This is a genomic window from Lactobacillus sp. W8093, from assembly GCF_016100925.1.
Lineage (GTDB): Bacteria > Bacillota > Bacilli > Lactobacillales > Lactobacillaceae > Lactobacillus > Lactobacillus helsingborgensis.
In genome coordinates, this window is record NZ_JACFRL010000010.1 from 1 (window position 1) to 57,671 (window position 57,671).

Sequence of the window (57,671 nt, forward strand, 5' to 3'; positions counted from 1 at the left end):
AAAGGCCGCACCCCGATTGAATATCGGAATACGGCCTTAGCAAACATGAATTAATGTTAACGTCCAATTCTAGGGGTTAACTTCAGCAATCATCCTTTTTCTTTTAATTAGTTTTAAAAAATTGACCCTTATTTTCTTGATAATATTTTTGATAACGTCCCTTATAGTTATGAAACATATATTTCAAAAGCAGCCAGCGTTTAAAATTACGGTCCTGATCATAAAAGACCGTCGTACCATAGCGACCTTCGTGGATCAATTCTTCTGCCATGTGCTTAGCTTCATTGTCAACCGCATATTCCTTAAATACCTTGACAGGTAACCCCAGCCATAACACGTGCTTTGATTTTAATTTATTGCCATAAACTGCTTCTTTATCGTGCAGGCTATCATAAACGTAGTCATCCACATACCACTTGGCCAAGTTATAGCCGTTAAGGGTGACATAAAAGCTCGAACGCCCTTGGCGCAGGTTAATTTCAAAGAATTTATACTTTCCATCCCGCGTATCATATTTAATATCAAAGTTAGCCATACCAGTATAATTGATTTTTTCCAAAAATGACTCCACTTGTTCGTAAAGCTTTTCATCATATTCGGGTAAAATCGCCATATAATTGCCGATTGACTGAGGTGTTGGGTCTTCTAGCAAAGGGTGTCCCATACACATCATCTTGATATGATGATCCTTGTCAACATAAGCATTTAGCACCCGCATGTATGAATCATCACCGGGAATAAAGTCCTGCAGAATTAGGTCCTCTTGATAACCATTCTCATAAATTTTGCCGACAATATCGCGCAATTCAGTTTCATTATGAATGGTAAAAGCTTTTTTGCGACCTTCAAAATGTACGTCAAGCCAAGAAACTGGATCTTCCGGCTTAAGCTCTAACGGGTAACCAAAGGGTAATTCCAAATAGTTTTCCGCCTGATAGTCAGCCAGCGTCACAATCTTAGTTTTAGGGTAAGGCAGACCATATTTTTCGGCAATTTGGTAAAAGCTTTCTTTGGAAATTAACTTTTGTAACAGGTCATACTCAATATAAGGAACAATAAAAACTTTTTCCAGTTCACTTTTATGTTTAGCTAAAAGCTCTGAATAACCGTCACCACAAGAAATTAAGATTACTGGTTCCTGATGATCCTGATATATTTTCATTTGCTCGCGCATAACATCTATAAAGGTCGGATCTTCGCTAAAGCCTTGGTGTAATTCAACACTGACGATTTTGGAGTAACGAGTCGCTGCCAGTTGACTATCAGCCAGCGCTTTTACCTTAATGCCATAAGCCTCGTTAAACGATCGGGCCATGCCATACACGTTAATGTCACTACCAAGTAAAATTGGGGTAAACTCTTGTTTCATTGATAAATTATGCTCCTCATTAAACCAACTTGCCCTGCTCAATTAAGCTGGCAACTTCCGGTTGAACATGCTGGTATTTGGCAACTGTTTTTTCATAATCAACAAAGAACAATTTGTACCATACCAAAAATGTATAGATAGTCCATATTTGTCGACGATGCGAACCGTCACCTTTGTAGTTTTCATCTAGTAAGCGCAAGATTTTGTCCTGCTCGAAAATATCCTGCACAAAGTCTTCACTGAAAAGTTCACGTACTTGCTTATAAAAGCGTGGTTCCTGCAACCATTCTTTGATTGGGGTCGGGAAACCTAGTTTTGGTCGTTTAGCCCATTCATCAGGAAGGACCTTTTCCGAAGCTTTGCGCAAAGCATATTTAGTATCGTACTTATTAACCAGATAATCGGTTGGAATTGAATTAGCTCTTTCTGCGACCTTTTTATCTAAGTAAGGCACACGCAGTTCAAGCGAGTGTGCCATTGATATTTTGTCCGCTTTTTGCTCAATGTCATTAAGCATAAAGTGATGCAGGTCAATGTATTGCATTTGCCTAACATTATCAAGAGCTTTTACTTTTTTAAAGTCGCTTTGATAAATACCATTAACGGTTAATTTATTGCGATACGATGGTTTTAAAATTTTATTGGCGTCTTCTGAAGAAAAGATTGTGGGATAGTCCATATCATAAATAACCGATTGACCAACGTAAAACTCACTTGGTTCAGCCAAATTGGTATACAAATGAACTTTCCCCGGGAAATTCGGCATCTTTTTAATTTTATGTGCTAACTTAACCTTGGTCTTCTTCGGCAGCTTTTTGCATTGTGAAGTGAACACTTTAATAATGCTGTTATGCGTGTGCATCCCGTAATTAACATAACCGGCAAATAGTTCATCCGCACCTTCACCAGATAGAGCCACAGTAACATGCTTCCGAGCCATTTTACACAAATACCATAATGGAATTATTGACGGATTGGCATCCGGTTCATCCATGTGGTATTGCATTTCTGGAAAATCGTGCATTGCCTCATCAGCTTTTACCTTATCAGAAAAGAAATGCCAGCCCTTAATATCAGCTAAAGCTTTTGCCTTAGATGCTTCATCATAAGTGGCATCATCAAAAGAAATTGAAAAGACATCATCTGGATTTAAAATGCTCGTAATATAACTTGAATCTACGCCTTCTGACAAAAATGCGCCAACGGGAACATCAGCAATATGATGCAATTTAACTGATTCATGTAAATCTTCATCAATTTTGTTTACTGTTTCTTCAAAGCTTAAAGTATTAGCCTTGTATTCTGCATCCCAGTATTGGTGGATTTTCATTGCACCATCTTTATATTCAAACCAGTGACCAGCAGGAAAGCGGTAAATACCTTTGAAGAATGTTTCGTGCAAATCATTGTACTGGTTCATTAAATATGGCTTGACCGCTTCAATGTTTAAGCGGCGCTTAAAGCCGGGTAACGCCAAAAAGCTTTTAATTTCTGACCCAATAGTTAGATGACCATTTTCATCACTGTAGTAGAGCGGCTTAATGCCAAAGAAATCACGGGCACCATACAATGTCTGAGTATTATCATCCCAAATTGCAAAAGCAAACATGCCACGGACTCTCTTAAGCAGGCCATCCATGCCCCATTCTTCGTAGCCGTGTAAAAGGACTTCTGTATCGGACTTAGTGGTAAATGTGTGCCCAGCAGCAATTAATTCTTTTCTTAATGGCTCAAAGTTATATATTTCACCATTAAAAATAATTGCCCGCGTTTGATCTTCGTTATAAATCGGCTGACTGCCGCCACGTAAATCAATTATTGACAATCTTCTAAAACCCAGAGCGACCTTATCATTGGTGTAAAAACCGTCTGAATCAGGACCACGGTGCTTAATTGTTGCCATCATTTTACCAATGGCAGCTTGCTTATCATTTATTTCCGGATTATAAAATGCAACAATCCCGCACATTACTTATCTTCCCTTAATTTATTTTTTTGTATAGTTTTGCTTCTAATTTAACTTTTCCATTATATGCTAAAAACCGGGCAATTTCCAAATTGCCCGTCGCGATTTTACTAAATATAAAAGATTCTGCGTTTGCTGGCTGCACCATAACCAAAGGCCTGAATATAGTGCCGTTGTAAATCAATATTGACAATGTAACCCGCAAATTCAGTTTGATGGTCTATTTGCCGCTTCCAATTTTTATTATATTTGGTAGTCAAAGCATGATTTGGACCCATCAATGCTGAACAATTAAACAAAATATATTGAATACCATTAATACGATATTGATCTTCCCTGTGCCTATGACCGCAAAAGTAAGCGATAATCCGGGCATTTTTCACATTAGTAAAATCAAAGTCATTAGCTAAGCGAAATTCAGGAGGTATGCCGCGGCTGGAATGCATCTGGCCCTTTTCACCCTGATTAAATGCGACGAGTAATTCGTGCAAAGAACGACCATTATATTTTAAGGCGTTTGATCCCTTACGATTAATCGGATTAGCATGGCTCATAAAGACAATATGCTTATTCGAAGATTGCTCTAAAATCTCAATAATTTCTTCGATTTGATCTTCTCTTACTGCCAATGTGAGCTTAACGTCATATTTTTTTCTGCCTTGAGCGTCCAAGTAGTAAGGTATGTCTGAAGTGTTAACAGAAATAAACCGTAAATCATCAACATCATAATAGCAGACCCCATGCTGGCGGGTAATATAATGAATGCCATTTTGTTTATATAAAGCAGGCCACATAATTCCCTCAAATTCATTTTCGGGAAAAGACGCCCTTAAATCATGATGTTCATCAAACTTATCGTTTTCATCATGATTGCCTTTAATCAGCATATAAGGTACTTTGTCAGAAATAAATGAATCACGTAATTTAGTTAATTCACTTTCACCTAAAAAGCCAGCATCTGAACCATCAATCCAGTCACCCAAATGGATCTTTAGACTAAGAAGACCAGAATCATCAAGATAAGAAACTTCATTAACATGAGTCAGGCCGTTCCAACCATAGAAATCCATACTGTTACGGTCTTTATAATGGGTATCAGTAATGACGCTCACATTAACCGAATTTTTACCAGTACGAATATGACCTTTGACCCTTGCCACGAACCGCTCTAAATACTCCTCTACAACATAGCGGCGTCCATTTTTGCGGCTCACAAATGCGCGATAGCGCTGCAGCTCAGGACTAAAACGACGGACATATTCAGGCTCTAACTTATCAGTGCTTTCCAAACTAAGGGCTTGGTGTAAAATTTTATTTTCATCTTGATAGACGGTCAGAGTATAAGGTTGTTCATTAGGCGTACCTTGTTCTCCATCAACATGGTATTCTCCCACCGTTAAATACTCCTGCATCGGATCCAGCTGTTCGTCTTTTTTCTTGAACACAGCATGTAATTTAGCTCCGTTAATTTTATCTGCTAGTCCTTTAGCATACTTAAAAACACCCATTTTTTTGCCTCAACCAGAAACAAAAAGAGCTGAGCACACTGCTCAGCCCTTAACTATAAACTCTTTTCTAAAGCGTGTGCTGCCAAACCAATTGCTAAAAGAGCATCTTTAGACAATACTCCTTGTAATGTTTTGGGCGCTACTTCTTGAACTGCCCCAATTACCTTAAAGCCGTAAGAAACAACGTGAAAATCAACCACTGCATTATAAAACCCATCTTCATAAGGATTTTCATGATTATAAGTTAGATTAATTTCATTTTTATCAACGAAACCATCAACATGGTTGGTTAAAATCCGATCATGTAAATCGGTCAATTGTTCTGACAACTTGATTAAAGTTAATTTATGATCACTTTCAGTATCATAATACTGTTCTTGCGTCATTTTGAAGTATTCTTTAATCGGCTTATGCAAAACGTGCAAACTGTCAATTACACGATAAACTGCCTCGGCATCAAAATCCGTTTCTTTATTTAAAATACTCTCTTGATTTGCGGCCAAGTCATCGGCCAAAGTCACTATCTCTAACTTCTCCATGGTTTCCTCCTAAAGTTCATTATATATTATACCAAAAAAACTACTATTGCACTTCTTGAAGGAAAAGTTTCTCTATCTTTTCCAACTCCTGATACAATCAAGGTCAATTATTTTATTAATTCTAAGTAATATATTTTTTTAAAAAGAAAAAAATATTTTTTACGTATTTATCTTTAAGCGCTACGATAAGGCAAAGGAGAAAAAGATGAACAATATTACTCGCTGTCCGTGGAGTGATCATGACGACCCCTTAATTAAAGAGTATCACGATCATGAGTGGGGCAAACTTAATTTAGATGAACATTACTTGTATGAGATGCTGCTGCTAGAATCATTTCAGTCAGGCCTAAGTTGGTCGACCATTTTGCATAAACGGGCCCATTTTCGGACAGCTTTTAAAAACTTTGTGCCAGAAGAAGTTGCGCAAATGTCGGCAAGCGATATTGAACAATTAAAGCAGGATAAAGGGATTATCCGCAACAAGCGTAAAATCACCGCGGCAATTAATAATGCCCGCGCTCTTTTAATTATTGACGCACAGTACGGCAGTTTCGCCCATTATCTACAACAATTCATTAAGACGCCGATTATGCACCATCCACAAACAAGTTCAGAGGTGCCAACGACAAATAAAGTAGCACAAAAACTAGCTGGGCAAATGAAAAAAGACGGCTTTACGTTTGTGGGTCCAGTGATTATTTATTCTTTTTTAGAAGGAGTCGGCTTAATCAATGATCACTTAGAAAATTGCCCGTTTAAATATCACGGATAAAAAAAGATTGAATTAAATCAATCTTTTATCTTACTATTTAATTTGCCTGCAAGTTTTATAATGTCGAAATAGTTGTTTTGCCAAATATTGATTCCCAGTCAGAAGTAAAGTCTGAAATGGCATCTGTAATAAGGTGTGACTCCAGCCCTTCAGCAATAAAACTAGGAGCTACTGTAACAGCTTGCGCGCCGTTTGCAATTGCGCTGGTTATTTGACTGACAGTGTGAAAACTAGCAGCTAGAATTTTAGTATTTCGCTGTTCGTGATTAATTACTTGGTTAAGGTCGTTGATAACTTTATTTGCATCAATATTATTATTTTCCATTCTATTATAATAAGGTGCTAAATAATCGGCGCCAGCAGCTATTGCAAGAAAACCTTGAAGTTCCGTATAAATTGAAGTTGCAGTAATTCGCACATTTTCTTTTTTCAATATTTTAATTGCTGCCAAACCAGCTTGGTTAACCGGAATTTTAATATAAACATCTTTTCCTAACTTAGCTAAAACTGCATGGGCGTCAGCCACTATCCCTTCAGTAGTAGTGGCTACCACCTGAACGTGCAATGAACGTTTATCTCCAATTAGCTTTTTTATTTGTGCTAAATGGTTAAAGAAATCGACTTTGCCTTCTTTTTTAATTATTGAAGGATTGGTAGTAACCCCAGATAAAGGAATAATTTCTTGGTATTTTTTGATGTCATCAATATTTGCTGTATCTAATAAAAATTCCATTGTAGTTTTCTCCCCATAAACTAAAGTAAATTATATTATTTACCTACATTATACTTTAGTTTTTGTCCTACTTCTCCACCGGGGTGAATTTTTAAGAATTCTTTTTGGGAATAATGCTTGCTCCGTGCTATCATGACTGAAATAGCGTCAAATACGGAAATAACGGCTAAAGTACTGGAAGTAGCCATCATATGAAAATCATCTGCTTCCTGATCGACGATGACCTGTAAAATGCATTCTGAGTTCTGGGCTAAAAAGGAATCAGCTTTTTCAGTTACACCAATAATTTTAGCTTGCCGACTCTTACTAATCTCAAGCACTTTATTAATTTCTTCTGTTTGACCACCTTTAGATATTAAGATAACCACATCATTTTGACTGACTACTCCGCCACCACCATGTGGTGTATCAGCTGGCGAAAGGTAGAGTGCAGGCTGCTCAATCACGTTTAAAGTATGGGCAATTTTTTTAGCAGCCATTCCAGAAGTGCCACAACCAGAAATAATCACTTTTCCCTGACAATTTTTTATTAAGTCAAATACTTGTAAAACCTGATTATAGTCAATATTGGCAGCGACATATTTGAGAGTATTTCCTTCTTTAGTAATAATGTCTTTTAAATCTGCACTTTTAATCTGTTTTTCTACCATAATTATTGTTCCTTAACCCTTTTTGCAATTTCCTGGTATACTTGTTCAGCATTGACGCCGGTCAAAAGTGGCACGGCTGAGATTACCTTATCTTTGATGCCTGCCGGAACTACTGTAGTCGATAAAATAATATCGTAATCATCCAAACTGCTCATCTTTTCGCTAATGCTGGCATGTGAAATGCTGACATTGTTTCCCAGACCCTGTTTGTTCAAATATTCTTTAATGCGGTTGGCAACAACAGTTGATGTGGCTATTCCAGTGCCGCACATTACTAAAATCTTTTTCATTAGTTTAATTCTCCAATTTGTATTTAGCTTTCCTTAACAGCTTTTCTCTTATTAAGGAAATATAGCCCTATTAATGAAACAATTAAAATTGCGCCAGTTATGATCCACGGCAGATATTTTGCTCCCCAAACAAAGAGGAAGGTTGACCACAAACCACCTTCTATTAGTGAAGTGATACTGGTTGCGTGCCCAATATTAAAGCTGGCAGCTTCCGCCATCTTGGTAACTAATGGTGCCATCCATGAAGTGACGTATAAAATACTGGTCATATAAACCACGCCACCTACAACGGAGCGAACAATGTTGCCGCCAAATACTGGTACCATAAGACAAACGGCAAATGGGATAGTGGAAAAGTCGCCGAAAGGAATAGTTTTATTTCCTGGAAGAATCACAGCCAGTAAAAGAGTTAACGGAATCATCAAAAGTGAAACAGCTAGAACAGCTTGATCGCCTACGGCTAAAGCTGAGTCCATACCGATATAAAGTTCACGTCCCGGAAAGCGTTTCTTGATAAAGTCATTTGCGGCATCAGAAACAGGTGTCAAACCTTCCATTAAAACCGAAACCATCTTTGGTAACAACACCATAATGGCTGCTGTTTGCACTCCCAAATTTAAGACTTTACCTACATCATAACCAGCAAGAATGCCAACTACTAAGCCGATAATTAAACCCATAACGGACGTTTCACCTAAAATGCCAAATTTTTTCTGGATAGTTTCTGGATTAGCCTTTAATTTGTTAAAGCCGGGAATGCGGTCAAATACCCAATTTAATGGTAGTGCCACCAGATAACCCGGTGCAGAAGTTCCGTGCGGGAACGTGATATTTGGAAAGCCGTAGTATTTGTTCAAAACTGGTGCGCTTAAGTCACCTAAGAAGTACAACATTACTTGGTACGCTACCATTGAAAAAACTGCTAACGGAAAACTGTTAGACATACCATAGACTAGTCCACCAACAAAAGCAGCGTGCCAAAAGTTCCAAATGTCAATATTCAATGTTTTGGTTAAGCCAAACAAAAGTAAAAAGATGTCGATTGCAATGCCAATAGGGATTGCTGAAATACCCAAGATCGTACCATAAGAAATAGCCGATGCGGCGGGCCAACCAATATCAAGTGTCACTAATGATAAGCCAAAGCGTTTAACCATTACCTGAGCTGCTTTGCCCAAAGTATCTCCCAGCAAACCGGTTACTAAATTTAAGCCAATAAAGCCGATACCTACAGTTAAACCTGCTACAAATGATTTTTTAAATCCTGCACCCAAAATCATTGCAAAAATAGCAATAATAATAGGCAATATAACTGGAGCACCCCAGTTAACTATAGTTTGTAATGCCTGTAACATTTTTCTTTCTCCTTAAATTTCACTGCGGTCAATGTTATTCACCCAAAATGACTACGTTGCATTTACGTGATCTGGCGCGGTTTTGATCCCAGTCGACAAAATAAACATAGCCCACAGAACCAATTAGCAGCTCATTTTCTTTTAACGCAAATGTTTGGTTAGAACCAAAAAGCGAGCCTTTGATATGTGCATCCCCATTGAGAATCGTATTTTTTTCATTGGGATAATTTTTATCTTTTTGAGACAATTCTTCCAAAAAGCGCACATGCTCTGGACCGGGATAGCGGTAATTAGAGTTTTCACTCTTTTCTGGTGGAATTATTTTGTCCAAAATATTATTCAAATCTACCTGTAAAAATTCGTCGCCGTTAAAATCATGATCATGCACATACTCTTCAAATAAAACTGAGCATGTTGTATGTGGAGTTTGAACTAAGCAAATGCCATTGTTGATCGCACTATTTTTGACAATTTGCTTTAATTGCTCGGTGATATTCTGATAAGTGACCCTAGCGGCAGTTTTGATTTTGATTTCATCTTGATAAACTTTCATTTTATTCACCCCTTTGGAATTGCTTCATTGGTTCTAACATTTCACTTATTTTTTTCTCCCAATCAGCAGCACAAACAATCCCACTGGTGCCACCTGTACCATCAGCACCCAGTTGCAAAACCTTTTGCACGTCAGCACCTGTACTTACACCTGCTGCTTCTAAAACCATGATGTTTGAATTAATTGCCTTAATTGCCTGAACCGTGCTGGTGATGTATTCGTCATCACTTATTTGGTGAGTACCAATTAAGCTGGTGGGCTCACAGATCATCATATTCGGCTCAAGCTCAGCTATTGCTCGGCACTCCGCAACGCTATCAGTACAAACAATACTATATAAACCGAGTTCTTTAGCTCTTTTAATAGTGCGTGCTAAGACATTCACCGTCAGCGGATTTTCCGCATGATTTAAAACAACGGCTTTTACACCTGCTGCTTTAAGCCCTTCGGGAAGAACATGCCCCATTCCTCTGCCAGCAACTACTGGATCCATGTGTTGGGCTGTTAAAAGCAAGTGATTAGTGGCAGCTTTAATTGCGGGCAAATCTATAAGTGGTGCAGTAAAAAAGATGTCAATCTGATACTTTTGCGCTAAGTTATCAGCAATTTTGGCTAATTTAACCAATTCTTCACCGTATAAATAAACTTTAGGATTGACCATCAAGAACGGCTTTTGTACTAATTTCATTTCTGCTTTTTCCTCCTAAAAAGAATATTTGGCGGTGTCAAAGACGTCATAATAGTGCTCTGCTAGTGAACACACAGCTTTTTCTTGTGCCGCAAGAAGATCGAATAATGACGGATAATCATTTTCTTTTGCGACGTTTAATGCCGCATTAGCCAAATCAGTGAAGATATTAATCTTAGTAATGCCGCTTGCCGCTGCCTTCTTCAGGTTTGCGTCACCTGATGATGAGCCGCCATGACAAACAAGTGGCACTGCAACTGCGTCCCTTAATTCTTTTATTCTGGCAAAATTGAGTTTTGGCGTGCCTTGTTGATAAACACCGTGAGAAGTGCCGATAGAAACAGCCAAAGAATCAACGTTTGTCTCACTCACAAATTTAGTGGCTGCTGCAACTTCCGTATAAATAGTATTGTCGTCAGAAGCATTGGTACCCACGTGACCAATTTCAGCTTCCACTACCACACCTAAACTGTGACAATAATCAACTACATCTTTGGTAATCTGCACATTTTTACTAAATTCTTCATTTGAAGCATCAATCATCACCGAAGTAAAGCCATGTGCGGCGCCCCATTTGACCAGTTCGGGATCTGTACCGTGATCTAAATGCAAGACGACGGGCACATGTGCTCTTTCTGCATAAAATTTACCTAAAGAGAGTGCTTCATCAATATCTAAGCGTGATTCATGCTTTTCTGCCCAAGCCAAAATAATTGGCAATTTTTTATTCTCTGCTGCTGCCAATTCGGCCCTAATTGACAGTTCGTCCCAATAATTAAAGTGGGGAAAAGCGTAGCCGCCTTTTTTTGCTGAATTTAAAATTTCGTTTGCTGAAATTAACATTTTTTACTCCTCTATCTCTTTAATTTACAATTGCCAAAAATTCAGCCCTCGTGGTTGAATTCTGAATTTTCTTCATCGTCACCGTGTCGGTAAACATGGTCATTAGGCTCTTGAGCATATTGAGCTGCTTATCAGGGCTTTTTAGACACAAGATGAATATCATGGAAACATTCACATAACTGTCTATATCACCCATTTGCCTGAATTTGACCGGCTCCTTTAGTGAAATGAACCCAAGCTGCTCTTTTTCCACCTTATCAGGATCAGTATGCGGAATGGCCACGCCTAAACCTCCTTCAAGTGCCAGACCTGTAGGATATTTTTCTTCACGTTTTAAAATAGCAGGCAAAAATTCTGCATTGACAACATTTTTTCTTTGCAATTCATTTGCCAGAATAGTTAATGCTGCTTGTTTGTTCTCTATTTCTTGCTGCTGCAAAATTACTTGTTCACTAAACAATTTCTTATCTATATACAAATTAATTTCCTTTTTCTACTTTATTTGGTAAATTTCGTTCTTCTCAAGACCAAAATCATGCTCAACTTGTTCTGGTCGACAATTAAAGAATTTAAGCAAAAACTTAAACTCGGGACTTGTAAGTCTAGGGTTAACACACATCACCATGACCTTATTAATGGGATATATTTTTTTACTGTATAAAGATTCCCAATGGGCAATATTTAACAAAAACAGATACAGCCCGAAATCAGCAGTTATTTGTGTACTAATTACATGCAAGATGATGGTTTTATGACCAACATAGGTTTCCCCTAATTTTTCGCGCTCAATTATTTTGCGTTTGATATAACTTGAGCTTAAATACGGCGCTTTTTTTCTGATATAAATTTCAGCAAGTTGCAAAATATCTGTTGTTTGCGTAACTACCGCATAAAATTCAGCCGTAGATGGCATTTTTTATCTTCTCCTTGTCTTGTTTATTCAACATGGCACTGACCAAGACATATTTATTCGATATATATGAAGGCAGTTCTACAGTAGAAATAATGAGATCTGTTTTAGAGCCGTTGTTTAGCCGGTAAAGTTGTTCATCAAGCGAGGAAATCACTTTGTCGACAATAATATTGCTAAACTCTTTTTGAATTTTGAGCTTCAATAATTCAGAAGTTCCCACTCCGCTGGCGCAAACCACCCAAACATGATATTTTTTAGTAATTTCCTCGATATTTTTTTCAAAATATAAAGTAATAAACCCCACTTCATTTTTTGAAATTAAGGGTATTTTCATTTGCAGGCATAACTGCTTAGATTCTCGCTCAATCGCTGCAAACAAATCTTTATATTCAACTTGAATATCCGGTAAAAGTTCATTTTCTACTGAAATATTGTTTTTAATCCGGTTCATCATTGGCCCAATATGGCTGATCAGTTCCTTCTTTAATACCGGCTCATCGATTTGAGGTTTTATTTTCTGAGCCACACGTTGAATCAACTGGGAGGTAAAGGTTTCAACGCTTTTAGAGTAGAGGGATTTTTGATCCGGCTGACTTGACCTGCCAATAAAGCGGGAGGAAAGCAAATACTTAAACAAATAATTGATTTCAAACTTCGAAATCTTTTTGACAATGAATTTCTCTACATTTTCAATCACTATTTCCGCAATTCTGTATAAATCATGATTTTGTTTGATTTCATGTTCGGGAACAAAAATTTTATTACTGTAATTTTTGTCAATCTGCTTTCTTGCTCTCTGAATTAAAATATATAAATGTGAACAAATATTAATGTCATAGGGATAAGGAATCTTGGTCGCACTTAATTGTTCGATGATATTGATTTGTTCTTGAATGAAAGTTAAATCAATTTCACTAATCCCATCAATTGGCACCCTATTATTTTTTCCCTTATGCCAATGTAAAAGGGAATTGATTTTTTCACGAATATCATCTTCTTTGCCCAGCACCGCAACCTTCTTGCTTTTCTGAGTTAACGTTAAATTTGACTTACTGAGAATATTCTTGATTTTGAGCAAATCAGCGTTGATCGTTGACTCGCTGACATACTCATCTTTATACAAACTGTAAATTGCTATTGGTTGAGGTGAATTAAACAAGATTTTCAAAATTACTTTTTTCCTGCGAAGCTCGGGACTTTCCTTATCAGAAAAAGAAGCATCTTGCTGATATTTCTTAAGTGCCGTGTTTTTGCTTAAAGTGTAGCCCTTGCTTTTTTCGGAGTTGATAATTCTAACTTTTTTATTCCCGTTAACGCTGTTAACATGGCGATAAACAGTTTTAACAGATACGTCAAAAGCCGCAGCAATCTTGGCAGCACTCGTATATCCAGTTTGTTTTTCTAAAAAATTTAACAGCTCCTTATCATTCATCTTGTTTTTCAACCAGGTACCTCCTTTTCATACCTACATTTTATTTCTGAAATTATTCATAAAAATTATTTGAGTGTCCCCTTTAGCGGACATTCAAATAAACCGCTTACATATAGAAAGTATAATTGCTGAAAAAAGGTGCTATTAAGAGCTGCTTGAAAACAAAAAAGCGTAATAGCAACTATTAAAAGTTGATATTACGCTAATAAATTTATTTTTTAATTTTTATACTAATTTTTTACGAATCCAGCCGGAAATCCAATCAATCACAATAACCATAATAATGATGCCAAGTAAGATTATTCCTACCCGGTTCCATTGCCGGTACTGCAATGCGATGATTAACGGATAACCGATACCGCCGGCGCCAACCAGGCCCAAGATTGAAGCAGACCTGATAGAAACATCAAAGCGGTATAACGTATTTGAAATTAGAGCAGGCATCAGGTTAGGCAAAGTAGAAAACATAATGATATTAGTTTTGGAACCGCCGACCGCAGTTACTGCTTCGTTAGGACCATCATCCAAGTTTTCTATTGCTTCAGAAAACAGTTTGGCAAGCATCCCCACTGAGTGAAAGCCAAGAGCCATCACTCCGGCGGCAGAGCCTGGTCCTACTGCCTTAATAAACATCAATGCCAAAACAATTTCTGGAAAAGATCTAATTATTGCCAGTACGATTTTACCAGTCCGTGACACATACCAATGCTTGTGTTTAGTATTTGCTGCCCAGAAGGCAAAGGGCAGTGAAATAATAGCAGAAATAAAAGTTCCTAAAAACGCAATGCAGACAGTTTCCCACAACTGTGAAACCAAATCTTCACCACTACCGTTATAAACATAGGACCAGTCAGGGTGAAAAATGCCGGAGAAAATCGCACCAGCAATTTGACCGGCTGTTTCTTTAATCCCGCCAAAGTCAATTCCAGTGCAGGACCATATCACCAGCCCAATAGTCACAATTGTGATCAGCCAGTGCAAGATACGTTTTTTAACATCAATCGGCCTAGGAGGCAGCTTTTTCATAATTGTATCCATTATTGCATCAACGCCTCCCGTGATTTAGAAGAAACATAATCTATCAGTACCACTACAATGATAATCACAATGATAATTGTGCCCGTCTTAGGGTAATCAAAGACTTGCAGCGTTTGTTGCAGGTATAAACCGATACCACCAGCACCGATATAACCCAAAACGGTTGATGCTCTGACATTTATTTCAAATGCGTACAAACAATAAGAAATAAAATACGTAATTACTTGTGGCAGAACTGCAAAAACTATAATTTGCAATTTGTTGGCGCCAACAGCTGTTAATGCTTCAATCGGACCGGGATCAATCGTTTCAATAGCCTCATAAAACAGCTTGACTACAATTCCGAAAGTACAGATAGCTAGTGCCAAGACACCAGCTACAGGTCCAATCCCGACAATAGCAACGAAAATGGCACCTAATAATAGATCAGGGATAGTTCTGATGATATTCATGATTACCCTGAGAATGCCAGTAATCGCCTTATTTTTAACAATATTGCGGGCAATTAATAAAGAATAGATAAAGGCTACGGCAGAGCCGATTACGGTTCCTAAAATTGCCATTTTAATTGTTTCAAGCAAAAGCGGAATTACTGTTGCCATGTATGACCAATCGGGATGCAGCATTTGCAGAAAAATATCAGCAAATTGACCGAAATTGGCAAATAACGCACCTAAATCTGTTTTAGTTTCATTAGTAGAGATAAATAAACCCGCAATGAAAATTATGACCCACAGTAAATTTAAAATCTTAAACTTTTTCTTAGGCAAAGCCAGCAGCTTTTCCTGTTCCGTGCTACTCATCTTGGTCACCACCGGAATAAATCTGATCAAACGTTGATGCTGGCGTATCGGACATCTTGCCGTCATAAATAATTTCACCAGCACGAACGCCAATTACCCTTTTACCAAATTCCTGTGCGAGCTGAACGCTGTGCAAGTTAATAACAACAGTCATACCATGCTTTTCATTCAGCATTTGTAAATCTTTCATCACACGGCGAGAGGTTTGCGGATCAAGTGAAGCTGTTGGTTCGTCTGCCAAAATGATATCAGGGTTCTGTGTCAACACACGGGCAATAGCCACACGTTGCTGCTGCCCCCCAGATAGTTCATCAGCACGCGAATAAACTTTATCTGCCAAATCAACTTGCTGTAAAGCATCATAGGCACGCTGTTTATCTTCCTTTGTAAAAAGGTTTAGCGAGGATTTCCAAGTTGGATAGTACCCTACTCTGCCCGTTAAAACATTACGCAAAACACTTGAGCGTTTAACCAAATTAAAGCTTTGGAAAATCATGCCGATATGCCTACGCAACGTTCTTAATTTTTTACCCTTGGCCTTAGTAATAGATTCGCCGTTAATTAAGATATCACCCTCGGTAATATCAATTAAACGGTTAATCGACCTTAAAAGCGTTGATTTGCCGGCGCCGGATAAACCTACAATAACAACAAATTCACCCTTATTAATAGTTAAATTGACGTCTTTTAAACCAACAACATCTTTGCCATAAACTTTCTTAACGTTTTTTAATTCAATTATTGGCTTAACTACAGAATCTGCCATTATAAACTTCCTTTGTATCCCTTATTTTTTGGTTGATTCGATAATATCTTCATACTTGCGTACAACGTTAAAGTCACTGTCCTTAGTGTGGACATATCCTTCATGAGTATAGATACTCTCGATAATCTTTTTACCCTTTTTAGACTTACCAATATCAATAAATGCGTTAGCCAATTTCTTTCTAAATGACTTAGACATACTTGGAACTACAGAAATAGTATCGTTCGGAATTGGTTTAGTAAAGTAAATTGGCACCACTTGACTCATAATCTTAGGGTTGTCATCTTTAACAATTGTCCGCGCATCTTCAAACACGAAAGCAGCATCAGTATCGCCGTTAAGCACATTTAAAACTGCTTGATCTTGACCGGTAACAGTTACTAACTTGCAACTCTTGCGCACATCAAGGCCTTTTTCCTTTAATTCAGCAATGGGGAAAACGTAGCCGGCTGAGGATGTGGGACTTTGAATAGAGATTGACTTGCCCTTTAAATCTTTCCAGTTCTTAATTTTAGAATTCTTCTTAGCTACAATTTCGGCACGATAGAAGTTAACTAAATCTTTAGTTGGACGTCCGTTTGGTTGCTTAACACCATATCTTTGTGCTTGCAGTAAAACATCTGCAGCACCTTGCTTATGAGCTAAAATGTAACCATTTGGCGGTAAGAAACCCACATCAACTTTTTTGGACTTCATGGCCTCAACTACTGTATTGTAATCGGTTGACATCGACACATGGACTGGAATGCCCAGCCGATCGGATAACATTTTTTCCAAAGGCTTTGCCCGTGATTCCAGCTTAGTGGCAGCCTGGCTAGGAACGAATTGCACGTTCAGAGACTTAGGCGTACCGCTATCCTTGCTCTTTTCCTTATTAGAGCAAGCTGCCGTCATGAATGCCACCAAAAAAACAGCAGCAAAAGCTAATATTTTTCTAAATTTTTTCATCATGCCCTCCCAGACATAAAAAAAGACTTTAGCCAAAAACACAAACGTGAATTAAACTAAGTCTTTTAATAACACTTTTACTAAAAAAGCGAACAATACCTTCTTTTTGAAGAAAGTGAAAAGGCTTTTTTGCAAAAAAGTCAATGAACGCTAGGCGCCGTTGATATTTTTGCATTACCTTCACACTCCTTTCAACATACTGTATTTATTCTATCAAATAATAGCAGAAATATTTTATTTAGAAAAGAGAATAGGTTGGAAAAATTATTTTTGCTGATGAAAAATTTTCAAGTTTGTTTTATTGACGCTTTTTTGGAGTGTTATTTGTCTGGAATTTATTTTTTGGTAGAAGCGATTAACTTATCATACTTTCTGATGATGTTATAGTCACTATCTTTGGCATAAGTGTAGCCTTCGTGACTGTAAATACTTTCAATCAATTTTCTACCATCTTTGGATTTGGCAATTGAAATAAATGCTTTAGCTAATTTCTTTCTAAATGACTTAGGCATACTTGGAAGAACTGAAATGGTATCGTTAGGTATTCTCTTGGTAAAGTAAATTGGCACTACTTTACTCATAATTTTTGGTTCGTCCTTTAAGACATCATTTCTAGCATCTTCATAAACAAAAGCTGCATCAGTATCGCCGTTTAAAACATCAATCACTGCTTGATCTGCACCAGTAACAGTGACTAATTTACATTTTTTAGTTACATCTAAACCTTTTTGCTTTAACTCAGCAATAGGGAAAATATAGCCGGAGTCAGAAGTAACATCAGTGACAGAAATTGATTTGCCCTTTAAGTCTTTCCAACTCTTAATTTTTGAGCCTTTCTTGACTAGGATTTCACCACGGTATGAATTAACTAATTCCTTAGTTCTCTTACCATTTGGTTGTGTAACGCGGTAGCGCTCAGCTTGCAATAATAAGTCTGCTGCTCCTTGCTTATGAGCCATGATATAGCCGTCTGAAGGTAAAAAGCCCACATCAACTTTTTTAGACTTCATAGCTTCAACTAGACCATTATAGTTAGTTGACATTGAAACATGTACTGGAATGCCAAGACGTTTAGAAAGCATCTTTTCCATTGGCTTAGCTCTTGCTTCTAGTTTATTGGCAGCAACGCTAGGTACGAACTGAACGTTGATTGATTTCGGTGTATTGCTGCTTGAAGACGACTTTTTATTTGAACAAGCCGTAGCTCCGACTGCTAATAATAGTAAAAAACAGGTTATCAGAAATTTTTTGATTTTGGTCATTTGTTCTTTTACTCCTTAAAAATGATATTCACAATGACTTTATTTTCAGGTTAAATACCAAAAGGTTTACTAAATTTAACGTATTCTTCTTTTCCCTGAAAATATTAAATTACAAACTAACGACCTTCATTAACACCCGTTTTTGTTATTCATTATTTCCTCCAAAATTAACAACTAAAAAAGGGCAGAATATGACCTAAATCATATAAAGCCCTTGAATTTCTATTTGATAAAAATGAACAGCTTAGACTGTAAATAATAAACTTATTCTCTATTACTACTAGCCTTTAATTAACACAACTGCGTTCATTCAGTGAATAATATACCAAAAGGTTCGTAAAAATTCAACTATTTAATTTAAGTTAGTCATTTTATTGCTCAGTATAAATAATAATCACGAACATTTTTGAGAGCAAAAAGCTATTGTTAAAAGTAATCCAGCCAACAAAAAAAGCACACAAAGAGTTGTATGCCATTAGCAACTTTTAAAAATATCAAATTTCTAAATTATTTCTTTTTCCGTTCTAGTTTAAGTGGTTTATTGTCAATGTCCGTTCTGACGATCAAAACATCTGCTAATGCATGCTGGTTAACATACTCAGTTACTGAACCCATTAACATTCTTTCAACTGCATTTAATCCAGTTGCACCCATAATAATTAAATCATTGTGGTGATCTTTAATAAAGTCATAGGAAATAATTGCTTTGGGGCTGCCATAACGGATGTGATAATCAATATCATCAAAACCCAAATTATCATGAGCCCATTCAGTTAGACTCTTAAGGTACTTTTCTGTATCCTGCGTCATCTGATAAACCGTGTCCCCAGTAATTAAGGTATCCTGCATTTGTCCCAGAAATTGTCTGGTATCAATTACGCTTAAAACATCAATATGGGCGTTTTCAGTCATTGCAATTTTAACTGCTTTATCAAAGGATCTTTCTGCCGATTCTGAACCGTCGACTGGAACTAAAATATTAGCTTTTTTTGTTTCCATGTTCTCACCCTTTTGAAATATATTATTCTTTTATCCATTTTACCATATTTTAGATAACAACTATGTTTTTTTATAATTGTTTATATACTAGTTTATTGCTAAAATTAAGTGTAATTGTCAAACGCAAAGGTGGAGGTATTTAATGACCCAAAAACTTAAAAATCAACTAATTGGCGTAAAAAGTGGCCGTAATTTTCGCGAATTGGGTGGCTATCAAACCAGTATCGGTAAAACAGTCAAAATGCATAAATTACTGAGAACTGCTAACTTGGCAACGCTTGATCAAACTGATCTGAAGTTTTTACAAGACTATGGCGTAAAATATGTCGTTGACTTTAGAAGTAAAGACGAAGCTGAAAAAGAACCTGATCGCATTCCTGAAGGTGCTATCTATAACTTCGATCCCGTCTTCAGCGAAGACTTGACGGAATCTTCAAAAGGCATTGACGAAATTCTCAGTCAAAAAAACCAAGATCCTAAAGCTGGATTTGACCACATGTTTTTGGCATACGACGATATGATCAAGAGTGAATCGGCGCAAAAAGCATACCGGCACTTTTTTGATGTACTGCTAGCTAATGATCAGGAAAATCAAAGTGTAATATTCCACTGTACTGCTGGTAAAGATAGAACTGGTTTTGCGGCATTGTTGATTTTATCAGCACTTGAAGTGCCTTTTGAAACTATCAAAAAAGATTATCTTTTGACAAACGTTGCTACTAAAGACTTTGTCCAGAAATTTTTACAAAAAGCAAAAGATGAAGGTGCTGACGAGGCCACTTTAAACATCTTAAAAGATTTACAAACCGTTCATTCTGAGTATATTGACTTTGTCATTTCAACTATAAATAAAAATTATGGTAGCGTTGAAAACTACTTACATGATATTATGAGATTAACTGATGATGAAATCAGTAAGTTGCGTGAAATATATTTAAAATAGTTTTAAATGGTAAGGAGAAATTTTATGACTAAGACAAAAACTGTTTATTTTGGTGCTGGTTGGTTTAATGATAAGCAAAATGATGCTTATAAGAAGACAATGAAAGCTTTAGAAGAAAACCCAACCATTGACCTAGAAAACAGTTATGTTCCTCTAGATCATCAATATAAAGGCATTAATGTCGAGGAACATCCCGAATATCTGCGTGATCGTGAATGGGAAACCGCTACTTACCGCGGTGATTTAACCGGTATTAAGACCAGCGATGTTATGATCGGCGTCTATTTACCAGATGAAGAAGATGTAGGTCTTGGTATGGAATTAGGTTATGCTTTGTCTCAAGGAAAATACATTGTATTGGTTATTCCTGATGAAGACTACGGTAAACCAATCAATTTAATGAGCTGGGGCGTTTGCGATATTGCCCTTAAACTGAGTGAAGTAAAAGACTTTGACTTTAATAAGCCTCGCTTTGACTTTTACGACGGTGCTGCTTATTAAAGCTGTGTTTAAACAAAATTAAATAAGACATATAAAAACCGTTTCTATTGAAACGGTTTTTGTGTGAGCAAGATATGATTCTTCAAGGCATTTTAGCTTAATGCGTAAAATTAACTGCATATTATTAAATTAATGCTAGCTTTGCAAATTAAAATACCTTGTATTATTTTACGCTATGAATACTGCTCTATAATACTTAATTGCACCATAAAAGTATCCATGCTAAAATACATATGTAAGAAAAAGGAAGACTTACGCCGTATGTCTTCCTCACGTAGAGCCGCCACAAAGGACGGTAACTGCGCTTATATTAGTTTTACATTAAAACCGCCCAGCTAGTCTCTAGGGCGGTTTTTGATTTGCTCATTTATCATGATGCTTGTCAATAAACATTAACAAGGTCAAGATAAACATGCCAAAGTTAAGCATTAAACTTAACGCTTCGGCAGTGCTCATCAACTGCTGCTCCCTTCTTTTGGGAGATTGGAGTATGAATCAAGATAGTTCATAGGCCTCACTTCCTTCATGAAAGCGGCAGCTACCGTCCTTTTAACTTTTCTACGCTAATTAAATTATAACAAACCAATCTCAAATATTAACCAGATTTTAGGAAAATTACCTATAATCATATAGGCCAAGCCATTAAAATGGCTTGGTTTTTATTTTGAAGGTTATTTCAGTAGTTACAATACTTATTAATATACGCCCCAAATGCTAATCATGCCTCTGCCATGGTATCTGCCGTTTATAATTTTGAAGTAAGGTCTGTCCCATCAGATAGTTCGTTTCTCGTAGTATAGCAATTAAAGTTATAGGAACAAATAAAGCGACACTTTTTAAAACAAATTTTCTAAATCTAAATTATTTATTCTGTCAAATAATCTAAAATGCGAAACATTGCCCTTTTATTTTCTTTAGGAACAGGATGTTCAATAATTTGCTTAGCTGTTTGTTTAAACATCGACCCAGAAAGATATTGAGAATCGTTAACCACAATCTCTTTGATATTATCTTTTTCTGGTTCTAAGTGAAACTGCAAACCAACAGCTTGCTTGCCTAAAACAAAACCTTGATTTTGTAAATTAGCATTAGAAAATAAAACGTCAGCCTCTTTTGGAATGTCAAACATTTCTTCATGCCAATGCAATACTTCTAAACTTTCAGGTAAGCCGGTAATTAATTTGGATTGCAATTTGACTGGCCCCCAGCCTACTTCCTTAACCGGCGCCTTTTTAACCTAATAGCCTAAAGTTTTAACAATTTGTTGGGCGCCAAAGCATACTCCCAAAATAGGCTTTTCCTCCTGAAATAGCTGCTTAATTAACTGGCGCTCTTGCTTAATCCATGGCAGATCGTCATTTGGACTCATTGGACTACCTAAGATAACTAGTAAATCTGTTGTGGCAGCTTCAGGCAAAATGCCAAACTGATAGGGATGATATACATAAAAGCCATACTGATGCAGGTCGGCCCATTCCTGAATTGAACCGGGGCCTTCGTTTGGCGTGTGTTGTAAAACATTAACTCTCATCACTTTGTTCCTTTAAAATAAATTAGCACCACAGTGTTTTTACTAAAATATTCAAATAATAATTTAATATTATTATAATTTAATGATAAAATGAAGTTTAAGTCAATTAAAGCTTTTTATATTCCAATGTACCGGGAGAATGCAATGTCTTTCAAAACTTTTTTTAAAACACTACCTAAGTCGTTATTATTGGGAATTCTAATTGCAACTATAATTTATTCTTTTGATGGCGTGGTTTTATCTTCAGTAGTTTCAAATGTGACGTTTTTCAACTGCCATACACCCGCTATAAAAGCAGTGTTGTATATCATAAGCAGTTTGCTGGCTCTGGGATTAGTTTATTTCGCCATGACCCTAAAGCAAATCTGGATCAATCAGGCAATCAAATTAATGAATATCAAAATAAAAGACAGCTTTGTTTACGGTCAGATAGTTAACCCAGACTTTGCAGCAGTTGCTTCAGATAATGTTTCAAAGATTTTTAATGACTTCAAGCTGATTGAAACTAATTATTTTAAAAATTTTTTTGAATTGTGTGGTGCCATTTTGATGGCTGCAATATCCAGCTTTTATATTCTTTGGCTTAATTTTGCAATTGGGATTTTATTCATTTTATTTTCACTGCTGCCAATGCTTTCATCCAAAATTTTTGGCAAAGTATTAAGTGATTCCTCTGAAACTTGGCAAAAAAGTAGCAGCACTTATTTAGGCAAAGTAACCGACTTGTTTAATGGTATTCGCACAATTAAAACTTATTTAGCTGAAAAAGCAATGTTTGCAGATACCGAAAACTACTTGCAGCAAACAGAAAATTCGTACAAAAAGATGAATGACTATCAAGCTTGGGCAATTTTTCTCAGCGCCATTCTTTCTGCATTGAGTTTTATTCTTCCTCTTGGTGCAGGTTTGTTTTTTGTTATCAATGGTCAGGCTGAACCAGCAGCTATTATCGCCATTTTCTTAGCCAGTGACCGTGTCGTTGGGCCTCTGAGAAATGCCGCACAATGCCTAAATGAGATGAAGACAACAGAAAATATTCGTAAAAGTCTCAAACTGTATCCGCTTGAATTTGCAGAAAACAAGAATAGTAACCTTAATTCTCCCAGCATCAAGATAGATGATGTCAGTTTTGCTTATAATAATCAAAAGCCGCTTTTGACAAATTTAAGTTTAACAATTCCATTCAGAACTAAAATTTTAATTACTGGTAAATCCGGTGCGGGCAAATCAACAATCTTCAACTTAATAGAAGGCTTTGTCAAACCTACAAGCGGACAAATTTTTCTTCAAGACGGTTCTCAAGTAGTTAAAAATATCGCTGGTTCTGGTGAACTTGCTTACATTGCTCAAAGTCCATTCATGTTCAATGACACTTTGCGTCTTAATCTGACTCTAGGTAAAGAGTTTTCGGATGAAGAATGCGTAAAAGCACTAAAAACAGTCGGTTTATCAGCAGAACTAGGTGATAATTGTTTAGACAAAAAGTATGGTGAAAATGGTGCAAATCTGTCAGGTGGACAAAAGCAAAGAATTGAAATTGCTCGTGCACTGATTTACCGTAAAAAGATTATTTTAGTAGATGAGGCCACCTCGGCTTTAGACAACGAAACAGGTAAAAAAGTGCAACAAGTAATAAACAGGTTGAACTGCACTGTGTTGGAAATTGCTCACCATTACGATGAGCAAATATTTAAAGACAATAACTTTAAACATTACGAGTTAAAAGATAACACTCTTTTGGAACAGAATAACTAAACTCAATATATATTTTTTATTATTCAACTACACAATGTCCTAATAAGTAGTAGTTACAAAAAGATTACTTTTTATTATGTAACCTTATTAAATTTAATTTTGGAGGGTATCAAATCATGCTGAAGTATAAACTCAATCCGAAAATCGCCTTATTTTTAATGGGCATTTTACAATTTTTAATTGGTATTCTTTTTATTTATTATCATAAAAATAAAATAGCTATATATACTTACTTTTTCTTTGGTGTGATATTACTGCTAGGCGCTATTTTCATTAAAACCACCCACCCTGTAAAAATTATTCAAAAGGCTAATCTGGATGGCGGAGAAAAGTTTTTCAAGTGCTTATTTTTAGCAGCTTTGGCATTTTCGCTTCTAGTATTAATTTTTGATAGGACTAATCTGACTTCGTATATTCCGCAGATTGATGCATACTTATTTCTTATCCTATTTTAACCTGCCGGTTTTAGGGAAAGTAGACCAATGTTCATTTTTAATATTGGAAGATGTTTACCCAACGTCAATCGCAATTATTGTGCTGAATTAAAAAAGTACCTGAAAATTAAAACAAATTTTGAGATGCTTTACTTTTCGATTTAGTAAAAATAAAGCAAACTAAAATGCAAACCAGTACTATCAAAGATAGAAATACTAACATATTGTAATTTAGTTTTAGACCTGCCAATGCCGCTAACTTTTTGTTTTTAAAACCTGTTTGCGCCAAGGTTACTAACGAAGCTGCTAGTGCTGTGCCTATCGCCCCAGAATATGACTGGGCAGTCATAAAAATGACATTTCCATCATTTTTTACATCAGTCGGAATATGGGATAAACAAAAAGTCATGATATTACCGTAGCTAAATCCCAAGCCAAACATAAAGCTGATATAAATAAAGGCCATGTTGGTAATATTTGGGTTTAAAAAATTAGCAATTATAAAAGTGAGAAGAATTATTACTACTCCAAGTATTATAGGTAATTTTTGATTAACCTTATCATAAATTATTCCAGCAAACGCTGAAACAACTGCATCTGTGATAGCAGCTGGTAAAACCAGCAACCCAGCTGTGGCCGTTGTTTGTGCAAAAGCTGTCTGTAACACATTGGGTATCAAAAATGACATGCTCAGTGACATTAATTGCAACAGAAAAAATGCCAGCAAAAAGAAAGTAAACTGCCAGTTTTTAAATAAACTAACTTTTAAAACTGCATGCTGACTATGCTTTTCAACCAAAATAAAGAAGAATCCAGTAATAATAGTGATTAATGCCAGTATTAATTGCAGGTAAATATTATTGCCACTGGTAAAACCCAAAAGTACAAATAAAGCGGACAGGAGAAACGCAATTAAAAGTAATCCGCCCTGAAAATCGAATGGAATTTTTTCAGTTTTAGTAGTTTGAGTGATACTAAACTCGCCTAATACCCAGATCAATATAATTACTGGGATAATAAACAAAAATAAATTCTGCCACTGAAATAGTTTTAGAACTATTCCACCGTATACTGGACCAACTGCAGGAGCAAAAGCAATAACAAGAGTGCCAAGTCCCATAAACATGCCAACTTGCTTTTGAGGTGATTCTCTTAAGATTATTGAAAACATTAGTGGCAAACCAATGCCGGCAGCAACTCCTTGTAAAAGACGCCCAGATAGTAATAAGGCGAAGCTTGATGAAATACCTGCTAAAAAAGTACCTAGTAAAAAGCATAAAACAGCTATTCTAAATAAAGAAACAACTTTGAATCTCTTTTGTAAATACGAACCAAAAGGAATAATAATCGTAGATACTAACATATAGCCTGTTGTTAACCACTGAACCGTTCTGGCAGAAATATTAAATTCAGTCATTAATTGGGGAAAAGCAATATTGAGTGCTGTTTCTATCACAATTCCCAAAAAACTAAGTATTCCCACTGAGAGTATTGAGCCAATTAGCTTACTATTTTTTACCATTAAAATTCTCAATTCCTTTTATCATTATTTTTTAGATACGATATCTAATTAAATAAGTATATTACAGTAATATGTTGTACCAGTTAAGAAAAAGCGATTGAGTAGAATATTGTTTTATAATACAAAATTTAAATTGACAACTAAAAAAGCAACATAATAAATTGCTGTTAACTTTGACAAAGTCATCTATACTTCTGCTAGAGCAATTGTTTTTGTACTTAAAAAGCTCCAAGCTATATCTAGCTTGGAGCCAAAATATTAGCAAAAAGATTTGTTAAAAATCTGTCAGCTAATTTTGATTAGCAAACGTTTATTTTATTGCCCGACGATCTTTTAAAATATAAAAAAGACCTAACAAAATAAGCAAAACCATTACAGAATAAAAAGACGGCAAAATTTGACCAAATTGAAAATCATATATTACCATTTTATAGGCTAATAAGGAAACGGAGGCTAATATCAACACCATTCCGCGATTAGTTCTAAGAAATTTGATTATTGGATTATCTTTATAAGTTTTACCCAAAAGCCAACATGCATTGATCAAGGCTATCAATGCAACTATTTCAGTCATGTATTTATCCTCCTTTCCAAATTAGCATATAAAAGCCAAACTGTTACGTCTTTATAAATAAGTTAACGACTTTTTGATCGACGAAATAAATCTGATGTAATTATTGATTTACCTCTAAAATAAGAATAACACTAAATTATTATTTTTAGTGTGAAAAATCGGCACATTTTTGAGCACAATAAGCAAAGAAAGAATACGATTATGATAAATTGCTGGTTGCTAATGCTCGCATAGCAATTTGTCAAAATGACAAACAAACGGCTTTGGAGCAAGTCGATTTATTACAAAAAATTGATGCCGCAAATCTAGCAAAAAGTTTAAAACAGGAAGTTAAACAGTTTTTATGATTAAAGCTCCTCTTTAAAATTAACTGTACTTACCTACAGAACTAAAGCCCTTGAAACTAAGAATTTCAAGGGCTTTAGTTTTTTTAGCAACTGTATCATCAATGTAGCAAGTATCATTTTTTAGAATTCATTATAAATAAAATGAGTAGAACTGATACCCAAATATTGATACAAATAAATCAAAAAAAAGATAATGACAGCATAAATAAATATTTTTAAAGTAAAACCTATTATATTTTTCCAAGAAGTTTGGTGTATTTTGCTCATTTACTCTTTCACATCCTATTAATCTATCTAATACTTCAACTAATATAATATATTGTATAATATAGTTCAAGATAGTATAATACGTTTATTAATAAGTAATGGTAATTTTTATAATTAATAAATAGTTGTCTTACTGACAGTCCTATAAACATTACAACTTTTTACGCAACTAAAAAGTCTGGCACATTGCCAGGCTATTCCTACGTTAAAAGCTTTATAACGGAGGCATAAAATGAAAAAAATTTATAAAATAGGGATATTTTGTGGAATAATCGGTGTTCTCTTATTTGCCTGTGTGAAAATAAATGGTGCTTTGCAAAAGCCTCAAGTAACAGAAGCCGATACCAATCAAACTACCAAAAGAGTTTACACAGTTAAAAAATTTAATAAAATCAAATTTTCTTCTTACAGGCCTAATACTGACGTTACTTTAGGTAACAAATACCAAGTCAAAATTAAGGCTAAACGAGGTGGAAATGCACAAAAAATCAAAACCAAAGTTAAAAATAAACAACTGACTATTTATGATGAACCAGAAAAGCATTTTAATGATGGCTATTATGAAGTCACTGTTACTGTACCAAGTAAAAACGCTTTGAAAAAGGTATCAGGCTATTTACGAGGAGGCTCCGTGTACTTAGAAAAGTTAAATATTCCCGATATTAATCTCAAATCAAACATTGCTTATTTTGCCTTTGATCATATTTCTTCTCAAAACGTTAAGTTAAAGATCAAACATCAAGTTTTAGACATATTGGATTCAAATTTAAAAAATTGTTCCATTAATATCGGTAAAGGCAATATGACTTTTGACGATAGCAAGATCAAAACTAAAGTATTCATTGCTAAAGGCGGCATGCTTATTAATGATTGTACTTTCTCTGGTAATAGCTCGTTTACTCTTAATAAGGGAGTATTTTCAATGACAGGTGCACCAAAAATTAGTTATGATTTGCGCGTTGATCCTAAGCATAAAATCGAAACTGACACTAAAGATTATCATCATCGCTTATCTATTTTCGCAGCGAACAAACCAACTGTTAAAGTAACTAGCAAAAATGCGAATATAGAATTTTACAAATAAATATAGTGGCTTTTTAGCTGTAGTAAAGCTATTGGCCAAAGTACAATTAACCTTAATACCAGTGATTTTAGCATGTTCGATATGTTTGATTGGCCGAAAATCAATTGTAACCTTACAACTGATTCCACAAAAAAATACTATTATCGTCATTTTTCTACCCCTTCTCAAACTAATTCACTGCTTAAAGTTACCTATAACAGTGGTAAGATTTTAGTATCTAAGGATTAAACTTTAGAGTCTACCTTCAAAACTCATACAGCAAAATTAATCAAGTATAAGTTGATGTTTTGTGTACACTCTAAAAGCACGAATTCAAATTACCAAGTCATAATTTAGGAGTCAAAATTGATCATAGATACTAAGAAACTGCAAAAAGCAGTCATGGAAAATAAGAAAAAACACGGCTTCAATACCACAGATATTGAGTTTGAATTATTGCGCTTACATGGAGAAGCTAACGAGCTATTTGAAGCCTGGCGCAAAAATGATAAACAAAACATCAATGAAGAATTAGCGGATGTGGGAATATTCTTATTAGGCATTGCAGAAATGCTTGGCAGTGATTTGGGTGAAGACATTGTTAATAAAATGAAAATAAACGAAAAAAGAATATACAAAAATGGCGTTAAAATCAGTCCATATGATAACGATAAATAAAATAATAGCTTTGGCTTAATAACAGCATGGTCAAACTATCAGCTACTCATTCAATTCTTACAAAAGTTGATGACCAATCTTTTTCTAGCTATTTACGTTAAATCTTGTACCTTTTGGCAACTCTAATTATTAATGAAAAATAGAGTTGCTTTTTTAATTATCAAGGTTTAATATACCCAAATATAATATAAATACAGTCTTTGATATTAAGTTATATACAAGATTATTTGATAATAGAGAAAGTGCCATACTATTATGGTTTTAAAAAAATTATCTTTCACAACCAAAAGTATAATATGCGGTTTTATACAAATTTTACTAGGTTTCTTTGCAATTTTTATTCTAAAAAAAGACTTTAGCTTCCTAATTGTTTTTTCTATTTTTGCACTCATGTGTTTTGCATCAGCTTTTTTTGGAAAAAATTCAAGTACAAAACCCAAGAAATATTCTGAAAGAGTCTATAGAAATAGGAGAATAACTTCTTATGCTATGGGTTTATTTATGATTTTCATGAGTATAATGGGATTTTTATTTGATCCGAAGCATTCTCTAAATTTAATTTATTTAGATTCTGGTCTAGCATGCTTATTATTTCCCGAATGAAATGTACAGAAACGGTTATTTTTAAAAAGTACAATCTTAACTTGACAAAGGTTCCGAAATTTTCTCAATTTCGGGACTTTTTTATAATACAAAAATGCACCTAATAGCTGATTTTTACTATTAGGTGCATTTAAATTGTGAATTTTTCTCTTGATCGTTTTTACTCAGTAATTATAAACATATTTATGTTGTACTACTGGGCTAATTAACCAAAAATTCTAAAAGTTAGCTTTCTTCACATATCGCTTCAATCCGGTGATGTAATAATAACGACCTTTCCGTTTTACTGCACCACCATATGTTCTAACTTTGCGTCCACGCTTTAGACTGGCATGTCTTATTTTCTTTACTTTTTGATTATAGATCAGAGCCTTGTGCTTTAACTTACGCTTTTGGCCTGTAATATTAGTAGCCTTCACAAACGTATTATTACCTAAAAGATAATACTTCTTACCTTTTATGTTTTCGGTACCATAAGTAATAATTATCTGGCCTGACATAAATTCGCCTGGTTTCCGCTTACCATTAATATCATAAAGATAAGAATTATGCATTACCGTTCTTTCAGTCCCGTTAAAGTTAGCTTTCTTCACGTAGCGGCTCAATCCGATGATATAGTAATAGCGACCTTTTCGCTTTACTGCACCGCCATATGTTGTAACTTTGCGTCCACGTTTCAGAATAGCATGTCTTATTTTCTTTACTTTTTGATTATAGATGAGTGCATTATGCTTTAACTTACGCTTTTGGCCTGTAATATTATTGGCCTTCACAAACGTATTATTACCTAAAAAATAATACTTCTTACCGTTTATGTTTTCGGTATCATAGGTAGTTATTATCTGGCCTGACATAAATTCGCCTGGTTTCCGCTTACCATCAATATCATAGAGATACGAATTATGCATTACCATTCTTTCAGTCCCTTTAAGGTAAGTAAAAGATACAGTCTGAGGCTGGTAGCTGAAGAAACCTGTTGCATTATAAGGTCTTGCCTTTAATAAATAACCAGCAAATTTCAATTCTTGGGTAATGTACCCATCACCAACATTACCACTCAAGATTTTATCAGGTGCCAATTTAAGGCCATTTTTATCTTCATAATGAACTCTGACCTCAGCTCCTGCAATCGGCTCTATAGTACCGGATGAATGACTTGGTGGTGTTGGCGTCGGGGTTGGCGTCGGGGTTGGCGGATTGACTGGTGGCTTAGGCTCATCAAAGTGTGTACCCTCGCGAACATAAGTATCTGCATCATTAGCTGGATCATAGTTTGCCATTAATTCTTTTGAGCTCCACCTATTCTTGCCTTGAGGGTCATTAAGTGTACCATCAGCAACATTGCGCCAAGTGCCATCAGCATCAAAGCCAGTACCCTTGACAATATTATCTTTACCTAGCTTTAACAGGTTTAGACTTTGCAAATCATTTAGCATATCGGAAATGTATATAATTTTGCTCATATCAAAACCGCTAATGTCAAGCCTTTGCAACCGAATATCATACTGAAACATGCCGCTCATATTAAAAACATTCGCGGTTTTAAAATTACTGAGATCAAGCTCTGTGATATACTCACAGTCATTAAACATGTCATTCATTACAGTTACTTTATCAGTATTAAATTTGCTAACATCAATTTTTGTTAATAACTTACATGAAGCAAACATTCCTGACATAGTCGAAACGTTAGCAGTTGAAAAGCCGCTAACATCTAGGTCAGTTAAGTTCCAACAGTTGTTAAACATCCAGTTCATATCAGTGACATTATCAGTTTTGAAATCTTTGCCAAACTTAATGCTTTTTAGTGAATAGCAATTGTGGAACATAGTACTGGTATTAGTCACCTTACTAGTTTTAAAGTTGCTTAAATCAATTGCATTTAAACTTCTGCATTCTTCAAACATGCCACTTAATTCCGAAACATTTTCGGTATTAAAGGTACTAACATCAATATTTTTAAGACTTTCGCAACCATAAAACATGCTTGACATTGTGGTAACATTGGCAGTATTAAAGTTTTTTAGATTAACATCGCTTAGATAAATACATGTTGAAAACATGCTTGTCATATCAGTAACTTTACTAGTATCAAGCTTGTCCAAGCCGTCTATATTAGTTATATTACTAAAGCCTTTAAATAGATACCTGACTGACCCGCTAAGTGCCAAGTGACCCTGAATAACAATATGGTTAACATTTACAGGATCAAGCCCTACATTATATAAAGCATTTGCCAGCGGTTTCGGGTCATTAAAAGCTGTGGAGTTACCAGGAATAGTTAATGTTTTACTGGTCGAATCATAGCTAAGTGACAGTTCACTATTATCATCAATATCAGTACTGACCCATGGAACTGTCTTAGTTTCTCTTGTTGCAATTTTCGTTTCTTTTGCTAAATTTGCAGGAGATGAAGCCGATGCAAATATTGTTTGCGGTTTAATAATACTTAAACCTACCACAGTCATAGCAATAGTAGCTAAGTACGTTGTAAGTTTAATCCTAAAATGGTGTTTATTCATTATTTGTCTCCTTTAAGCAATATACTTCTACTTAACCAAAGTGTAGCATAAATAACCTTTAATATAAAATATATTTTTAGAAATATATATGTAATTTATTGTTTTTAGTAGATTTATGTACTAAGTTAAATTTCAAGGACTAACTTATATTGGAACATTTAATCTGTTTTAAAAAATTAATATATAAATGCGTTAGCTATACTGGTGCATCTTTGTATAACTAACGTATTTCTTGTGTTACCATAGAATACAGTAAAGCGCTACAAGCGCTTTCAGATATTGATAAAAAGGGGATTTTTTCTATGAATCAAAAAGTAGTTATCATTGGTGCTTCTCATCCGGGTCATGAAGCAGCTATCGAGTTATTAGACAGATATCAAGATCTTGATGTCACTATTTATGAAACAAGTGACTTTGTTTCATTTATGTCTTGCGGAATGAAGCTCTTTTTAGAAGAAAAAACTACCGGACAAGACAATGTACGCAATTTTTCACCTGCTGATTTGGAAAAATTAGGTGGTAAGGTCATTAATAATTCGCAAGCAGTTGCTTTAAATCCGGCAAACAAGCAAGTTACAATTAAAAATACCCAAACTGGTCAGACTGAAGAAGTTAATTATGACAAATTAATCTTGTCTCCAGGAGTTGATCCACTCCAATTACATGTTCCAGGGGCAGATTTAGACTATGTTTATTTAATGCGGGGCTACAGTTGGGCTAAAAAGATCAATGAAGCTCTTCATAATGATGAAATTAAAAATATCGTTGTGGTGGGTGCTGGTAACGGAATTGCTGCCGTTGAAGCTGGTGTTTTAGCTGGTAAAAACATGACTTTGGTTGATGCCAGCAACCATATTTTGGCTAATTATTTTTCAAAAGACTTTACCGATGTTTTTGAACAAGAAATGCGCGACAAGGGAGTCGATTTAAAGCTTGCTACAAAAGTTACTGGCTTTACCAATGACCACCTAGTCCAAACTGATCATGGTGATATTAAAGCCGATTTAGTCATCGTTGCTGCAGGCATTGTTGCTAATACAGACTGGCTTAAAGATACTATTAATTTAAACCAACGTGGTTATATTGAAACCGACGAGTATTTAAGGACTAATCAAAAAGATGTTTATGCCCTGGGTGATGCTATTTGGCCACTGTCAATCCCGGCTAATAAAAGAATGCCAATTCCATCAGCAGTTGCTGCTCGCCATGAAGCAAATTATTTAGTACAACATTTGTTTGAAGAAAAGCCAAGCCGCCCATTCCCAGGTTTAGTGGGTGGACAATTACTAGAATTTGGTGATGTACATGCGGTAGTTAGCGGCCTCCCACAAAAATCTGCTGAATTTGCCGGCATTAATGCTGCAACTAGCATCTACATCGATCATTTGCGTCCAGACTTTATTCCTGCAGATGATAATCCGTTAGGATATATTTCCTTAACTTATAATAAGGATACTCATCAGATTCTGGGAGGTGCAGTTATGTCCAAGCATGATATCACCGCTCAAGGCAATGTCTTAAGTTTAGCAATTGGTCATAAATTAACATTAGAAGATTTAGCTGAGCAAGACTTCTTCTTCTCACCAAGTTTTGATCGGCAATGGAATATTTTAAACTTAGCCGCACAACATGCGTTAGGTTTACACAAGTTTTAATTAATTTTGGATATTACTGAGCCTTGCGAAATAGCCTTGCTGCGTTCAGTAAATTTAAAAAAGAAGTTTTGTAGCTCTTTAAAAATAATTAGCCGCTTGATAAGTGGTAAGTTGATGAAGAAATAAAAGACTGTCCTTAACCTGCTAAAGTATGATTGGGACAGTCTTTTTTATTCTTAGAGTTACTACTGCTTGAAAATGACTAAAAGAGAGACCACTAAATAAGTTTTCATGAGTTGATAAATTTTCACTTTATTTGTAAACTCCTTTACTTTTATGTTGCCTTGCTTCAATTTGATGCGATAAACCAATTTGACATCTTTTGCCTTGACATAGCCATCGCCTACGTCTATCTGATTAACATTACCGGTCATATAATATTTATGAACAGGTATACACTAAAATGATATATACATGATACAATTATTAAGAGGTGGTGAAAATGAAAAAAGCATTTATAAACTTATTTGGGAATTCTTTTCTTTTTTGATATTAATCCTCTTTATAGGGTGGTTAATGGATCCCAAAAATACTTTTACAATGAAAAATATTGCTGGGTGTGTAATTAGTTCAATTATTTGGACGTTTATTATGTATTTTTTCGAAGTGAAACTCAAAAATAAGGAAAAAGTTTAAAAAGTAAAACAGTGTAATAATTAGAATTCATACAATAGCATGACGTTGTACTAAACCCCAAAAGTTGGATAACTTTTGGGACTACTTTTATGACAAAATTATCTATAGGGTCAAAAAAACTATAACTAAATAAAACTCTTATCTTGATTAACTTCACTATTATTAGGAAGTTAATTTTTTATCTGCTTTCAAATTTAAATAGCTTTAGCTTATTTTCAATTCATTAAATTAGTATTAATCTCTTTGAAAGCCTATTCAAAGACAGCTATACTGCTCTATAATGAATAGTAGATATTTAATCAGTTTTTGAGGTGATTACATGAAATTAAATAAAAAGTTTGTTTATGGTTCCATAGCAAGCATTCTTGCTATTAGTCCTATGCTACCCCCAATAATGCCAAGCAATACAGAAGTATTAGCTGCTAAGACTGATACTCTCACGTTGAATCATAATTCTTATGTTTATACGGCTCAGGGCAAGCGCACCTATTATAACGGTAAAGGGACATTGCGTATGGGTACCACCGTAAACGGTAATGCCAAAACAACTTCGATTAATGGTAAAAGCTACTATCCTTTAACCGGTGGTGCCTACATTAAGGCGGCTAATGTTGGTGTTGTTAACAAACAGGTACAAGATGGCAACTTGGAGCTCAATTACAATTCTTATGTTTACGATAAGAATGGTAAACGGCTATACAAATTCCGTGGCAGTAAAAAGAATACGCATTTGCGCAAAGGAACCCCTTTGAAATACTCTGGCTCTGTAGAAAAAATTGACCGGAATAGCAAACAGTATTTCCTAGTCAATGATGACAACTATAATCAGTCATGGCTCCCTTATAAAAAAATCGGTGGTAAATATTACTACAATATTGGAGCCGGTGGCTATGTTAATGCGGCAAATGTTGGCAACATTGATAACAAGCCCCTTTATGTCTCAGAAGCAACTGTAACAATTAGTCCAAAAGTCATTGACTCCAAAGGAGTTCAGATCGGTTTGGACAAAGAACAAAGGACAGTTAAGTCTCTGCAAAAAATAAAAGTCAACCGTGAAACGCTATTTATGTATAATCCAACCAGTTCACCTAGTTACATTATTAGTGGAACAAAAACTGGCTGGTTTCCTAAATCATACGTACAAAAAGAGCCAAGACAAAGGCTGCTGACTTTTACCGCTGACACCTATGTTTTAATTACTGCTGGAACTGATATTTTTGATGCTAATGGAGATTTACGACCAAATCAAGATTATAAAGCTGGTCTAACCACCTTTATTGAAGGCGAGAAAATTCCGGTTGATGAATTATTATACATTTGGTCAAATAAGGACAATAAAGCTGAACTCTACTATCATTTAGGCGACGCCAATAACTTTTCGAACAGCAATTTTGAAGAAAACAATGAAGAACATATGTCATTCATTAAAGCTGCTGACAGTAAATATGTTTCCGGTCCATTTTTGAAACCTCTTAATACGGTTGATGAAGCTAAAGCAGATGCGAAAGTAGCAACTGCAGCAGATAAAAAAGATCTCCAAAAGGAAATTGATCAGGAAAATGCAGTTCACAATACTGATGGATACAAATTTTACCACTTTAATTTTTATGATGATGCACTAAAAAGAGCCAAAGAAATTAATAGTTCAGATAAAGCAACAGTTTCAGAAGTTAAAGAAGCCACGAGACGTTTACAGATGAAAGCAAAACTAGCCTACTTAACAGTTGATGAATATGCGGCTTATAGCAATTCAAGAAACTCAATGCCAGAAAAATATTAAAAATTACAAAGCAAAATAACTTAAAAGTTGTTCAATTTTGATATGAAACCTACAAGCAAAACACTTTATCAGTTGTAAACGGAGGACTAACTGACTATATTCAATCAAAGTTAGTTCTTTTTGTTTTACTCTAGATTTTTGACTGAGATTTTTTATGACTATCCACTTGCTATTTACAATAAAAACAGAAATTAGCCTTATGATCTCTAAACTTAAAAAAAGCCCTTATCATCTAATAGGTTATTTGTTTAGTTTTATGTTGGTTTTTAGATTATTTTGACTTTTAATTATTTATCTGCCTATAATTTATCTATCAACCACAGGCTAGTTATATTAATATGTAATTTTATTTGTAAGGACTTACTTATGGCGAATAATCAGAATAACGAAAAAAATGAGAAAACAAAACAATTTTATGATTTTTTAAAATATACAATAGTCTTATTTGCGATTTTTATTTTAATTAATTTTTTACTGACAAAATATTTAATAGTCAAATGTTCTGTGTCTGGTATCTCGATGCAACCAACTTTTGAAAACCAAGAAAGAGTTATAGCTAATCGCAATAGCAAATTGAAACGAAATGAAATTGTCATTTTAAAGGCTCCGGATGAACGTAATTCCTTTTATATAAAAAGAATTATAGGATTACCAGGTGAAACTGTTACTGGAAAAAATAATAAGATTTATGTTAATGGCAAAAAAATAAATCAAGACTATTTAAACCCAGGATTTAAGCTGACAGATAATGAAGACGGCTTTCATGGTACAAAATATTCCTATACCGCTGACTTTTCGATTCGATCTTTAGCAAGAACAAAAGAATATAAAAGTATTTATTCCCCTTCTCAATTAAAAGAAATGAAAAATACTAACAAAGTTCCCAAAGGTTCATATTTTGTAATGGGAGATCATAGGAGCGTTTCAAAAGATAGTCGTTATATAGGAGCAATCCCTAGAAGTAAAATTGAAGGTGTTGTTAAGTATCGTTATTGGCCACTTAACAGAATCAAAGTATATTAAAAAGGATTAAGTCCAAATTTAGGACTTAATCCTTTTTCCTTTCACTTTTTATAACTCTGCTAATCGTTTTTCATCTAAATGAAACATAATCATGCAATAAAGTAATAATATTGCAGTCATAAACACCACCACATAGATGTTAGTAGTTCCAGGAAGTTCACGTAAGAAATCAGCCGGTGAATAACTTATAAAATATGGCAAATGGATAGTTGCATTCATTAATAATAAAATTATTTGCCATAAATATAGTAATTGATTCAAAAACAAACGTTTCATAAAGACCTTCTTTTTAAAAATGAGGGTAGCCGTACAATAATGATGAATTAATTTTACTATTATAAATAACCAGTTTTTGTTTCTTATTTTTTAATTATCGTTTAATTCTATACATTCATAGTACCATTTTAGTATTATTAAAAATAGTAGAATTAGACTTTTAATAATCCGGCTCACTATAACGGTCAGTAATTAGATAGACGATTATCATTAATAGCGTTGTAACTAGTAACAACAGAATATTGTTCTTATTGACCCGCAGCAACATTAAACTATTGAGTGGATTATATTTCCAAGTGGTATAAATGGTGATAATACACAGGCTAAAAGGAATAATTATACCCAATGGAGCATTGAAGTGACCAATAGTGGTTTGAATTATCAGCAACAGAAATATTCCTAAAAAATTGATAATAAACAATACTAATAAAGCTGGTAATCCGTGGAATTGTAATAGTTTAAAACGTCTTAGCCAAGAAAAATCAGTCACTAAAGCCATAATTCCTTCTGTTAGTAACACATAAATGAGGGTGATCAATCCCATTAATCCAACATTAACTGCAGCGAAACTTAAGGGTGAGTATCTGAGCCCTCGCAATTGCATTCCCCTTACTTGCCACAATTGTTTAAAACTGCTTAAGACTATTAATAGTGGCACTACAAAATAAACAAACCAAAAAACAGGCAAAACTACTTGGCCTGATTTGACAACTCTAAAATCAACACCCATGAAAAAAAGAGGAACTATAGCAGAATTCGGCATCAATTTCAACATCAGTATTACAAAGCTTATTAACCCTAACCAAAAAATAAAACGTGCTTTTATTAGTTGCCACAAAAATAAAAATTGGTCCCAAAATAAATTTACAAGAGATGCTTTTGAGTCTGCTGCTTTATAGTGCAACTTTTTCTCCTTACTCGCTTAGACACGCACTTCTTAAAAATAAAATAGCTTACATCAAGAGCACCACTTGTATAGGATTTAAAAAATACGATCAGTAGAATTAAAATATTAAATTCCTTTAGTTAAAGCAAAAATGCTCTAGGTGTTAATCAACTGATTAACTTTCTAGGGCATTTTAATAAAAAGGCTAGCTATTATTTTCCTTCTTCTATTTCTCTTTAATTTTGGTTGTATATCATATTAAAATGAGTATTTTCTATTGGCTTGGAATAACTTTTTTCTAACTCTTATAGATACCTCATTTGAATAATTCACTATGCGTTCCTATACCAATTAAAAAACTGTTTCTTGTGTAGGAGCATATACTAATAAATGGTCACCACTATGACCGTCAAAATGAAATTCCAGAATAATTACTGTTGCTCTTTTATCGCTTAGTTGTTTTTTAACTTGTTTCTTTATATTGATTAAATTTTCCAAAGCATGCGGATGAAAATAATTAGGTATTTTATTATCTTCAATCAAACATTGAATAATGAATTCCCAAGGGCTTCGTTCCTGATTATCAAGCTCTTGTGGAAGAGATCCTTTAAATACAGAATGCCATTTCGGATCCTGCCTTCGCTTTTTTAACTGCTTTTTAAATACCTTAGTATATTTGATTGTTTTATCCAATTATCATATAAGATCCAACTATTCATTTGACTTGAGTAACTTTTCTAATTCTTTAAAATTATGAGCTTCTGGCAACTTTTCTTTTCCAGATAAATCATCAAGCATTTCTTCTAACGAACTGCTTAATTCTTGGTTAGGTAAAGAATAATATTTTGGTAAGCCCTGATTAGCCACAGTAGTTACAGTCATTCTAACAAATTCTGAAATTGTTAAACCATGGCTGGCAAGTACTGTTTTCGCTTTATTTTTGATAGCTGGATCTATTCTAGCTTCTATTCTAGCCATTTTTATCACCTCATTATCATTGTACGTCGAATGCCACACATGGTCAATTACATAATTTTTCTTGTTTCAGGTGAATTTATAATTTCCTTTATTGATCATTCTTTTCACAATGTTAAGCAGTTTAAAGCTTTGATAAACCTCTCTATTTTTAAATAGTGACTTAATTATTTTTTCCCATAACTAAATTATCAGCATTAGCAATCAAAATTTGGTATCATTTTATTCCTCTACTTTTAAATAATTGGGATTAGCTGCCTATTTTCTAACTTGTAGGAATGAGTAAACTTACTTTGCAAATCCTCTGGAATATGGTGATCAATCTCAACCACTGTCAAGTCGGAAGATAAAATCATTTCATGAATTTCATGAGCAGTTTGTGGGTCAAGAGATGCGGTACCTTCATCAATTAATAAAAAGTTGCGATTATATAAAAAGGCACGAGCAATTTCTATACGTTTCTTTTCCCCACCTGACAAGTTAGTGCCGTCTTCTTGAATTACGGCGTCAAGGCCAATCTTTTGCATTAATGGCGTTAAACCCGCTTCTTGAATGGCATGCTCAATCTCTTGGTCAGAAAAGTCACGCCCCAAAGTCAGGTTAAAGCGCAAGGTATCATGAAAAATATTGGAATCCTGATTGACTTCGCCAAAGTAATCAGGCTGAGGAGAAACAGCCTTACCATTCGGTTCAACTAATTCCACTGTTCCCTTATTTGGTTGGATAATATTTGCCATTAATCTGAGCAATGTGCTTTTACCCTGTCCGCTGCGACCAGTCAGCAGAATTTTATCACCACGATTAACCGTCAAGCTGGCATTTTGAATAATAGTCTTACCCTGATAGCCAAAAGTCACATCATTAAGTTGCAGGTCTTTGAAATCTATTGTCCTCATCTCGTCACTGAGAGTAGACTGTGGTAATTCCTTGATATTAGTCAGTTTTGTTAACAAGGGCTTAGCTGAGTTAATCGTTGTCATTGACCGGTTGATGGCCAAGATAGAATTTACGATCCAAGAACTGGAATACTGAACCATAATAAAGGAAGAAAGAGGCAAGCGCTTGTCTAAAACAAATAAAATACCAATCCCAATGGGCAGAAATGATAAAGTATAAGCCAAAATACCTGCTAATAAATTGCTCATGGCAATCGTATTTTCCCGTTTCTGCTTCGCTTCAGCTGTTTCAGTAATTGCCTTCTTACCTTTCAGTAAAAAGAAAGGCATCGCATTATAATGCAAGATTAGGTCAATGTGCTTGAGATAATCCGACATAAATCCCGTGTACTTACCGACACTAGCACTCCAAGCTTTAGAGCTTTCCATAACCCGTTTGGCCATAATTTTTGGAGCAATTGCTGAAATAACTGAGAAAAGCATAAAAATAAGAGTCAAGATAAAGTTTGCATTGATAGCCATAGCCAAACATAGCAGCAGATTAACAATACAAGTAATTAAATTAAATACTTCTTTGACGTAATTATTTTCTACCAACTCTAAATCGTTGGTAACAAATGACAACTTATCAGAAACTGGTCCTTGCTGTTTAACAAAATCAGAAGATAGCAGATCACTGCGCACGTTTTTATTGAAGAGGTAGATGTTCCGATTTAGCGTCCTCTCGTAAAAGTAGCGGGCAACAGTTAATAAGAAAATAATCAGAACAATCAAACAGACTTCTAGAACTACTCGTCTTTTATCACCAGCTTCAACCATGGCAAAGATTTGCGAATAAGACCACGTATTAAAAGGAGTATCAAGACCCACGATCAGGGTTAGCAAGAAACATAGAATTATGCTTTTGTTATCAAAATATTTTTTCATAATTGTTTTTACCTTTCACTTATATTTAACATATTTTGCTAAAATGGCCTTAACTCCATAGAAGCAATATGATTTATCTTGTTTAAATCTTTTCCGTTACTATTTGTTCTTTTAAGTTAATCATAACTTTATTTTAAAGTATATATTTATTTTCTAAGAGGTATTTTTTTAAACTAAGTGGTTATTACTAAAAACTAAAAAGCTTCTGACGTTAAAAATAAATTTAACTAGCAAAGCAATTAAAAGTTGTTTAGTTCAAAAATACTAACGTTTCTACCTTTAAAATTTAAATATTATATTAAAAATCTTGATTCTAATTACCAAGATAATTTAGGCAAAATAATACACTCAAATTTAGAATAAATTTGAGTGTATTATCAAGACCTATAATTCTTTTTTAGTTTAACTTAGTAATTTTTCTGCTACTTAGTTTATAAACATTATCATGTAATGCCGCAATTTTTTGTCACGCATGACTGTCAAAATTGCTTTTGCTCACCTGAGAGTGTATTTATTCCCTTTTTAAAAAATATTCTATGTTCAAATATTTAGCCAATTGATGCATTCTGCTTTTAATTTCTTTCGCCATATTGCCAATCCAACTATTATTCGTGTGAGTTTCTTCTTTTTCGTACTTTCATTTAAATGATATATACAAGGAAGAGTAATGGCGTTAACAAAAATTGGGATGAATACAACAAGGATATCGCTATCAAAAATCAACTGCAAAATACCATGAATATCTTTCAAAACAAGATCATGTAAAATATATATTACAAAGTTATTTAATAATTCAATCAAAAAGCCAAAAAATTGATTAATTGAAAATATTTTTAGTTACTAATAAATTAATACCTTGCATATATTAAAAATAACCTTAAAAAGAGAATACCGCATTTCATAAAATTATTAATATCCTTGCATTTGTCTCTTCATTAAATTATGACAAATTTTTTCACCTTTTTTAATTATTAGTAGCAGACTCAGCTTGGGCTTCGACTTCTGCTTTTGTGTTACTTGGCTTTAATTTGATACCATAACCATATTTAACATCACTAGCTCTAACATAGGCATCTCCCAGCTCCATTTTTTCGCTTTTATTGGAATAAATCTGATGAATGGTCAGATTGTAAAACAATTCTGCCTTTTGATCAGCTGGCACCCAAAGATATAGTAATTTTTCAACTCTTAAGTAATTGACTTTTTTAGAAATCTTTTGCCCATCATGGTCTTGCATGCTGCCATCTGCATTATAAACATCAATATCTTTATAGAGACTAACATAACTGAAATTTTCTGCATTATAGTCATGGACTGGCAATTTCTTTTTAGCTTTAACATTTGAAAACCATAACCAATGATCTGTTCCCTTAATACGGTAAATTTTAGGCTCAGGCACGAACTGCCCTCTTTGATTCATAATATATGCAGCGGGTGATCCAGTTTCTAAACGATCTACTTTAAATTTAGTACCAGCTTTCGCAATTTTTACTTTTTTAGTACCATAAATCGCTGTACCTAACTGAGCAATTGCCGTCACAGTAGTTTCTTCAGTTGGTGAACCAATTACTGCTCCAACATTACCAGCCTTTAGGTATTGCTTTATCGGGCCCCCTATTCGGTAGTAGCGTTTACCGTTTTTAAAACGTAACGCACTCCCGTAGGTAATTATTGTTCGGCCCTTTCTGATTAAATTTAAACTGGCTTTACGAGTACTAGTGGCATAAACATAGGAATTATGTTTAACTTTGCGCTTAACCCCATCTATATTGGACGCTTTGAGGTAGCGATTTTTACCTTTAAGCTTGTAGTAAGGCTGTTTTTTAATTATTACCGGCTCATCTTCAACTTTGACAGTTGTAAAGGCACGGTATTTATTTTTAGTACGCTTGCCAGCTTCAGTATAAGCTACCGAATTATGCATAATAGTTTTGGTAAGATAATGACTAGCTGCTTGAACAGTTGGTGCTGCTTGACTAGTTATTGTAAGGATTGTTGCTGTACTAAACAGGCCAGCGACCAGCAGAGCAGCTATTTTCTTTTTTAGTTTCATTTATAAACTCCTTTCTGACTTACTTTTAATATCTAACTCTTTCTCTCGCTAATCATGAAAAGTCAATAACATAATTTTAGCCTACTAGCCATACACTGAATAAATCAAAAAAGTACATGCAGCAGCGACAATCATATAAGAAATACGACAAATAATATATAATCTCCTTACTAATTTTGCCCGTTTTGCATTATAAATATAGGGAATGCTTGTATAATGCTTTCTTGCTTTTTTAGTTAGATCTGCATTCATATACATTTCTGCTAACACGGCAACAATGAAAATCAAATTTCCTATAAATAGAATAACAACTTCTGATGTAAAAAAAGCCCAACTTAAAAACAGAACAATAGCCGCAATAAACCGGCTGGCATTTATCATTACCACTTCTCTCTCAATTCCAGGCTTTGCTACAAACTCTACTGTGGAAGCTGCGACTTCTTTTCGTGATTCCAAATTAAGCTTATGCCAAGCTTTTGACTTGAGATAAATCATATATAGCGATGTTATAAATGCAATAGTAAAGAATATTAAAATAATAATTTCGTAAATCAAATCGTAATTCGTAGTATCCATAAAAAGCTCTCCTAGTTTATTATGTTTTGCAAATATTTAAAGGCTTCCGAAATTTTGATTATTTTAGTGGGCTAAATATCGTAAACTTGTGTTTTGGCTTCCAAGACTATACACTGCCTTAAGCTTTAGCATATCATTTTTTATTGATATAACAAATAACCATTGAATTAAAATAATTGCAAAAGAGTCTAAGATCGCTAAAACTTCGAGAAATTTTTTGCTCTGCTTTTGTAACTGTTAAAAAGAAGATTATAAATGGCAGCTTTGCAATACCTGACTCAGCCCGTTGTGCAAAATTAATTCAGTCATGATATAATGTAATTGTAAAGAAAAGAGGCCTTGCGCTAACAAGACCTCTTTGAAAACAAGCAGCCGCTCTAAAGGCGGTTAGCTGTCTAGGTAATAGAAGACTATCCCTAACTTGCTAAAGTATGATTGGGACGGTCTTTTTTATTTCTTGTGATTATTGATATAATTCAATAACACAATAATAAACGTGGCGAATGCCAACATTATTTGTAATGCCTGGTAAACGCTCATTAACTGCTTCTCTTTCTAAAAGATTTCGTGCCATAGGCACCATCTCCTTTCCGGATCAACAGCCAACCGCCCTCAAAACAATTTGCTTGAATTCTAAATTAATTATAACAAATACTGTTTGCATATTGAATAACTATAAAGTACTATTGCCAAATCAATGGCTTATTTTGATTATTTCCACTATATAGTATTTTGTTTCCTTCTTTAAAAACTAAAATATATTTTTGACAATGGTAAAAGACAGTTTTACTACCAGTGTACTAAGCCAATCCAAGTTTAAAATGAGCGCATTTTTAAGGTATGTAAATAAGACTTTTTAATCAATGTGGAGAGCGCTAAAATAACTTTAAACTCGTAATACAATAAATATAAGAGGGAAATATTTATGATTAGAAAATGCCAAGTTGCTGACAGTCCAGCTATTCAAAAAATCAATCAAATTGAACTAAGTTACGATTATCCTGTCGAAAAAACGGCCGCTAACATTAAAAGGCTACTAAATGATCCTGAACATCATTATCTCTGGGTCTTTGAAGATGATAATACCAAAAAAGTTGAAGGGTATTTGCATGCAGAAATTTTTGAAGAAACCTACTTTGACCCCATGTTCAATGTTTTAGCTTTAGCCGTAGATTCTTCTGTGCAGAAAAAAGGTATTGGCAGTCAGCTTATGCAAGCTTTGGAGAAACAGGCTCGAGCTTTAGGAATGAAAGAAATCAGATTAAATTCCGGAGAATCACGTACAGGTGCCCATCAATTTTATGAAAAACTCGGTTATACCAGCAATAAAATGCAAAAACGATTTGGTAAAACACTCAAATAATTTTTGTTTAAACTGCAATTGATTTTAACTTTTTATAAATGTTTTACTAACAATAATTTAGGTAGTATATTATATGTACATCTAAATCAATTAACTATACTTTATACATCTAAAGTACTACTATGCATATGAGGTGATCAATAATGCTAAGTCCAGAAAAAAGCAAAATTTCGATTTCAGTTAAAGTTAATTCAGAAGATAAAAACCGAGTTACAGAAATATTTAACGGCCTAGGCCTTAATCTTTCGACTGCCATTAATATATTTATAAAGAAAAGTATTGCTGAAGGTGGTTTACCGTTTGAAGTTAGGGATCCATTTTATAGTGAGGAAAATCAAGCTGAACTAAATCAGCGTTTCAAAAAGATTAACAATAATCAGGATATCCATTCACATCATCTTTTAAGTAGTGAGCAGAAGAAAGAATGACAGTAGAATTTTTAGATGAAGCTTGGAATGAATTTGTTAATTGGCAAGCCGGAAAAATTAAAATATCAAATTGGTTGGTCAAGAAGAATAAATAATGTAGATAGATTAGTTTACACAGTTAAAAATGAGCGATTAATTATTATAGCTTGCAAAACTCACTATAATTAAAGCTAAAAATCCTCTTAGTTAGATTTCAATTTAACTAAGAGGATTTTTATATGTATAAATCTCTACATTCACAAAACTAGTAATTTCTTTAAAAATACTATTCATCTAAAAGTCTGATAAATCTATTGGTGCGGACACCTTTCCTTTTTTTAAATTAGCAACAGATTCATCCATTGCTTTTAATCCCTTATCAGAAATATCTTTTGATTTGACTAATTCTCTATGTTCCATAACTAAGCACCCATTACTATATTCTTTTTCATAACATAACTATATTTTAATTTAAGCAGTGCAACTAGTTTTTGCTATCCGTATAAGCAAAGTAATTGTTAATAACTTGCATAATAAATTTCTCCCTTTTCTATGGGATCCACTACGGAAAGAATATCATAAATTAATAAAAGAAGAAATAACACAATAAAAATTGCAAATATTATTTTCCCAACAAAAACCCGCCTTATCTACATGATCAAAGACGGGTTTTTATAACATAAAATTCTCATTAATTATATTAGCATTTGAGTGATTTCCAAAACCAGTGGTACGACAATTACAAATAAAACTGTGGAGGTGGTCACAACGTTGGTAGCGTATTGCACATCCCCATGTGATTCACCCACTAAGATTGGCAAAACTGCTAAGGCTGGAGTAGCTGACTGCACCACTAAAGTTTGTTTAGCCAAACTTGTCAAACTCGGCAGCCAATTTGCACCAACAAAGATTAAAATCATCATCAAAGCCGGGACTAAGACAAAACGACCAAGTAATGCCCAGATAGTATCGCGGTCGAGGTGGATTGATTTCAAACCGGCATCTGCCAATATAATACCAATATAAATCAGTGACATCGGCGTGACGATGCCCCCAACCATGCTTAACACAGCCGTAATCCAGTTGGGAATTGGTACTTCAACTAATAAGCAAATTAAGGCAATTAGAAAACCAACTAATGGCGCTGGCAACAACTTTTTCCAGTTGAACTTTTGCTGCTTGTTCTTTTGTGCGGTTGGATCATCACTCGAAATGAAGAAGACACCAATTGCCCAAGTAGAAACCGTATTTAACACATAATAAATTAAAAAGTAGGGCATACTTTTTTGCCCAAACAGGGCAATATTTAACGGTAAACCAATAAAAATGGTATTGGCATTCGTAATGGCGTTGATGAAAGTACCGCGGCGGCCTTTGCGGATCCGCAGAACCTTACATAATATCCATGCGAACAAATAGCTGAGGGCAAAACAGATAATGGCATAAATCAATCCGCCTGTTAAGCCAAACAATTTTTGCCGGTTCAAGTATTTTAAGACTGAAACAAAAATTGAAGCTGGCAGAGCAATATTCATAATTAAATAGGAGATATTGCCTTTAAACTGATCGCCCAGCTTGCCACTGGTGCGCAGCCAATACCCTAAAGCAATTACAAGTAACAGCTCAACGACGCTAGTTAATGAAGTAATAAAGGCTTGCATTTATTCTCACTCCTGCTCATCTTTATATTCAGGTGCCCAGCGAAGGGCAGCCACTGCCTTATCACCGTTTTGATAATCATTCTGGTTAAGATGATCAGCAATTGCCTTGTTAGCCACAGCTTTTGCTACAGTTTGGGAAAAGACATTTAGTTTTTCCACAGGTGGTAAAACGGCTGCACCGGGTTTACTAGAATCAACAATGCCGCCAAGTGAATGGGCTGCTACACTAATCATTTCATCACTTAAAATCTTAGCATTAACTGCTAAAGCACCAAGACCAAGTCCTGGATAAACCAAAGCATTGTTGGCTTGACCAATTTCGTACTTGGTTCCTTCATATTCAACTGGATCAGCCGGAATACCAGTTGCTACCAAGGCTTTGCCCTTGGTCCAATGAATTAAATCTTCTGCTTTTGCTTCTGCTAATTGAGTTGGGTTTGACAATGGGAAAATGATTGGCCGCTCGGTATGAGTTGCCATTTCCGTCACAATATCTTGAGTAAAAGCACCTGAACGGGTTGAAGTTCCCACTAAAATATCAGGATGAACTGCTTGCACAACGCTCTTTAAGTCTTTAAGTTGATCAGCATTACTGAATTCTGAGCGTTTTCTAACAAATGGCTTCTGCGCTGGTGTTAAGTCGGGGGTGTCTTCAAAGAGCAGACCTTGTTTATCTACCAAGTAGAAATGCTTACGTGCTTCTTCAGGTTGCAAACCTGCTTGCAGCATCTCAGAATATACCTGCTCAACTATTCCCGTACCAGCAGTACCAGCACCGAAGCAGACATACTTTTGATCAGTTAGTTTTTGTCCACTAATCTTTAATGCTCCCAAGATACCCGCCAAAACAATGACTCCAGTGCCTTGAATATCATCATTAAATGTTAAGATATGATCACGGTAATGTTTTAAAATATTATCAGCATTATCCCTGCCAAAATCTTCAAAATGTAAATATAGTCCCGGAAACAGCTTTTCTACAGTTTGCACAAAGCGATCAACAAATTGATAATAAGGATCTCCATTCACCCGACGCTGGTGGTTGCCTAAGTAGAGCGAATCATTAAGTAATTTGTCATTGTTAGTGCCAACATCAAGAACCACCGGCAATACACACGCAGGATCAACACCAGCTGCTGCAGTATAAACCATTAGCTTACCTACAGAAATGTCGACGCCTTGTGTGCCCCAGTCACCAATTCCTAAAATTTCTTCGCCGTCAGTGACTACAATCAACTTAATGTCACGCCCATCTGCCGCGTTTTTTAAACTTTCTTCAATTTTATCTGGTTCATTAATTGACAGAAATGCGGCGTTTTGGGGGTTAACAAACAAATGACTGTAATTTTCAATAGTTTCAGCTATTGTCGGATCATACACAATTGGCATAAATTCAGTAACATGTTCACTAAAAATTTTAAAAAATAGTACACGATTAGTATTAAAAATTGTCATCAGGAAAATACGTTTTTCAAGGTTTGAAGACTTTTCCTGATATTGCAAGTAAACTTCACGAGCCTGTTCTTCCAATGTTTGTATCTTTGGTGGCAGCATCCCCACCAAATGATACTTTTCCCGCTGTTCTTCTGTATAAGCAGTACCTCTGTTCAAAAACGGATCATTCAACCTGTCTTGTCCTGTTTTAGCCATTTTTCTCACTCTCCGTCTAGTTAATTATTATTAGCACGTACTATATGATTAGACTATAACCAGCAAGTTAAAAGTGCAAAGAATTCAGCTTATAGTAATAGTGTATAGTATATATAAAATATGAAAATATATTTTTGTTGAATAATTATGCAAATAAAAAACCAGTTTAACTTAATAAACTGGTTTTTCTGTAAAATTTAATTACAGAGTATTTTATGCCTTGTAGCGTGATTCGCCATTTAAGTAGGTTTCACTTAAAGTCATATCTGGATTTAACACCAAAAAGTCAGCATCCTTATCAGGTGCAATTGTACCGCACTTATCTAAAACGTGTGCGCTTTTAGCCGGAACATAAGAAGACATCATGATTGCTTCTTCCGGTGTAGCAATATTCCAGTCAACCAGATTTTTAACAGCGGTCTTTAACTGCAATATGCTGCCGGCCAAATTGTTACCATCTTTAAGGCGTGCCATACCGTCTTTAACATAAACCGGTAATTCACCTAACATATAATCACCGTCGGGCATCATGCCGGCTTCCATGCAATCAGTGATTAGGCAAATATGTTCTGCACCCTTGACTTGAATTAAAGCTTGTACCATTTCTTTTTTGACATGGTGGCCATCACAAATTAATTCAGCCGTAACATTGTGTAAAGCTAGTGCGGCATTAGAAATTGATGAATCATGGTGAGATGGATCCGGCATTCCGTTAAAAGTATGGGTAAACATGGTCGCACCCGCCTCAACTCCAGCTTTGGCTTCTGCAAAATTAGCACTTGAATGACCTAAAGAAACAACTACGCCTTCATTAACAGCAGCTCGAATAAATTCTTTAGCACCTTTTCTCTCGGGCGCAAGTGAAATTTTATTTAACAAGCCCTTTGATTGCTCACGCCACTCATTAAATTGATTAATATCTGGGTCGAGCAAATATTTCGGATTTTCTGCTCCAGCATGTTCCGCAGTAAAGTAAGGTCCCTCAAAATGAAGACCTTGAATTTTGGCACCAGTTTCCTCACCCTTGTGCTCACCAAACATCTGACAAATGCGGGATAAAGTATCAGCACCGGCAGTATAAGTAGTTGGTAGCCAGCTGGTAACACCAGAACGTAGAAAGCCTTCTGACAAGCGGTTAATACCCGTCCAATCGCTTTTCATTACATCTTCTTTTAGCGAGCCGTGAACATGAGTATCAACAAGCCCTGGAGCTATCCATTTGCCGCTATAATCGACAATTTTACCTGCTGGTTTCTCGTCTTCTGTATAATAAAAACCGAACTTACCATTATCTTGAACTTCCAGATAACCTCCTTCTTCTGTCACATTTTTAAGAAAGAATTTATCAGCATGAATATAATAAGTCATAGTTTTTTGCCTTCCTTTTAAAAGAAAAAATTGGATATTGCCAGTTTAATTCTAGCTTAATCTACCAATCATTTCCAGTTCAATCTTAATTAGTACAGAAAGTTTTAATTTTTTAGTTATAATAGTGGTATAGGTAACTAATTAGGAAGCAAATATCATGATCCAAAATACGCAAACAAACAAACATCAATTAGGGGCACTTACAGGTGCCAGCAAATGTGAAAACTATTATGAATTACACTTTGCAACTGGCGAAATTGCGCACTTTTACATCTTGGCTAACGGCATTTTTCGTCTCTTGCTTGACCCGACACAAGAATTCAATGAAAATCGGACTGAACTTATTCAGTTAGCGCAATTTGACCATTCGGCGTTTGAACGTTCGCAGGTTAGAGCTACCAATGATTCATTAATCATTCATTCAGGTAAATATCAGATTATTTGGGCACAAAACCCGGCAGTAATTAGCATTTTTGATGAAACGCTCCACCATAACAGAATGCACCAATCACTGCCTTTAGAATTAAGTAATGATGGCACCACAGAATTTCTGGCAGAAAATAAAAATGAATTTTTCTATGGTGGCGGTTTGCAGAACGGCTATTTTAGTCACAAAGGTCACAGAATAGTAATCAAACATGATCAGATAACCGGAAAAGGCGGCGTCATTATGCCCGTGTCATTTTTCTGGTCAAACGCCGGCTATGGAGAGTTGAGAAACACAAACCAACCAGGAATTTATGACTTTGGTAAAAGTACTCCCGGAACAACTATCCTCACTCATCAGGACAAGATTTTTGATTGCTTTTATTTACTTGGTAGTAACCCACAGGAAATCTTGCAGCATTACTACACTTTAACTGGTAAACCTGTAATGTTACCAAAATATGCCTTTGGCTTAGGTCACATTGGTGATTTCTGTACAACTCTGTGGCAACCAAGCAAGGCGCAGGAACGCAATGCTTGTAAAATTGGCAACAATTATTATATTCGGACAAAAGATCAAGATGTCGCTTCGGGTAAAGCCTCACTAAATGGAGAAGAAAATTATCAGTTTTCTGCGCGCGCAATGATTGACCAGTATCATGCGCAGCATTTTCCTCTAAGTTGGTTCATTCCTAACTATGCTGTACAATCTAACAATATCCATGCCTTAGAGTTCTTTAATGACTATGCGCTCAATCAGGATGTTCAACCCGGCTTTTGGCATCAAGGTGAAACCGAACTGCCAGCCAAAACGGCTTTCACTTTTACTGATGCTCAATCTGCTAATCATGATTCTAAACAGCTACAAGCTGAGTCTCACTTAACACAACCTATGGTGCTGGCTGGAAACGGCTCAACAGGAATGCAAAAATCAGCGGCGCTTATCTTTGGTGATATAGGTGGCAATTGGGATAATATTACTACCCAAATTGCTGGGATGCTTGGAGCAAATCTCTCTGGTCAACCCTTAGTCGGCGCAGCAATTGATGGTCTTCAGGGCGGCGGCAATGCCCAAATCAATGTTCGCGATTTTGAATGGAAAAGTTTTACTCCGCTGCTATTTTACTTTGATGATCAAGGCGATTTTTGCAAAAATCCGTTTGCCTATAACAAGAAAATTACGGAAATCAATTTAGCTTATCTTAAATTACGTCAACATTTGACCAACTACTTGTGTACACTAAATAAACAAGCCCGAGATGGCGAGCCCATTATGCGTCCTTTATTTAGCGATTTCCCCGATGAAAAAGCCAATTATACTTCCCAATTTGGTAACGAATTCATGCTGGGACACAATATACTGGTAGCGCCAATTACCAATGGGCGTGAAGATGAACAAGGAAATTCACGCAAGGATAACTTATATTTACCGGGCAAAAAGTCGATGTGGATTGATCTTTTTACCGGGAAGAAATACGCTGGTGGCAAAGTTTACAATAATTTATTATTTCCACTTTGGCATTTACCAGTATTTGTTAAAAGCGGCAGTATTTTTGACTGGGGCAAACGCAATTTTCTCCTTTATCCCCAAGAACAAAGTGAAACTGTTATTTATAATAATACTGCTTCAGCTAATTCTGAAAATGGTGCTTTTTTTACTAGAATCTCCAGCCAAGTTAAAAACGAGCAGCTACGTGTAACTATTGAACCAGTTGCAGAAGAAGTGCCTGATGCACTTAAAGAGCAGTCCACTGAACTGACTATTATGTGTGATTCCTACCCTGACCGCGTGACCATTAAAATTAATGATCAAATTGTCCCTGTGCAGGAATACGGATCAATTGATGCTTTTAACCATGCTCACGAAGGTATTTTTTATAATGCCAATTACGGCTTAGATGAATTTAGACAGTATCAAAAGAATAAGCAGTCTGCTTTGCAAATTAAACTGGCCAAACGTGATATTACAACTACTAAAATAGAAATTAGTGTTCATAATATGCAGTATGGCAAAAATGTTTTAGTTCATGAAATTACCAGTGGCGTATTGCCGTCGCCTAAATTGCCAGCTGTAGATTCAAGTAAAATTTCCGCACACTCTTTCGAACTTGCTTGGCCGCACAACAGCGCCGTTCAAATTGAAATTAATAACCTGCTCTATGTGGGTATTACCGGCAAAAATTTTGCTTTTCATGAATTAACGCCTAATACCCGCTACATCATTAGAATGCGGTACGTAATTGGAAACAAGGTTTCTGAATGGTCTGATCTTTTCGGAGTTATTACTAAGCATGCTGCTAAAGATTATGCCATTGAAAACATTAAAGTTGACTGTAACTATGCCAGCAAAGAAAACCATCCTCTTTCCTACTTAACCGATCTTAAGCTGGCAAGCGAATGGCAAACTGAACAAAGCCCCTCACCTGAACAGCCACTGGAACTAACTTTTACTTTTGAAAAAGTAGAAAAATTAAGCAGGATGGTTTATGTGCCCCGGAATATTGACCATAAAGGAGCACCATTGGCTCTCGCAATTGCTGTTTCAACTGATGGCGTTAACTTTACCACTTACGCAGATAATTTACACTGGAAACCTGATACTAAAAACAAAGTAGTGGGAATGCGGGATGTACGCGCCCAAAAAGTTCGTCTCACTATTTACCAGTCCTCCCAAGAGATGCTTGCGGCTCGAGAAGTTATCTTTTTTAGAGCAAAAAGGTAAATAAATATTGAAAAACCCCGAAGAAAGTTTGAAGTTAACCCTCTAGATTGGTGAAGTGCTCCATAATAGTTAGACATTAATCTGACTATTAGGAGCACCTTTTTTATGACTAAATATTTACTAAAAACAAAATTAGAAGCAGTAGATTTGTATCAAAGAGGATTTAGTACAAAAGAAATTCAAGAGAAATTACATATCCCATCACGTAGATCTATTGATGGTTGGATCAATAATTATCAACAGTATGGTAACAGAGGCCTGGAAAAAAGCTTTTCTAAGACAAGATATAGTGGTCAATTTAAATTAGAAGTCTTAAACTGGAGAAAAGAACATAGTGCCAGCTATCAAATTACTGCCAATCATTTTAATATTAAACAACATTCCACTATTGCGAATTGGCAAAGAAAATTAAATGAAGGCGGTGTTGATGCTTTATTTATTAAGCAAGGACGACCATTAATGCATAAAAAGAAAATTAAAGTAAAGAAGCATAAATATACTTCTCAAGAGTTAACTGAACTTGAACGTCTACGTTTAGAGAATCGTGCATTACATGTAGAAAATGAATATCTAAAAAAACTAGATGCCTTAGTTCAGAAACGCGGACATCGGACGAAGAAAGATCTATAGTTAATGAACTAAGGCAAGAATTTGGCTTTAAATTAAAAGAAATATTACCCTACACAAGTTTGTCTAAAAGTACATTCGAGTACCATCCTCATCCAAAAAAGAAGCTGATCAGTGATAAAGCACTTGTTTCAATTATCAAAATGATAAAGAAGCATCATGCCAGTTATGGATACTGGCCTGTAACTGATACTCTGAGGATGACTTATCACCTAATGGTTAATCATAAACGTGTTCAACGCTTAATGCGTGAGAACAATTTAGGAGCTAATAAATATAATCTGAGAGCCGGTAAATATGATTCTTCAAAGGGTCCACAAAATAAGAAAGCTAAGAATCGGTTCCATCAAAAGTTTAAGACTGATAGACCATATCAAAAGGTCGTAACTGATATTAGTGAATTTAGATATGGGAACATGACTATCCGTGATCGTGTATATTTATCGCCATTTAAGGACTTATTCAGCGGTGAAATTATTAGTTATACGATCACCGATCGTCCATTAACAAGATATGTTCTAGAAGGATTAGAGGGAGTGTTTACTGCAAGACCAAAGCTATTAAATTATCGAATGGCAATCCATAGTGATCAAGGAATTCAATATCAATCTAATCCATATCGACATGCTTTACGAAAACATAAAGTATTTCAAAGCATGTCACGAAGAGCTACATGTCATGATAATGCAGCTATGGAAAGTTTCTTTCACATTATGAAAGTTGAAATGAATTATTTTACACATCACTTTGATACTAAGAAACAATTGGTTAAGGCGATGAAAGAATGGATAAGTTATTACAATGAAGATAGAATTCGGCACAAACTAAAAGGCTTAACTCCGATTCAATAGCGGAATCAAGCCTTAAGTAAAATGATATAAAACTAACGTCCAGTTTTAGGGGTTAGCTTCAGTTTTATTTCGTGTTTTTTGTTACCTTTTTATTTTTATTGCTAAAAACGCTATATTTTTAATAAATATAGTGTATAATCAAAAATAAATTCAAAAAGTGGCGTTTTTTTGAATTTATAGTTAGAAAGGTAAATCAAATTATGTCAAAATATCACTTATTGAGAATTTATTCTTACCAACATCCAGGCAAACCAGTTACTAGCGAATTTAACAAAAGATTTAATGGCTATGGCACGATTAAGTTTCCGTTAGCAATAAACCCCATAGATGTGCGAGAACAAATTAGAATACCTACACAATTGCCACTTTTTTTGGTACAAATTGAAGACTATAATTCACTGCTAACTATCATTAGAGAGAACTCCGCTCAAATCAAAGCACTCATTGACAAGCTTCCCGGTGTTGCCAGAGAGCAATTTTTCATTGATTTGTTAATTAAAGAAATTAAAGGTACAAATGATATTGAAAATGTTGCTTCTACTACAAAGGAAATTAACAGAGCCATAGAAAATATTAATAATCACAATAAAACTGTGCGTTTCCAATCTTTTGCTAAAATGTATTTTGATATTGAAAATGGCAAAACATATCAACTTAATGAGCTAAAAGACATCAGAGCATTGTATGACTCTTTATTAAAAGGTGAAATAGCAAAAAGCGAATTGCCTGACGGCAAGCTATTTCGGGATGGCTTTGTCAGAATTGGCAACTCAGTTCAAACTGTTCATCTTCCCAAAAACAGCGAAGATGAGATAAATCAGCAATTAGAAAATTGGCTAAAATTTATTAATTTGGATAAATATGATCCTATTTTAAAGGCCTGTGTTGCCCATTATTATTTTGAATATATTCATCCTTTTTATGACGGCAATGGTAGATTAGGAAGGTATCTCTTTTGTAGTTATATTGGAAAAAAAGTTGACCCTTATACTGCTGTCAGCTTTTCTTATCAGATCACTTTAAAAAAAGCAAGGTATTATAAAGAATTTCAAGAAGTTGAAAATGAAAAAAATTACGGTGAAATCACACTATTCGTTATCAGTTTGCTAAAATACTTAGTTTCTGGACAAAAATATGTCCTAGGTAATTTAAAAGATGACTATAACATTTTAAATTTTGTCAAAAAGAAATTAGAAGATTTTGATTATCCCAACTTTGAATTCAATATCTTATATGTATATGCACAGTCATTTTTATTCAACAGTTTTGATGGCAGCGTTCAAGACACAAGTTTAATCAGTTTTATCAAAAGTACAGAAAAAATATCAACCAAAAAAGTAAAAACTGCTATAGAAGATTTAGAAAAAGAGGGTTTAATTAAAACTGTTAAAGGAAGGCCAAAAAAAAGAAAGTTAACTGGTAAATTTTTAGATAAAATTGGTTTGAATATCTAAGATAGTCCAGTTAACTATCTCAAAATATAGCAATGTACCCTAAAAGAAATCATTCTAGAATAAAATTTCCACAATATGACTTGATTTATAATTATATTAAAAAAGTTTTTTTACGATTGCATTAGACGGGAGTGTCAATAATTATGTGTAAATGGAATTATTGACACTCCCTATACTTTTTACAATATTAAGTAAAAGCAAAAGCAAATTTTGTATACAAATATAATAAACTGCTTTGAAAATCATAAAAAACCAGCTTATAGCACAAAAAGCTGGTTTTTAATTTAAAACTTTTTTCTGATTTTTAAACGAAGATGTCCTTTTTAATGACCCGGTAAATTGAAATAACCAAGACTAAAAGTGCGCAAAGCATCGCAACGTAAGCCATTGGTCCCACGCTGATAGCAGCTTGGGCTTGGCTGCTGGCCATACGATTTTCTACCGCATATTCTACAATCCACTTACTTAGTAAACGCGGGGTTAACACAAAACTCACAGTCGCTATGATTGAAGCCACTAAAGCTGTGTTACGTGAATATGGTTCACGGAAAAATTGTGCTAAAACACAGAACGCTGGTGCAATCATCAAAAGCAATACCCACATAATAATTAGTCGTCCTGCGCCACTGCTCATCATTTGGGCACTATTAGTGGCATAACGGTATTTACCCCACAATTGCCCGCCGGTTAAGGTATTCAATAAACTCAGAAAATACGACCCCTGTTGTCCATATACACCGCCACGATTAGACAAAATTCCCTGAATTACCTGCAAGCCGTCAGTCGAGCCAGCTGTAGTGAAATTTACGGTAACTACTTTTTTCATGTAAGTGGCTAAAAACATCACAATTGAGCCACCGAATTGCAATGCCCGCAACATGCTTAGTTTTCTGGACGACTTCATCTTAAATTCTAAACTTAGTACACGGTCAGGGTGGTGGCTGCGACCAATTACAAAGATACCGATTGTGACAACGATCGCAAGTATAACCAGCAACCACCACAGCTTAGCCATAATCAAAAATATGGCGAGTACCACAATTGCCACCGCAACGTATGGTCGGTCTGCAAATATATCCCAGAAGTTTAGCTTCAAATGTCGGTAATCAGCGCGAGTCTGAAGGTTGTTATGCTCTTTGAGCGTTACCTTAGAAGTCGCTTTTGCATTAGACCGAGATTTTTGGCTGTGTTTTTGACGATATTCCTGCCTTGTTATGTGTGAATCTCTTTCCATACCGGCATCTCTTCCTTTCAGAAATAATATCCTATCATGTTTAAGATGAAAATATCAT

Annotated in this window: 55 protein-coding genes and 1 pseudogene; 17 read left to right on the top strand and 39 right to left on the bottom strand. The window is 35.0% G+C overall.

Features of this window, described 5'->3' with window-relative positions:
• Nucleotides 1–103: 103 nt before the first annotated feature.
• The 4 genes from H3T47_RS07480 to H3T47_RS07495 form a co-directional block, all read right to left on the bottom strand.
• Nucleotides 104–1,369, bottom strand: a complete 1,266-nt coding sequence (locus tag H3T47_RS07480; protein WP_199283056.1) for a carboxylate--amine ligase — start codon at nt 1,367–1,369, stop codon at nt 104–106.
• A 19-nt stretch (nt 1,370–1,388) separates the two neighbouring features.
• Nucleotides 1,389–3,338 carry an asparagine synthase (glutamine-hydrolyzing) gene (gene asnB, locus H3T47_RS07485; protein WP_199283057.1) on the bottom strand — a complete coding sequence of 650 codons (1,950 nt, stop codon included), beginning with the start codon at nt 3,336–3,338 and terminating at the stop codon, nt 1,389–1,391.
• Nucleotides 3,339–3,445: 107 nt separating this feature from the next.
• The gene (locus tag H3T47_RS07490) at nt 3,446–4,843 is read right to left on the bottom strand and encodes a metallophosphoesterase (RefSeq protein WP_199283058.1); all 1,398 of its coding nucleotides are present in this window, start codon (nt 4,841–4,843) and stop codon (nt 3,446–3,448) included.
• Nucleotides 4,844–4,896: 53 nt separating this feature from the next.
• Nucleotides 4,897–5,382 (bottom strand): hypothetical protein, encoded by a 486-nt coding sequence (locus H3T47_RS07495; RefSeq protein ID WP_038524317.1) that lies wholly within the window; start codon nt 5,380–5,382, stop codon nt 4,897–4,899.
• A 205-nt stretch (nt 5,383–5,587) separates the two neighbouring features.
• Between H3T47_RS07495 and H3T47_RS07500 the strand changes: the two genes are divergently transcribed.
• Nucleotides 5,588–6,154 (top strand): DNA-3-methyladenine glycosylase I, encoded by a 567-nt coding sequence (locus H3T47_RS07500; protein WP_199283059.1) that lies wholly within the window; start codon nt 5,588–5,590, stop codon nt 6,152–6,154.
• Nucleotides 6,155–6,209: 55 nt separating this feature from the next.
• On the opposite strand, the gene H3T47_RS07505 is transcribed toward H3T47_RS07500, so the two are convergent.
• The 16 genes from H3T47_RS07505 to H3T47_RS07580 form a co-directional block, all read right to left on the bottom strand.
• Entirely contained in the window at nt 6,210–6,887 is a 678-nt protein-coding gene (locus H3T47_RS07505) for a fructose-6-phosphate aldolase (RefSeq protein WP_199283060.1), read from the bottom strand.
• Between the two features lie 35 nt (nt 6,888–6,922).
• Nucleotides 6,923–7,537: an SIS domain-containing protein gene (locus tag H3T47_RS07510; RefSeq protein ID WP_199283061.1), complete on the bottom strand. Its 615-nt coding sequence runs from the start codon at nt 7,535–7,537 to the stop codon at nt 6,923–6,925.
• A 2-nt stretch (nt 7,538–7,539) separates the two neighbouring features.
• On the bottom strand, nt 7,540–7,827 hold the full coding sequence (locus H3T47_RS07515; RefSeq protein ID WP_038524326.1) for a PTS sugar transporter subunit IIB: 288 nt from the start codon (nt 7,825–7,827) through the stop codon (nt 7,540–7,542).
• Nucleotides 7,828–7,850: 23 nt separating this feature from the next.
• Nucleotides 7,851–9,182, bottom strand: coding sequence for a PTS galactitol transporter subunit IIC (locus H3T47_RS07520; protein ID WP_109918824.1), 1,332 nt, complete (start codon nt 9,180–9,182; stop codon nt 7,851–7,853).
• A 34-nt stretch (nt 9,183–9,216) separates the two neighbouring features.
• Entirely contained in the window at nt 9,217–9,735 is a 519-nt protein-coding gene (locus tag H3T47_RS07525; protein WP_046327680.1) for a YjbQ family protein, read from the bottom strand.
• A 1-nt stretch (nt 9,736) separates the two neighbouring features.
• Nucleotides 9,737–10,423 carry a triose-phosphate isomerase gene (locus H3T47_RS07530; RefSeq protein WP_199283062.1) on the bottom strand — a complete coding sequence of 229 codons (687 nt, stop codon included), beginning with the start codon at nt 10,421–10,423 and terminating at the stop codon, nt 9,737–9,739.
• A gap of 15 nt (nt 10,424–10,438) precedes the next feature.
• Nucleotides 10,439–11,266, bottom strand: coding sequence for a class II fructose-bisphosphate aldolase (locus H3T47_RS07535; RefSeq protein ID WP_109918827.1), 828 nt, complete (start codon nt 11,264–11,266; stop codon nt 10,439–10,441).
• Between the two features lie 19 nt (nt 11,267–11,285).
• Nucleotides 11,286–11,744: a PTS sugar transporter subunit IIA gene (locus H3T47_RS07540; RefSeq protein ID WP_233335883.1), complete on the bottom strand. Its 459-nt coding sequence runs from the start codon at nt 11,742–11,744 to the stop codon at nt 11,286–11,288.
• 15 nt (nt 11,745–11,759) lie between these two features.
• Nucleotides 11,760–12,179, bottom strand: a complete 420-nt coding sequence (locus tag H3T47_RS07545; protein WP_199283063.1) for a PTS sugar transporter subunit IIA — start codon at nt 12,177–12,179, stop codon at nt 11,760–11,762.
• A complete protein-coding gene (locus tag H3T47_RS07550; protein WP_199283064.1) occupies nt 12,163–13,623 on the bottom strand; it encodes a PRD domain-containing protein in 1,461 nt (486 codons plus the stop codon). The genes H3T47_RS07545 and H3T47_RS07550 overlap by 17 nt, the downstream gene beginning before the upstream one ends.
• A gap of 213 nt (nt 13,624–13,836) precedes the next feature.
• Nucleotides 13,837–14,649 carry a phosphonate ABC transporter, permease protein PhnE gene (gene phnE, locus H3T47_RS07555; protein WP_038524350.1) on the bottom strand — a complete coding sequence of 271 codons (813 nt, stop codon included), beginning with the start codon at nt 14,647–14,649 and terminating at the stop codon, nt 13,837–13,839.
• Entirely contained in the window at nt 14,649–15,452 is an 804-nt protein-coding gene (gene phnE / locus H3T47_RS07560; protein ID WP_046327685.1) for a phosphonate ABC transporter, permease protein PhnE, read from the bottom strand. The genes phnE (H3T47_RS07555) and phnE (H3T47_RS07560) overlap by 1 nt, the downstream gene beginning before the upstream one ends.
• Entirely contained in the window at nt 15,445–16,218 is a 774-nt protein-coding gene (gene phnC, locus H3T47_RS07565) for a phosphonate ABC transporter ATP-binding protein (RefSeq protein ID WP_046327686.1), read from the bottom strand. The genes phnE (H3T47_RS07560) and phnC overlap by 8 nt, the downstream gene beginning before the upstream one ends.
• Before the next feature lie 21 nt (nt 16,219–16,239).
• Nucleotides 16,240–17,166, bottom strand: a complete 927-nt coding sequence (gene phnD, locus H3T47_RS07570; RefSeq protein ID WP_187159650.1) for a phosphate/phosphite/phosphonate ABC transporter substrate-binding protein — start codon at nt 17,164–17,166, stop codon at nt 16,240–16,242.
• 335 nt (nt 17,167–17,501) lie between these two features.
• On the bottom strand, nt 17,502–18,428 hold the full coding sequence (locus tag H3T47_RS07575) for a phosphate/phosphite/phosphonate ABC transporter substrate-binding protein (RefSeq protein WP_199283065.1): 927 nt from the start codon (nt 18,426–18,428) through the stop codon (nt 17,502–17,504).
• A gap of 507 nt (nt 18,429–18,935) precedes the next feature.
• Nucleotides 18,936–19,427: a universal stress protein gene (locus H3T47_RS07580; RefSeq protein WP_046327689.1), complete on the bottom strand. Its 492-nt coding sequence runs from the start codon at nt 19,425–19,427 to the stop codon at nt 18,936–18,938.
• 142 nt (nt 19,428–19,569) lie between these two features.
• Between H3T47_RS07580 and H3T47_RS07585 the strand changes: the two genes are divergently transcribed.
• Both H3T47_RS07585 and H3T47_RS07590 read left to right on the top strand, forming a co-directional pair.
• On the top strand, nt 19,570–20,370 hold the full coding sequence (locus H3T47_RS07585) for a tyrosine-protein phosphatase (RefSeq protein WP_046327690.1): 801 nt from the start codon (nt 19,570–19,572) through the stop codon (nt 20,368–20,370).
• A 24-nt stretch (nt 20,371–20,394) separates the two neighbouring features.
• Nucleotides 20,395–20,871, top strand: a complete 477-nt coding sequence (locus H3T47_RS07590; RefSeq protein ID WP_046327691.1) for a nucleoside 2-deoxyribosyltransferase — start codon at nt 20,395–20,397, stop codon at nt 20,869–20,871.
• A gap of 363 nt (nt 20,872–21,234) precedes the next feature.
• Here H3T47_RS07590 and H3T47_RS07595 read toward each other — a convergent pair whose 3' ends face one another.
• Entirely contained in the window at nt 21,235–21,327 is a 93-nt protein-coding gene (locus H3T47_RS07595; RefSeq protein WP_081945322.1) for a putative holin-like toxin, read from the bottom strand.
• A gap of 409 nt (nt 21,328–21,736) precedes the next feature.
• Nucleotides 21,737–22,402 (bottom strand): annotated as a pseudogene (locus H3T47_RS07600) (type 1 glutamine amidotransferase).
• 144 nt (nt 22,403–22,546) lie between these two features.
• Between H3T47_RS07600 and H3T47_RS07605 the strand changes: the two are divergent.
• The gene (locus H3T47_RS07605; protein WP_199283066.1) at nt 22,547–24,157 is read left to right on the top strand and encodes an ABC transporter ATP-binding protein; all 1,611 of its coding nucleotides are present in this window, start codon (nt 22,547–22,549) and stop codon (nt 24,155–24,157) included.
• 116 nt (nt 24,158–24,273) lie between these two features.
• On the top strand, nt 24,274–24,612 hold the full coding sequence (locus tag H3T47_RS07610; RefSeq protein WP_199283067.1) for a hypothetical protein: 339 nt from the start codon (nt 24,274–24,276) through the stop codon (nt 24,610–24,612).
• Nucleotides 24,613–24,718: 106 nt separating this feature from the next.
• On the opposite strand, the gene H3T47_RS07615 is transcribed toward H3T47_RS07610, so the two are convergent.
• The 3 genes from H3T47_RS07615 to H3T47_RS09355 all read right to left on the bottom strand — a co-directional run bounded on the left by H3T47_RS07615 (nt 24,719) and on the right by H3T47_RS09355 (nt 27,301).
• On the bottom strand, nt 24,719–26,113 hold the full coding sequence (locus tag H3T47_RS07615; protein ID WP_233335884.1) for a DHA2 family efflux MFS transporter permease subunit: 1,395 nt from the start codon (nt 26,111–26,113) through the stop codon (nt 24,719–24,721).
• A gap of 310 nt (nt 26,114–26,423) precedes the next feature.
• A complete protein-coding gene (locus tag H3T47_RS07620) occupies nt 26,424–26,687 on the bottom strand; it encodes a hypothetical protein (protein WP_046327695.1) in 264 nt (87 codons plus the stop codon).
• 467 nt (nt 26,688–27,154) lie between these two features.
• Nucleotides 27,155–27,301 (bottom strand): teichoic acid D-Ala incorporation-associated protein DltX, encoded by a 147-nt coding sequence (locus H3T47_RS09355; protein ID WP_199283068.1) that lies wholly within the window; start codon nt 27,299–27,301, stop codon nt 27,155–27,157.
• Nucleotides 27,302–27,533: 232 nt separating this feature from the next.
• Between H3T47_RS09355 and H3T47_RS07630 the strand changes: the two genes are divergently transcribed.
• Complete coding sequence (locus tag H3T47_RS07630) at nt 27,534–28,385, top strand: DUF4097 family beta strand repeat-containing protein (protein WP_199283069.1); 852 nt, start codon at nt 27,534–27,536, stop codon at nt 28,383–28,385.
• A gap of 345 nt (nt 28,386–28,730) precedes the next feature.
• Entirely contained in the window at nt 28,731–29,042 is a 312-nt protein-coding gene (locus H3T47_RS07635) for a MazG-like family protein (RefSeq protein ID WP_199283070.1), read from the top strand.
• Between the two features lie 821 nt (nt 29,043–29,863).
• On the opposite strand, the gene H3T47_RS07640 is transcribed toward H3T47_RS07635, so the two are convergent.
• Entirely contained in the window at nt 29,864–32,167 is a 2,304-nt protein-coding gene (locus tag H3T47_RS07640) for a BspA family leucine-rich repeat surface protein (RefSeq protein WP_199283071.1), read from the bottom strand.
• Nucleotides 32,168–32,469: 302 nt separating this feature from the next.
• Between H3T47_RS07640 and H3T47_RS07645 the strand changes: the two genes are divergently transcribed.
• The 3 genes from H3T47_RS07645 to lepB all read left to right on the top strand — a co-directional run bounded on the left by H3T47_RS07645 (nt 32,470) and on the right by lepB (nt 37,261).
• A complete protein-coding gene (locus tag H3T47_RS07645; protein ID WP_199283072.1) occupies nt 32,470–33,822 on the top strand; it encodes an FAD-dependent oxidoreductase in 1,353 nt (450 codons plus the stop codon).
• A gap of 1,030 nt (nt 33,823–34,852) precedes the next feature.
• Nucleotides 34,853–36,238 (top strand): SLAP domain-containing protein, encoded by a 1,386-nt coding sequence (locus H3T47_RS07650; protein ID WP_199283073.1) that lies wholly within the window; start codon nt 34,853–34,855, stop codon nt 36,236–36,238.
• Between the two features lie 366 nt (nt 36,239–36,604).
• The gene (gene lepB / locus H3T47_RS07655; RefSeq protein ID WP_046327703.1) at nt 36,605–37,261 is read left to right on the top strand and encodes a signal peptidase I; all 657 of its coding nucleotides are present in this window, start codon (nt 36,605–36,607) and stop codon (nt 37,259–37,261) included.
• A gap of 48 nt (nt 37,262–37,309) precedes the next feature.
• Here the strand turns inward: lepB and H3T47_RS07660 are convergent, their stop codons facing one another.
• The 8 genes from H3T47_RS07660 to H3T47_RS09425 form a co-directional block, all read right to left on the bottom strand.
• A complete protein-coding gene (locus tag H3T47_RS07660) occupies nt 37,310–37,537 on the bottom strand; it encodes a hypothetical protein (RefSeq protein WP_199283074.1) in 228 nt (75 codons plus the stop codon).
• Between the two features lie 160 nt (nt 37,538–37,697).
• On the bottom strand, nt 37,698–38,267 hold the full coding sequence (locus H3T47_RS07665; RefSeq protein ID WP_199283075.1) for a rhodopsin: 570 nt from the start codon (nt 38,265–38,267) through the stop codon (nt 37,698–37,700).
• Nucleotides 38,268–38,774: 507 nt separating this feature from the next.
• Nucleotides 38,775–39,116 carry a replication associated protein gene (locus H3T47_RS07670; protein ID WP_199283076.1) on the bottom strand — a complete coding sequence of 114 codons (342 nt, stop codon included), beginning with the start codon at nt 39,114–39,116 and terminating at the stop codon, nt 38,775–38,777.
• Between the two features lie 18 nt (nt 39,117–39,134).
• Nucleotides 39,135–39,401: a type II toxin-antitoxin system RelB/DinJ family antitoxin gene (locus H3T47_RS07675; protein WP_199283077.1), complete on the bottom strand. Its 267-nt coding sequence runs from the start codon at nt 39,399–39,401 to the stop codon at nt 39,135–39,137.
• Nucleotides 39,402–39,634: 233 nt separating this feature from the next.
• A complete protein-coding gene (locus H3T47_RS07680; RefSeq protein ID WP_199283078.1) occupies nt 39,635–41,221 on the bottom strand; it encodes an ABC transporter ATP-binding protein in 1,587 nt (528 codons plus the stop codon).
• 964 nt (nt 41,222–42,185) lie between these two features.
• A complete protein-coding gene (locus H3T47_RS07685) occupies nt 42,186–43,274 on the bottom strand; it encodes an SLAP domain-containing protein (RefSeq protein ID WP_199283079.1) in 1,089 nt (362 codons plus the stop codon).
• Between the two features lie 84 nt (nt 43,275–43,358).
• Nucleotides 43,359–43,850 carry a hypothetical protein gene (locus tag H3T47_RS07690; protein ID WP_199283080.1) on the bottom strand — a complete coding sequence of 164 codons (492 nt, stop codon included), beginning with the start codon at nt 43,848–43,850 and terminating at the stop codon, nt 43,359–43,361.
• Between the two features lie 450 nt (nt 43,851–44,300).
• The gene (locus H3T47_RS09425; protein WP_084619607.1) at nt 44,301–44,390 is read right to left on the bottom strand and encodes a putative holin-like toxin; all 90 of its coding nucleotides are present in this window, start codon (nt 44,388–44,390) and stop codon (nt 44,301–44,303) included.
• A 385-nt stretch (nt 44,391–44,775) separates the two neighbouring features.
• Between H3T47_RS09425 and H3T47_RS07700 the strand changes: the two genes are divergently transcribed.
• The 3 genes from H3T47_RS07700 to H3T47_RS09295 all read left to right on the top strand — a co-directional run bounded on the left by H3T47_RS07700 (nt 44,776) and on the right by H3T47_RS09295 (nt 45,809).
• Nucleotides 44,776–45,213 carry a GNAT family N-acetyltransferase gene (locus tag H3T47_RS07700; protein ID WP_199283081.1) on the top strand — a complete coding sequence of 146 codons (438 nt, stop codon included), beginning with the start codon at nt 44,776–44,778 and terminating at the stop codon, nt 45,211–45,213.
• Between the two features lie 143 nt (nt 45,214–45,356).
• Nucleotides 45,357–45,641: a type II toxin-antitoxin system RelB/DinJ family antitoxin gene (locus H3T47_RS07705; protein ID WP_199283082.1), complete on the top strand. Its 285-nt coding sequence runs from the start codon at nt 45,357–45,359 to the stop codon at nt 45,639–45,641.
• Between the two features lie 87 nt (nt 45,642–45,728).
• A complete protein-coding gene (locus tag H3T47_RS09295) occupies nt 45,729–45,809 on the top strand; it encodes a type II toxin-antitoxin system YoeB family toxin (protein ID WP_233557734.1) in 81 nt (26 codons plus the stop codon).
• A gap of 105 nt (nt 45,810–45,914) precedes the next feature.
• On the opposite strand, the gene H3T47_RS09360 is transcribed toward H3T47_RS09295, so the two are convergent.
• The 4 genes from H3T47_RS09360 to nagA all read right to left on the bottom strand — a co-directional run bounded on the left by H3T47_RS09360 (nt 45,915) and on the right by nagA (nt 50,299).
• Nucleotides 45,915–46,040 (bottom strand): hypothetical protein, encoded by a 126-nt coding sequence (locus tag H3T47_RS09360; protein WP_255524987.1) that lies wholly within the window; start codon nt 46,038–46,040, stop codon nt 45,915–45,917.
• 275 nt (nt 46,041–46,315) lie between these two features.
• Nucleotides 46,316–47,281, bottom strand: coding sequence for an AEC family transporter (locus H3T47_RS07720; protein ID WP_199283083.1), 966 nt, complete (start codon nt 47,279–47,281; stop codon nt 46,316–46,318).
• A gap of 6 nt (nt 47,282–47,287) precedes the next feature.
• Nucleotides 47,288–48,931: a malolactic enzyme gene (locus H3T47_RS07725; protein WP_199283084.1), complete on the bottom strand. Its 1,644-nt coding sequence runs from the start codon at nt 48,929–48,931 to the stop codon at nt 47,288–47,290.
• A 213-nt stretch (nt 48,932–49,144) separates the two neighbouring features.
• Nucleotides 49,145–50,299, bottom strand: coding sequence for an N-acetylglucosamine-6-phosphate deacetylase (gene nagA / locus H3T47_RS07730; protein ID WP_199283085.1), 1,155 nt, complete (start codon nt 50,297–50,299; stop codon nt 49,145–49,147).
• Between the two features lie 157 nt (nt 50,300–50,456).
• Between nagA and H3T47_RS07735 the strand changes: the two genes are divergently transcribed.
• From H3T47_RS07735 to H3T47_RS07750, 4 genes are all read left to right on the top strand, one after another.
• Nucleotides 50,457–53,447 carry a TIM-barrel domain-containing protein gene (locus H3T47_RS07735; protein WP_199283086.1) on the top strand — a complete coding sequence of 997 codons (2,991 nt, stop codon included), beginning with the start codon at nt 50,457–50,459 and terminating at the stop codon, nt 53,445–53,447.
• Nucleotides 53,448–53,552: 105 nt separating this feature from the next.
• A complete protein-coding gene (locus H3T47_RS07740) occupies nt 53,553–54,077 on the top strand; it encodes a helix-turn-helix domain-containing protein (protein ID WP_038524436.1) in 525 nt (174 codons plus the stop codon).
• Nucleotides 54,074–54,925 (top strand): IS3 family transposase, encoded by an 852-nt coding sequence (locus tag H3T47_RS07745; protein WP_370567586.1) that lies wholly within the window; start codon nt 54,074–54,076, stop codon nt 54,923–54,925. Before H3T47_RS07740 ends, H3T47_RS07745 begins: the two co-directional genes overlap by 4 nt.
• Nucleotides 54,926–55,413: 488 nt before the next feature.
• A complete protein-coding gene (locus tag H3T47_RS07750) occupies nt 55,414–56,379 on the top strand; it encodes a Fic family protein (RefSeq protein ID WP_199283087.1) in 966 nt (321 codons plus the stop codon).
• Between the two features lie 304 nt (nt 56,380–56,683).
• On the opposite strand, the gene H3T47_RS07755 is transcribed toward H3T47_RS07750, so the two are convergent.
• Nucleotides 56,684–57,613, bottom strand: coding sequence for a cytochrome C5 (locus tag H3T47_RS07755; RefSeq protein ID WP_199283088.1), 930 nt, complete (start codon nt 57,611–57,613; stop codon nt 56,684–56,686).
• Nucleotides 57,614–57,671: the final 58 nt, after the last annotated feature.

What these genes read in the sequence shown, in the direction of transcription:
- H3T47_RS07480 (WP_199283056.1), bottom strand. Translation starts at nt 1,369, where the DNA reads ATGAAACAAGAGTTTACCCCAATTTTACTTGGTAGTGACATTAACGTG.
- asnB (WP_199283057.1), bottom strand. Translation starts at nt 3,338, where the DNA reads ATGTGCGGGATTGTTGCATTTTATAATCCGGAAATAAATGATAAGCAA.
- H3T47_RS07490 (WP_199283058.1), bottom strand. Translation starts at nt 4,843, where the DNA reads ATGGGTGTTTTTAAGTATGCTAAAGGACTAGCAGATAAAATTAACGGA.
- H3T47_RS07495 (WP_038524317.1), bottom strand. Translation starts at nt 5,382, where the DNA reads ATGGAGAAGTTAGAGATAGTGACTTTGGCCGATGACTTGGCCGCAAAT.
- H3T47_RS07500 (WP_199283059.1), top strand. Translation starts at nt 5,588, where the DNA reads ATGAACAATATTACTCGCTGTCCGTGGAGTGATCATGACGACCCCTTA.
- H3T47_RS07505 (WP_199283060.1), bottom strand. Translation starts at nt 6,887, where the DNA reads ATGGAATTTTTATTAGATACAGCAAATATTGATGACATCAAAAAATAC.
- H3T47_RS07510 (WP_199283061.1), bottom strand. Translation starts at nt 7,537, where the DNA reads ATGGTAGAAAAACAGATTAAAAGTGCAGATTTAAAAGACATTATTACT.
- H3T47_RS07515 (WP_038524326.1), bottom strand. Translation starts at nt 7,827, where the DNA reads ATGAAAAAGATTTTAGTAATGTGCGGCACTGGAATAGCCACATCAACT.
- H3T47_RS07520 (WP_109918824.1), bottom strand. Translation starts at nt 9,182, where the DNA reads ATGTTACAGGCATTACAAACTATAGTTAACTGGGGTGCTCCAGTTATA.
- H3T47_RS07525 (WP_046327680.1), bottom strand. Translation starts at nt 9,735, where the DNA reads ATGAAAGTTTATCAAGATGAAATCAAAATCAAAACTGCCGCTAGGGTC.
- H3T47_RS07530 (WP_199283062.1), bottom strand. Translation starts at nt 10,423, where the DNA reads ATGAAATTAGTACAAAAGCCGTTCTTGATGGTCAATCCTAAAGTTTAT.
- H3T47_RS07535 (WP_109918827.1), bottom strand. Translation starts at nt 11,266, where the DNA reads ATGTTAATTTCAGCAAACGAAATTTTAAATTCAGCAAAAAAAGGCGGC.
- H3T47_RS07545 (WP_199283063.1), bottom strand. Translation starts at nt 12,179, where the DNA reads ATGCCATCTACGGCTGAATTTTATGCGGTAGTTACGCAAACAACAGAT.
- phnE (WP_038524350.1), bottom strand. Translation starts at nt 14,649, where the DNA reads ATGGATACAATTATGAAAAAGCTGCCTCCTAGGCCGATTGATGTTAAA.
- phnE (WP_046327685.1), bottom strand. Translation starts at nt 15,452, where the DNA reads ATGAGTAGCACGGAACAGGAAAAGCTGCTGGCTTTGCCTAAGAAAAAG.
- phnC (WP_046327686.1), bottom strand. Translation starts at nt 16,218, where the DNA reads ATGGCAGATTCTGTAGTTAAGCCAATAATTGAATTAAAAAACGTTAAG.
- phnD (WP_187159650.1), bottom strand. Translation starts at nt 17,166, where the DNA reads ATGAAAAAATTTAGAAAAATATTAGCTTTTGCTGCTGTTTTTTTGGTG.
- H3T47_RS07575 (WP_199283065.1), bottom strand. Translation starts at nt 18,428, where the DNA reads ATGACCAAAATCAAAAAATTTCTGATAACCTGTTTTTTACTATTATTA.
- H3T47_RS07580 (WP_046327689.1), bottom strand. Translation starts at nt 19,427, where the DNA reads ATGGAAACAAAAAAAGCTAATATTTTAGTTCCAGTCGACGGTTCAGAA.
- H3T47_RS07585 (WP_046327690.1), top strand. Translation starts at nt 19,570, where the DNA reads ATGACCCAAAAACTTAAAAATCAACTAATTGGCGTAAAAAGTGGCCGT.
- H3T47_RS07590 (WP_046327691.1), top strand. Translation starts at nt 20,395, where the DNA reads ATGACTAAGACAAAAACTGTTTATTTTGGTGCTGGTTGGTTTAATGAT.
- H3T47_RS07595 (WP_081945322.1), bottom strand. Translation starts at nt 21,327, where the DNA reads ATGAGCACTGCCGAAGCGTTAAGTTTAATGCTTAACTTTGGCATGTTT.
- H3T47_RS07605 (WP_199283066.1), top strand. Translation starts at nt 22,547, where the DNA reads ATGTCTTTCAAAACTTTTTTTAAAACACTACCTAAGTCGTTATTATTG.
- H3T47_RS07610 (WP_199283067.1), top strand. Translation starts at nt 24,274, where the DNA reads ATGCTGAAGTATAAACTCAATCCGAAAATCGCCTTATTTTTAATGGGC.
- H3T47_RS07615 (WP_233335884.1), bottom strand. Translation starts at nt 26,113, where the DNA reads ATGGTAAAAAATAGTAAGCTAATTGGCTCAATACTCTCAGTGGGAATA.
- H3T47_RS07620 (WP_046327695.1), bottom strand. Translation starts at nt 26,687, where the DNA reads ATGACTGAAATAGTTGCATTGATAGCCTTGATCAATGCATGTTGGCTT.
- H3T47_RS09355 (WP_199283068.1), bottom strand. Translation starts at nt 27,301, where the DNA reads ATGAGCAAAATACACCAAACTTCTTGGAAAAATATAATAGGTTTTACT.
- H3T47_RS07630 (WP_199283069.1), top strand. Translation starts at nt 27,534, where the DNA reads ATGAAAAAAATTTATAAAATAGGGATATTTTGTGGAATAATCGGTGTT.
- H3T47_RS07640 (WP_199283071.1), bottom strand. Translation starts at nt 32,167, where the DNA reads ATGAATAAACACCATTTTAGGATTAAACTTACAACGTACTTAGCTACT.
- H3T47_RS07645 (WP_199283072.1), top strand. Translation starts at nt 32,470, where the DNA reads ATGAATCAAAAAGTAGTTATCATTGGTGCTTCTCATCCGGGTCATGAA.
- H3T47_RS07650 (WP_199283073.1), top strand. Translation starts at nt 34,853, where the DNA reads ATGCCAAGCAATACAGAAGTATTAGCTGCTAAGACTGATACTCTCACG.
- lepB (WP_046327703.1), top strand. Translation starts at nt 36,605, where the DNA reads ATGGCGAATAATCAGAATAACGAAAAAAATGAGAAAACAAAACAATTT.
- H3T47_RS07660 (WP_199283074.1), bottom strand. Translation starts at nt 37,537, where the DNA reads ATGAAACGTTTGTTTTTGAATCAATTACTATATTTATGGCAAATAATT.
- H3T47_RS07665 (WP_199283075.1), bottom strand. Translation starts at nt 38,267, where the DNA reads ATGGGTGTTGATTTTAGAGTTGTCAAATCAGGCCAAGTAGTTTTGCCT.
- H3T47_RS07675 (WP_199283077.1), bottom strand. Translation starts at nt 39,401, where the DNA reads ATGGCTAGAATAGAAGCTAGAATAGATCCAGCTATCAAAAATAAAGCG.
- H3T47_RS07680 (WP_199283078.1), bottom strand. Translation starts at nt 41,221, where the DNA reads ATGAAAAAATATTTTGATAACAAAAGCATAATTCTATGTTTCTTGCTA.
- H3T47_RS07685 (WP_199283079.1), bottom strand. Translation starts at nt 43,274, where the DNA reads ATGAAACTAAAAAAGAAAATAGCTGCTCTGCTGGTCGCTGGCCTGTTT.
- H3T47_RS07690 (WP_199283080.1), bottom strand. Translation starts at nt 43,850, where the DNA reads ATGGATACTACGAATTACGATTTGATTTACGAAATTATTATTTTAATA.
- H3T47_RS09425 (WP_084619607.1), bottom strand. Translation starts at nt 44,390, where the DNA reads ATGAGCGTTTACCAGGCATTACAAATAATGTTGGCATTCGCCACGTTT.
- H3T47_RS07700 (WP_199283081.1), top strand. Translation starts at nt 44,776, where the DNA reads ATGATTAGAAAATGCCAAGTTGCTGACAGTCCAGCTATTCAAAAAATC.
- H3T47_RS07705 (WP_199283082.1), top strand. Translation starts at nt 45,357, where the DNA reads ATGCTAAGTCCAGAAAAAAGCAAAATTTCGATTTCAGTTAAAGTTAAT.
- H3T47_RS09360 (WP_255524987.1), bottom strand. Translation starts at nt 46,040, where the DNA reads ATGGAACATAGAGAATTAGTCAAATCAAAAGATATTTCTGATAAGGGA.
- H3T47_RS07720 (WP_199283083.1), bottom strand. Translation starts at nt 47,281, where the DNA reads ATGCAAGCCTTTATTACTTCATTAACTAGCGTCGTTGAGCTGTTACTT.
- H3T47_RS07725 (WP_199283084.1), bottom strand. Translation starts at nt 48,931, where the DNA reads ATGGCTAAAACAGGACAAGACAGGTTGAATGATCCGTTTTTGAACAGA.
- nagA (WP_199283085.1), bottom strand. Translation starts at nt 50,299, where the DNA reads ATGACTTATTATATTCATGCTGATAAATTCTTTCTTAAAAATGTGACA.
- H3T47_RS07735 (WP_199283086.1), top strand. Translation starts at nt 50,457, where the DNA reads ATGATCCAAAATACGCAAACAAACAAACATCAATTAGGGGCACTTACA.
- H3T47_RS07740 (WP_038524436.1), top strand. Translation starts at nt 53,553, where the DNA reads ATGACTAAATATTTACTAAAAACAAAATTAGAAGCAGTAGATTTGTAT.
- H3T47_RS07755 (WP_199283088.1), bottom strand. Translation starts at nt 57,613, where the DNA reads ATGGAAAGAGATTCACACATAACAAGGCAGGAATATCGTCAAAAACAC.